Source organism: Achromobacter sp. 1014246743 (assembly GCF_059760725.1).
In genome coordinates this window covers 1-56514 of the sequence record NZ_JCBANA010000038.1, presented here as the reverse complement: position 1 = coordinate 56514, position 56514 = coordinate 1, and the positions used below count along the sequence as shown (strand labels likewise).

50 protein-coding genes are annotated in these 56514 nt (G+C 67.0%); 17 read left to right on the top strand and 33 right to left on the bottom strand.

The window, feature by feature from the left end; all coding sequences use genetic code 11:
* Positions 1 to 60: 60 nt before the first annotated feature.
* The 3 genes from AC6LJ2_RS17270 to nudC all read right to left on the bottom strand — a co-directional run bounded on the left by AC6LJ2_RS17270 (position 61) and on the right by nudC (position 5203).
* Entirely contained in the window at positions 61 to 3684 is a 3624-nt protein-coding gene (locus AC6LJ2_RS17270; RefSeq protein WP_498151798.1) for a hydantoinase B/oxoprolinase family protein, read from the bottom strand.
* Between the two features lie 81 nt (positions 3685 to 3765).
* A complete protein-coding gene (locus AC6LJ2_RS17265; protein WP_498151797.1) occupies positions 3766 to 4275 on the bottom strand; it encodes a winged helix DNA-binding protein in 510 nt (169 codons plus the stop codon).
* 157 nt (positions 4276 to 4432) lie between these two features.
* Positions 4433 to 5203, bottom strand: a complete 771-nt coding sequence (gene nudC, locus AC6LJ2_RS17260) for an NAD(+) diphosphatase (protein ID WP_445656444.1) — start codon at positions 5201 to 5203, stop codon at positions 4433 to 4435.
* Between the two features lie 280 nt (positions 5204 to 5483).
* On the opposite strand from nudC, the gene AC6LJ2_RS17255 reads away from it, so the two are divergent.
* The 4 genes from AC6LJ2_RS17255 to AC6LJ2_RS17240 all read left to right on the top strand — a co-directional run bounded on the left by AC6LJ2_RS17255 (position 5484) and on the right by AC6LJ2_RS17240 (position 9669).
* Entirely contained in the window at positions 5484 to 6458 is a 975-nt protein-coding gene (locus AC6LJ2_RS17255) for a TRAP transporter substrate-binding protein (protein ID WP_498151796.1), read from the top strand.
* 8 nt (positions 6459 to 6466) lie between these two features.
* Positions 6467 to 6967 (top strand): TRAP transporter small permease, encoded by a 501-nt coding sequence (locus AC6LJ2_RS17250; RefSeq protein WP_263915581.1) that lies wholly within the window; start codon positions 6467 to 6469, stop codon positions 6965 to 6967.
* Positions 6960 to 8261 (top strand): TRAP transporter large permease, encoded by a 1302-nt coding sequence (locus AC6LJ2_RS17245; RefSeq protein WP_263915582.1) that lies wholly within the window; start codon positions 6960 to 6962, stop codon positions 8259 to 8261. Before AC6LJ2_RS17250 ends, AC6LJ2_RS17245 begins: the two co-directional genes overlap by 8 nt.
* Before the next feature lie 337 nt (positions 8262 to 8598).
* Positions 8599 to 9669 carry a porin gene (locus tag AC6LJ2_RS17240; protein ID WP_498151795.1) on the top strand — a complete coding sequence of 357 codons (1071 nt, stop codon included), beginning with the start codon at positions 8599 to 8601 and terminating at the stop codon, positions 9667 to 9669.
* Positions 9670 to 9765: 96 nt separating this feature from the next.
* Here the strand turns inward: AC6LJ2_RS17240 and AC6LJ2_RS17235 are convergent, their stop codons facing one another.
* From AC6LJ2_RS17235 to AC6LJ2_RS17175, 13 genes are all read right to left on the bottom strand, one after another.
* Positions 9766 to 10473, bottom strand: coding sequence for an ABC transporter ATP-binding protein (locus tag AC6LJ2_RS17235; protein WP_263915606.1), 708 nt, complete (start codon positions 10471 to 10473; stop codon positions 9766 to 9768).
* A 4-nt stretch (positions 10474 to 10477) separates the two neighbouring features.
* Entirely contained in the window at positions 10478 to 11200 is a 723-nt protein-coding gene (locus AC6LJ2_RS17230; RefSeq protein ID WP_199166736.1) for an ABC transporter ATP-binding protein, read from the bottom strand.
* Positions 11181 to 12170 (bottom strand): branched-chain amino acid ABC transporter permease, encoded by a 990-nt coding sequence (locus AC6LJ2_RS17225; protein ID WP_263915584.1) that lies wholly within the window; start codon positions 12168 to 12170, stop codon positions 11181 to 11183. Before AC6LJ2_RS17225 ends, AC6LJ2_RS17230 begins: the two co-directional genes overlap by 20 nt.
* Position 12171: 1 nt before the next feature.
* Complete coding sequence (locus AC6LJ2_RS17220; protein ID WP_263915585.1) at positions 12172 to 13023, bottom strand: branched-chain amino acid ABC transporter permease; 852 nt, start codon at positions 13021 to 13023, stop codon at positions 12172 to 12174.
* A 45-nt stretch (positions 13024 to 13068) separates the two neighbouring features.
* Positions 13069 to 14325 (bottom strand): ABC transporter substrate-binding protein, encoded by a 1257-nt coding sequence (locus AC6LJ2_RS17215; RefSeq protein ID WP_263915586.1) that lies wholly within the window; start codon positions 14323 to 14325, stop codon positions 13069 to 13071.
* A gap of 321 nt (positions 14326 to 14646) precedes the next feature.
* Positions 14647 to 15453, bottom strand: a complete 807-nt coding sequence (locus AC6LJ2_RS17210; RefSeq protein WP_263915587.1) for a putative hydro-lyase — start codon at positions 15451 to 15453, stop codon at positions 14647 to 14649.
* 101 nt (positions 15454 to 15554) lie between these two features.
* Positions 15555 to 16466: a LysR family transcriptional regulator gene (locus tag AC6LJ2_RS17205; RefSeq protein WP_263915588.1), complete on the bottom strand. Its 912-nt coding sequence runs from the start codon at positions 16464 to 16466 to the stop codon at positions 15555 to 15557.
* Positions 16467 to 16536: 70 nt separating this feature from the next.
* Positions 16537 to 17886 (bottom strand): amidase, encoded by a 1350-nt coding sequence (locus AC6LJ2_RS17200; protein WP_445656446.1) that lies wholly within the window; start codon positions 17884 to 17886, stop codon positions 16537 to 16539.
* 92 nt (positions 17887 to 17978) lie between these two features.
* Entirely contained in the window at positions 17979 to 18662 is a 684-nt protein-coding gene (locus AC6LJ2_RS17195; RefSeq protein WP_498151794.1) for a DUF2848 domain-containing protein, read from the bottom strand.
* 76 nt (positions 18663 to 18738) lie between these two features.
* A complete protein-coding gene (locus AC6LJ2_RS17190) occupies positions 18739 to 20022 on the bottom strand; it encodes a TRAP transporter large permease (protein WP_445656447.1) in 1284 nt (427 codons plus the stop codon).
* The gene (locus AC6LJ2_RS17185; RefSeq protein WP_263915592.1) at positions 20019 to 20639 is read right to left on the bottom strand and encodes a TRAP transporter small permease subunit; all 621 of its coding nucleotides are present in this window, start codon (positions 20637 to 20639) and stop codon (positions 20019 to 20021) included. Before AC6LJ2_RS17185 ends, AC6LJ2_RS17190 begins: the two co-directional genes overlap by 4 nt.
* Positions 20640 to 20651: 12 nt before the next feature.
* Positions 20652 to 21698 carry a TRAP transporter substrate-binding protein gene (locus AC6LJ2_RS17180; protein ID WP_263915593.1) on the bottom strand — a complete coding sequence of 349 codons (1047 nt, stop codon included), beginning with the start codon at positions 21696 to 21698 and terminating at the stop codon, positions 20652 to 20654.
* A 346-nt stretch (positions 21699 to 22044) separates the two neighbouring features.
* Complete coding sequence (locus AC6LJ2_RS17175; protein ID WP_498151793.1) at positions 22045 to 22950, bottom strand: LysR family transcriptional regulator; 906 nt, start codon at positions 22948 to 22950, stop codon at positions 22045 to 22047.
* Between the two features lie 87 nt (positions 22951 to 23037).
* On the opposite strand from AC6LJ2_RS17175, the gene AC6LJ2_RS17170 reads away from it, so the two are divergent.
* Positions 23038 to 23991 carry a DMT family transporter gene (locus AC6LJ2_RS17170; RefSeq protein ID WP_498151792.1) on the top strand — a complete coding sequence of 318 codons (954 nt, stop codon included), beginning with the start codon at positions 23038 to 23040 and terminating at the stop codon, positions 23989 to 23991.
* A gap of 77 nt (positions 23992 to 24068) precedes the next feature.
* Complete coding sequence (gene fabV / locus AC6LJ2_RS17165) at positions 24069 to 25265, top strand: enoyl-ACP reductase FabV (RefSeq protein WP_498151791.1); 1197 nt, start codon at positions 24069 to 24071, stop codon at positions 25263 to 25265.
* 54 nt (positions 25266 to 25319) lie between these two features.
* Here fabV and serB read toward each other — a convergent pair whose 3' ends face one another.
* Both serB and AC6LJ2_RS17155 read right to left on the bottom strand, forming a co-directional pair.
* On the bottom strand, positions 25320 to 26036 hold the full coding sequence (serB, locus tag AC6LJ2_RS17160; RefSeq protein WP_498151790.1) for a phosphoserine phosphatase SerB: 717 nt from the start codon (positions 26034 to 26036) through the stop codon (positions 25320 to 25322).
* Positions 26037 to 26087: 51 nt separating this feature from the next.
* A complete protein-coding gene (locus AC6LJ2_RS17155) occupies positions 26088 to 26996 on the bottom strand; it encodes a LysR substrate-binding domain-containing protein (RefSeq protein WP_263915598.1) in 909 nt (302 codons plus the stop codon).
* Between the two features lie 240 nt (positions 26997 to 27236).
* Between AC6LJ2_RS17155 and AC6LJ2_RS17150 the strand changes: the two genes are divergently transcribed.
* The 3 genes from AC6LJ2_RS17150 to AC6LJ2_RS17140 are packed head-to-tail and all read left to right on the top strand — an operon-like array spanning position 27237 to position 30980.
* A complete protein-coding gene (locus AC6LJ2_RS17150) occupies positions 27237 to 28313 on the top strand; it encodes an ABC transporter ATP-binding protein (RefSeq protein ID WP_263915599.1) in 1077 nt (358 codons plus the stop codon).
* Between the two features lie 13 nt (positions 28314 to 28326).
* Positions 28327 to 29973: an ABC transporter permease subunit gene (locus tag AC6LJ2_RS17145; protein WP_263915600.1), complete on the top strand. Its 1647-nt coding sequence runs from the start codon at positions 28327 to 28329 to the stop codon at positions 29971 to 29973.
* A 23-nt stretch (positions 29974 to 29996) separates the two neighbouring features.
* Entirely contained in the window at positions 29997 to 30980 is a 984-nt protein-coding gene (locus tag AC6LJ2_RS17140; RefSeq protein ID WP_498151789.1) for an ABC transporter substrate-binding protein, read from the top strand.
* 84 nt (positions 30981 to 31064) lie between these two features.
* Here AC6LJ2_RS17140 and AC6LJ2_RS17135 read toward each other — a convergent pair whose 3' ends face one another.
* Complete coding sequence (locus AC6LJ2_RS17135) at positions 31065 to 31736, bottom strand: ABC transporter ATP-binding protein (RefSeq protein ID WP_492263086.1); 672 nt, start codon at positions 31734 to 31736, stop codon at positions 31065 to 31067.
* Between AC6LJ2_RS17135 and AC6LJ2_RS17130 the strand changes: the two genes are divergently transcribed.
* Complete coding sequence (locus AC6LJ2_RS17130; protein WP_445656451.1) at positions 31735 to 32382, top strand: arylesterase; 648 nt, start codon at positions 31735 to 31737, stop codon at positions 32380 to 32382. The genes AC6LJ2_RS17135 and AC6LJ2_RS17130 overlap by 2 nt on opposite strands.
* A gap of 58 nt (positions 32383 to 32440) precedes the next feature.
* Here the strand turns inward: AC6LJ2_RS17130 and AC6LJ2_RS17125 are convergent, their stop codons facing one another.
* Positions 32441 to 34408 carry a SurA N-terminal domain-containing protein gene (locus tag AC6LJ2_RS17125; protein WP_498151788.1) on the bottom strand — a complete coding sequence of 656 codons (1968 nt, stop codon included), beginning with the start codon at positions 34406 to 34408 and terminating at the stop codon, positions 32441 to 32443.
* A gap of 439 nt (positions 34409 to 34847) precedes the next feature.
* Between AC6LJ2_RS17125 and AC6LJ2_RS17120 the strand changes: the two genes are divergently transcribed.
* From AC6LJ2_RS17120 to AC6LJ2_RS17110, 3 genes are all read left to right on the top strand, one after another.
* On the top strand, positions 34848 to 36140 hold the full coding sequence (locus tag AC6LJ2_RS17120; protein WP_498151787.1) for a M20/M25/M40 family metallo-hydrolase: 1293 nt from the start codon (positions 34848 to 34850) through the stop codon (positions 36138 to 36140).
* Positions 36141 to 36571: 431 nt separating this feature from the next.
* Positions 36572 to 37327 carry a glycerophosphodiester phosphodiesterase gene (gene ugpQ / locus AC6LJ2_RS17115; protein ID WP_498151786.1) on the top strand — a complete coding sequence of 252 codons (756 nt, stop codon included), beginning with the start codon at positions 36572 to 36574 and terminating at the stop codon, positions 37325 to 37327.
* 12 nt (positions 37328 to 37339) lie between these two features.
* The gene (locus AC6LJ2_RS17110; protein ID WP_263913304.1) at positions 37340 to 38230 is read left to right on the top strand and encodes a 23S rRNA (adenine(2030)-N(6))-methyltransferase RlmJ; all 891 of its coding nucleotides are present in this window, start codon (positions 37340 to 37342) and stop codon (positions 38228 to 38230) included.
* Positions 38231 to 38333: 103 nt separating this feature from the next.
* On the opposite strand, the gene AC6LJ2_RS17105 is transcribed toward AC6LJ2_RS17110, so the two are convergent.
* From AC6LJ2_RS17105 to AC6LJ2_RS17095, 3 genes are all read right to left on the bottom strand, one after another.
* Entirely contained in the window at positions 38334 to 39770 is a 1437-nt protein-coding gene (locus tag AC6LJ2_RS17105; protein WP_263913303.1) for a dihydrolipoyl dehydrogenase, read from the bottom strand.
* Between the two features lie 211 nt (positions 39771 to 39981).
* A complete protein-coding gene (locus AC6LJ2_RS17100) occupies positions 39982 to 40710 on the bottom strand; it encodes a glutathione peroxidase (RefSeq protein WP_263913302.1) in 729 nt (242 codons plus the stop codon).
* A gap of 169 nt (positions 40711 to 40879) precedes the next feature.
* Entirely contained in the window at positions 40880 to 41080 is a 201-nt protein-coding gene (locus AC6LJ2_RS17095; RefSeq protein WP_175193763.1) for a heavy-metal-associated domain-containing protein, read from the bottom strand.
* Positions 41081 to 41240: 160 nt separating this feature from the next.
* Between AC6LJ2_RS17095 and AC6LJ2_RS17090 the strand changes: the two genes are divergently transcribed.
* Positions 41241 to 43520 carry a heavy metal translocating P-type ATPase gene (locus AC6LJ2_RS17090; RefSeq protein WP_498151785.1) on the top strand — a complete coding sequence of 760 codons (2280 nt, stop codon included), beginning with the start codon at positions 41241 to 41243 and terminating at the stop codon, positions 43518 to 43520.
* A gap of 26 nt (positions 43521 to 43546) precedes the next feature.
* On the top strand, positions 43547 to 43948 hold the full coding sequence (gene cueR / locus AC6LJ2_RS17085) for a Cu(I)-responsive transcriptional regulator (protein WP_263913299.1): 402 nt from the start codon (positions 43547 to 43549) through the stop codon (positions 43946 to 43948).
* Between the two features lie 81 nt (positions 43949 to 44029).
* Here the strand turns inward: cueR and rlmD are convergent, their stop codons facing one another.
* The 9 genes from rlmD to surE form a co-directional block, all read right to left on the bottom strand.
* Positions 44030 to 45595, bottom strand: a complete 1566-nt coding sequence (gene rlmD / locus AC6LJ2_RS17080; protein WP_498151784.1) for a 23S rRNA (uracil(1939)-C(5))-methyltransferase RlmD — start codon at positions 45593 to 45595, stop codon at positions 44030 to 44032.
* Between the two features lie 45 nt (positions 45596 to 45640).
* Positions 45641 to 46810, bottom strand: coding sequence for an MFS transporter (locus tag AC6LJ2_RS17075; protein ID WP_263913297.1), 1170 nt, complete (start codon positions 46808 to 46810; stop codon positions 45641 to 45643).
* 162 nt (positions 46811 to 46972) lie between these two features.
* The gene (locus AC6LJ2_RS17070) at positions 46973 to 47875 is read right to left on the bottom strand and encodes a LysR substrate-binding domain-containing protein (protein ID WP_498151783.1); all 903 of its coding nucleotides are present in this window, start codon (positions 47873 to 47875) and stop codon (positions 46973 to 46975) included.
* 155 nt (positions 47876 to 48030) lie between these two features.
* Complete coding sequence (locus AC6LJ2_RS17065; RefSeq protein ID WP_263913295.1) at positions 48031 to 48783, bottom strand: TorF family putative porin; 753 nt, start codon at positions 48781 to 48783, stop codon at positions 48031 to 48033.
* A 338-nt stretch (positions 48784 to 49121) separates the two neighbouring features.
* Complete coding sequence (locus AC6LJ2_RS17060) at positions 49122 to 49730, bottom strand: periplasmic heavy metal sensor (RefSeq protein ID WP_445656458.1); 609 nt, start codon at positions 49728 to 49730, stop codon at positions 49122 to 49124.
* Between the two features lie 159 nt (positions 49731 to 49889).
* Entirely contained in the window at positions 49890 to 50669 is a 780-nt protein-coding gene (locus AC6LJ2_RS17055) for a 3'-5' exonuclease (RefSeq protein WP_498151782.1), read from the bottom strand.
* Entirely contained in the window at positions 50666 to 51526 is an 861-nt protein-coding gene (locus AC6LJ2_RS17050; protein ID WP_263913292.1) for a peptidoglycan DD-metalloendopeptidase family protein, read from the bottom strand. Before AC6LJ2_RS17050 ends, AC6LJ2_RS17055 begins: the two co-directional genes overlap by 4 nt.
* A 17-nt stretch (positions 51527 to 51543) precedes the next feature.
* On the bottom strand, positions 51544 to 52368 hold the full coding sequence (locus tag AC6LJ2_RS17045) for a protein-L-isoaspartate(D-aspartate) O-methyltransferase (protein WP_263913291.1): 825 nt from the start codon (positions 52366 to 52368) through the stop codon (positions 51544 to 51546).
* Entirely contained in the window at positions 52353 to 53111 is a 759-nt protein-coding gene (gene surE, locus AC6LJ2_RS17040; RefSeq protein WP_263913290.1) for a 5'/3'-nucleotidase SurE, read from the bottom strand. Before surE ends, AC6LJ2_RS17045 begins: the two co-directional genes overlap by 16 nt.
* A 196-nt stretch (positions 53112 to 53307) precedes the next feature.
* Here surE and plsY point away from each other — a divergent pair, with 196 nt between their 5' ends.
* Positions 53308 to 53949, top strand: a complete 642-nt coding sequence (plsY, locus tag AC6LJ2_RS17035) for a glycerol-3-phosphate 1-O-acyltransferase PlsY (protein ID WP_263913289.1) — start codon at positions 53308 to 53310, stop codon at positions 53947 to 53949.
* Positions 53950 to 54037: 88 nt separating this feature from the next.
* Here plsY and tsaD read toward each other — a convergent pair whose 3' ends face one another.
* Positions 54038 to 55072 carry a tRNA (adenosine(37)-N6)-threonylcarbamoyltransferase complex transferase subunit TsaD gene (gene tsaD, locus AC6LJ2_RS17030; protein WP_263913288.1) on the bottom strand — a complete coding sequence of 345 codons (1035 nt, stop codon included), beginning with the start codon at positions 55070 to 55072 and terminating at the stop codon, positions 54038 to 54040.
* A gap of 107 nt (positions 55073 to 55179) precedes the next feature.
* On the opposite strand from tsaD, the gene AC6LJ2_RS17025 reads away from it, so the two are divergent.
* Entirely contained in the window at positions 55180 to 56472 is a 1293-nt protein-coding gene (locus AC6LJ2_RS17025) for an NCS2 family permease (RefSeq protein ID WP_263913287.1), read from the top strand.
* Positions 56473 to 56514: the final 42 nt, after the last annotated feature.

The following is a 56514-nucleotide window of genomic DNA, read 5'->3' as shown; positions in this document are numbered from 1 at the left end:
GGCTGCCCGGGCCGTACCGCGATCGCGCCACGGCCCGGCGACGGTCAATGCCGTGCGGCGTCAGGCCGCACCGTAACCGCCGCCCCCAGGGGTTTCCACCACGAACACATCACCGGGGCGCAACTGGGCGCTGTCCTGCGGACCCAGTTCCTCGATCGAACCGTCCAACCGCTCGACGTAGTTGCGACCCATGGCAGCGGGTTGGCCGCCCGCCAGGCCGAACGGCGCGAACCGGCGGTTGTTCGACAGGATGGCCGCGGTCATGTCTTCCAGGAAGCGGATGCGTCGGATACCGCCGTCGCCACCGCGATAGCGCCCTGCCCCGCCCGAGCCATGGCGGATCTCGTACGATTCCAGCCGCACCGGGAAACGGAACTCCAGCACTTCGGGGTCCGTCAGGCGCGAGTTGGTCATGTGGGCCTGCACCACGGACGTCCCCGCAAAGCCTTCGTCGTGCGGACCCGCGGCGTCGATCTTGACCGGGCCTGCGCCCGTACCGCCCGAGATGGTCTCGTAGTATTGGTGACGCGCGTTGCCGAAGGTGAAGTTGTTCATCGTGCCCTGGCTGGAAGCCAGCACGCCCAGCGCGCCATACAGCGCATTGACGATGCACATGGACGTTTCGACGTTGCCCGCCACCACCGAGGCCGGCGGGTTCGGACGCAGCATCGAGCCTTCCGGCAGGATGATGGACAGCGGCACCAGGCAACCGTCGTTCAGCGGGATGTCGTCGTTGACCAGGGTGCGGAACACATACAGCACCGCGGCCACGGCGATGGCGCCCGGGGCGTTGAAGTTGTTGTCCAGCTGCGGCGACGTGCCGGTGAAGTCCACCACGGCGCTGCGCGCCTGGTTGTCCACCCGCACGGCCACCCGGATCACCGCGCCGTTGTCCAGCGGGTATTCGTAGCTGCCGTCCTTGAGCACCGAAATCACGCGGCGCACGGCCTCTTCGGCGTTGTCCTGCACGTGGCCCATGTAGGCCCGCACCACGTCCAGCCCGAAGTGATCGCACATGCGCAGCAATTCCTGCACGCCCTTTTCGTTGGCGGCGATCTGTGCGTGCATGTCGGCGATGTTCTGGTCGGGGTTGCGCGCCGGCCAGCGGCCCGAACCCAGGATGTCGCGCGCCGCCTGTTCGCGGAACTCGCCGCCCTTGACCAGCTGGAAGTTCGTGAACAGCACGCCTTCGTCTTCCACCGTCTTGGAATCCGGCGGCATCGAGCCCGGCGTGGTGCCGCCGATGTCGGCGTGGTGGCCGCGCGAGCCGACGTAGAAGAGGATTTCGCTGCCCTTGCGGTCGAACACCGGGGTGATGACGGTGACGTCCGGCAAGTGGGTGCCGCCGTGGTACGGGTCGTTGACCACATAGGCGTCGCCCGGCTGCATGCGGCCGGCGTTGGCGTGCATGACCGTGCGCACCGATTCCCCCATGGACCCCAGGTGCACCGGCATGTGCGGCGCGTTGGCGATCAGGCGTGCCTTGGCGTCGAAAATGGCGCAGGAGAAATCCAGGCGTTCCTTGATGTTGACCGAGTACGCCGTGTTCTGCAGGCGGTAGCCCATCTGCTCGGCGATCGACATGAAGAGGTTGTTGAAGACTTCCAGCATCACCGGGTCGGCCTGGGTGCCGATGGCCCGGCGCTGCGGACGGGCCTCGACACGGCGGATCACGAAGTGATCCTGCGCCGTCAGTTCGGCCTGCCAGCCGGGTTCGACGACGGTGGTCTGGTTGGGCTCCGAGATGATGGCGGGGCCCGCCACCACGTCGCCGCCGGCCATGTCTTCACGCACATACAGGGGCGTGTCGCGCCAGGCGCCGCCGCTGTACATCCGCACCGTCTGACGCGCAGCCAGCGCGCCGTCGCGGGTGCGCGATGCGGGCGTTTCGGTCACGCGTTCGCCGCCGCCCGTCGCTTCGACCGAAATGGTCTCGACCACCAGCTCGCGGTTGGGCATCAGGAAGGAATAACGCTGGCGGTAGGCAGCCTCGAAGTCGCGGCGGGCCTGTTCCAGGTCGCCATAGGCAACTTCCAGCGCCGTATCCGTGCCGCGGTATTTCAGGTGCAGGCGGCGCTGCACGCTGATGTCGCTGTCGGCCACGTGCTGACGACGCAATTCGCCCACGGCCTGGCTGGCCAGCGCGTCCAGGTCGCCGGCCAGTTCGCGCATCAGGTCGGCATCCAGCACCTTTTCAACGGTCTTCTGGCGCATGTCGGTCTGGTCGGCCAGGCCCATGCCGTAAGCGGACAGCACGCCGCCCAGCGGATGCGCGAACACGGTCGTCATGCCCAGGGCGTCGGCCACCAGGCAGGCATGCTGCCCGCCCGCGCCGCCGAATACCGTCAGGGCGTATTCGGTGACGTCGTGGCCGCGCTGCACCGAGATGCGCTTGATGGCCTCGGCCATGTTGCCCACGGCAATTTCCAGGAAGCCTTCGGCCAGTTGCTCGGGCGACATGTCGCGCCCCGTGGCCGCGCGCACCTCGTCGGCCATGGCCGCAAAGCGCTGCGCCACGGCGTCGCGGTCCAGCGGCTCGTTGGCCTCGGGGCCGAACACCTTCGGGAAGAAGTCGGGTTGGATCTTGCCCAGCAGCACGTTGCAGTCCGTCACGGCCAGCGGACCGCCTCGGCGGTAGCAGGCCGGGCCGGGGTTGGCGCCGGCCGAGTCCGGGCCGACGCGCAGGCGCGCGCCGTCGAAATGCAGGATCGAGCCGCCGCCGGCCGCCACGGTGTGGATGCTCATCATCGGGGCGCGCATGCGCACGCCGGCCACCTGGGTTTCGAACTCGCGCTCGAATTCGCCGGCGTAGTGCGAGACGTCGGTGGACGTGCCGCCCATGTCGAAGCCGATGATCTTGTCAAAGCCGGCCTGTTCGCTGGTGCGGACCATGCCGACGATGCCGCCGGCCGGGCCGGACAGAATGGCGTCCTTGCCGCGGAAGCGATGGGCGTCGGTCAGGCCGCCGCTGGACTGCATGAACATCAGGCGGATGCCGGGCAATTCGCCGGCCACCTGGTCCACGTAGCGCTTGAGAATGGGCGACAGGTAGGCGTCGACCACGGTGGTGTCGCCACGCGAGACGTACTTGATCAGCGGGCTGACCTCGTGCGAGGCCGAGACCTGCGTAAAGCCGACTTCCCGGGCGATGCGGGCGGCGCGTTGCTCGTGCCCGGCGGCGTGCCAGGCGTGCATGAACACGATCGCCACGGCACGGATGCCGCTGTCGAACGCGGCCTGGATGTCGCGGCGCAGGCCGGCTTCGTCCAGGTCGCGGATCACTTCGCCATCGGCGGCGACGCGCTCGTCGGCCTCGACCACGCTTTCGTACAGCATTTCCGGCAGCACGACGTTGCGGTCGAACAGGCGCGGACGGTTCTGGTAGGCAATTCGCAGGCCATCACGGAAGCCGCGGGTGGTGACCAGCAGCGTGCGTTCGCCCTTGCGTTCGAGCAAGGCGTTGGTGGCCACGGTGGTGCCCATCTTCACGCATTCGACCTGTTCGGTCGGCACCGGCTGCCCGGGAGCGATGCCCAGCAGCTTGCGGATGCCTGCCACGGCGGCGTCGCGGTACTGCTCGGGATTTTCCGACAGCATCTTCGCGGTGGTGGTCGAGCCATCGGGGCGGCGCGCCACGATGTCGGTGAAGGTGCCCCCACGATCAATCCAGAATTGCCACTTCATAAGTATCCTCGGGTACGGGAAGCCGCCGCGGCGCAGGCGTCACGGCGGGTTGCAGGTGCGGGGGCTGGCCCCGCGTATCGGTTATAGGGAGGTCGCCGCGCGCGCCGCCTGGTCGTACAGGCCGGACAGCGCGCGCAGGGTGTGCGCCAGCTGGCGGCTGAATTCCAGGCCGCCCCCGCCCGGCGCATCCAGGCCGGCGGTCAGGCATTGCTCGCGGATTTCGCCGTAGCGCTTGATGATGGCCGCGCCTTCGGACGTGACGCTGTAGAACACTTCCTTGCTGGCGCGCTCGCCCTTGACCACGCCCAGGCGGTCCAGCTTCTTGAGCGCGTAATTGACGATGTGGGTGTCTTCGACGTTGAGCGTGAAGCAGATGTCGGCCAGCTTCTTGGGACGCTGGCGATGGAACACGTGGTGAAACACCATGACGTCGGTCGGCGTCAGGTCGGGCAGGCCCGCGGCCGCCATGCAGCGCACCGTCCAGCGGTCAAAGGCGTGGCTGGCGATCATCAGGCCGAATTCGACTTCGGACAGATCGGGCGCGCTGCCCCCGGCCAGATGGGCCGACGAGGCAATCAACGTGGAGGTCATAGAGGCCGGGCTAGAAGTTTATCTGTGCGAAATACTAATAATTTATCTATATTTCATCAATAAAAAATAAATCAGGGACATAAAAAATCCCCCATTTCGAGGGAATACCCTGAGAGGAAAGCGCGCGGCAGGCGCGCCCTCCTGGCCCGCCGTCGCGCTATGGCGCGTCCCAGCCGGCCGGCAAGTGCGCGCGGATCAGCGAGCCGGCGATCGAGATGCGCGCCGCGATCTCGGGCATCGGGTCGCCCGGCCCGAACCAGCGGGCGTCGGCGATCTCGTCCTCCTGGACGCGGATGTCGCCCGACACGTATTCGGCGGTATAGGCCACCATCAGCGAATGCGGGAACGGCCAGGACTGGCTGCCGAAGTACTTCAGGTTGCCGACCTTCAGGCCCACTTCTTCGAAGACCTCGCGGTGCACGGTCTGCTCGATGCTCTCGCCCGGTTCGACGAAGCCGGCCAGCGCGGTGTAGCGCGAGGCGGCGTTGGTGGTGTGACGGGCCAGCAGGATGCTGTCGCCCTTGCGGATCAACACCATCATGGCGGGCGAAATGCGCGGATAGGCCGAGAAGCCGCAGGCCGGGCAACGCTGGCAGAATTCGCCGGCCACGCGCACCGTGGCGGTGCCGCAGGCGCCACAGAAACGGTGCGTGCGCGCCCATTCCGCGATCTGGTAGGCCCGGCCGGCCAGCGCCATGCGTTCGTCGTCGAACACGCCAAACAGCGAACGCAGCTTCTTGAAGGCATAGCCGTGCGGCGGCTCGACGCCGGGCTCGACGTGGATGGTGCGGGCCGGCGACTCCGGCGCGGCCCAGACCGGTTGCAGCCCTTCGGCCGCCACGCCCACCCGGACACAGGCGTCCAGGTCGGGCAATACGCTGGATGCTTCTTCGACCAGCAATTCATCACGACGGAAAACGAAATTCACACAAGCCTCTGCGGCAGGATTCAACGTTGGAATCTTAGAAGAAAAACGTGTATCGCGATGCATTGCGCGACGCCACAACACAATAATTCAAGCTTCAATCATTGTGGCGTAGCGGTCCTAGGAATTACCCGTAAATGCGTGTCCACAGGCACTTTGTGACTGCACGGCAACATAGAATGGCACGGCTTTTCTGCAACGCGTCATAAGCGCGCGCTCTTTTTTTCGCAATGCCTACCGGGCAAGCACCGCCTTGCCACCATTCGCAAAGAAGGACCACCCCATGTTCAAGAAAATCTCGCTGCTGACCGGCAGCATCCTCCTGGCGTTCAGCGCGGGCGCACAGGCTCAAACCAAATGGGACCTGCCCAGCGCCTACCCGGCCAGCAACTTCCACGTCGAGAACCTGACCACCTTCATCAAGGACGTGGACACCCTGTCCGAAGGCAAGCTGAAGATCACGCTGCACAACAACGCCTCGCTGTACAAGGCGCCGGAGATCAAGCGCGCGGTCCAGGGCAACCAGGCCCAGATCGGCGAGATTCTCCTGACCAACTTCGCCAACGAAGACCCGATCTACGAACTGGATGGCCTGCCCTTCCTGGCCACCGGCTACGAGGCGTCGTTCAAGCTGTACCAGGCGCAGAAGCCGTTCCTTGAAAAGAAGCTGAATTCGCAGGGCATGACGCTGCTGTACGCCGTGGCGTGGCCGCCCCAGGGCATCTTCGCCAACAAGGACATCAAGCAGATCAGCGACATGAAGGGCCTGAAATGGCGCGCCTACAGCCCGGTGACGGCCAAGATCGCTGAACTCGTCGGCGCCCAGCCCGTGACCGTGCAGCAGGCCGAACTGGCCCAGGCGCTGGCCACCGGCGTGATCGACTCGTACATGTCCTCGGCCTCGACCGGCTACGACACCAAGACCTACGAGTACATCAAGAAGTTCTACGACACCCAGGCCTGGCTGCCCAAGAACGCCGTGATCGTGAACAAGAAGGCCTTCGAGGTGCTGGATCCGGCCACGCAAGCCGCCCTGAAGAAGGCCGGTGCGCAAGCCGAAGAACGCGGCTGGAAGCTGTCGCAGGAAAAGAACAAGTGGTACCAGGAAGAGCTGGCCAAGAACGGCATGGAAACCATCAAGCCGACGGTCGAGCTCAAGGAAGGCCTGTCGGTCATCGGCAAGCGCATGCTGGACGACTGGCTCAAGAAAGCGGGTGCTGACGGCCAGGCCATGATCGACGCCTACAAGAAGCAGTAATCGACATCATGCGCCGCTTTCTAGATGGTCTTTACGGCGCGGCCGGCCTGTTGGCCGGCCTGTGCACGATTGGTGTACTGGTGTCGGTGCTGGCCGCGATCGTCGCGCGCCAGCTCGGCCTGAACATACCCGGCACGGATGCCTATGCCGGGTATTTCATGGCCGCCGCCGGATTCCTGGCTTTGGCCAGCACGTTCAAGCACGGCGAACACATCCGCGTGACGCTGCTCTTGAACTCGCTGTCGCCCGCCGGCAGCCGCCGCCTGGACATTTTCGCGTTGGCGATGGGCTGCCTGCTGGCCGCCACATTCGCGTTCTTCAGCATCAAGCTGGCCTACGACTCGTGGCAGTTCAACGACATTTCGACGTCCAACGACGCCACGCCGCTGTGGATTCCGCAGCTGAGCATGGCCGCGGGCACCGTCCTGTTCCTGGTCGCCCTGCTCGATGAGCTGGTCCGCCGTTCACGCGGCCTGGCCGCCGCCACCTCGCAGCAAACCCATGAATGAACTTCTCGTCATTACCTTATTGGTCGTCTCGATCTTCGCGCTGCTGGGCTGCGGCGTCTGGGTCGGCCTGACGCTGGCGGGCACCGCCTGGATCGGCATGGAGATCTTCTCCAGCCGCCCGGCCGGCGACGCCATGGCCGTCACCATCTGGGGCGCCTCGTCCAGCTGGACCCTGACCGCCCTGCCCTTGTTCCTGTGGATGGGAGAAATCCTGTTCCGCACCCGGCTGTCCGAAGACCTGTTCAAGGGCCTGGCGCCGTGGCTGAACCGCCTGCCCGGCCGGCTGCTGCACACCAACGTCATCGGCTGCGCGATCTTCGCGGCGGTGTCGGGGTCGTCGGCCGCCACCTGCGCCACGGTCGGCAAGATGACCATTCCCGAGCTGACCCGCCGCGGCTACCCCGAGGAGAAGATCCTGGGCACGCTGTCGGGCGCCGGCACCCTGGGGCTGCTGATCCCGCCATCGATCATCATGATCGTCTACGGCGTGGCGGCGGACGTGTCCATCGCCAAGCTGTTCATCGCGGGCATCGTGCCGGGCATCCTGCTGGCGCTGTTGTTCATGGGCTACATCGCCTGGTGGGCCCTCCGCAATCCCGGCCAGGTGCCGGCCGCCGACCCCGGCCTGACGTTCATGGAAAAGCTGTCGCGCTCGCGCCACCTGATTCCCGTGATGCTGCTGATCGGCGCGGTGCTCGGTTCCATCTACACCGGCGTCGCCACGGCCACCGAGGCTGCGGCAGTGGGCGTGGTGGGCGCGTTGATCCTGTCGGCGCTGCAAGGCTCCCTGAACCGCAGCACCTTCATGCAATCGCTGCTGGGCGCCACCCGGCTGTACTGCATGATCGCGCTGATCCTGGCCGGCGCGCAGTTCCTGACGCTGGCCATGGGCTACATCGGCTTGCCTCGGGCGCTGGCCGAATGGATCGGCGGGCTGGGCCTGTCGCAGTTCGGCCTGATCATGGCGCTGATGGTGTTCTTCATTGTCCTGGGCTGCTTCCTGGACGGCATCTCGATCGTCGTGCTGACCATGGGCGTGCTGCTGCCCACGGTGCAGGCGGCCGGCATCGACCTGATCTGGTTCGGCATCTTCATCGTTTTCGTTGTGGAAATGGCACAGATCACCCCGCCGGTGGGCTTCAACCTGTTCGTGCTGTCGGGCATGAGCGGGCGCGAACTGCCCTACATCGCCAAGGCCTCGCTGCCGATGTTCTTCCTGATGATCCTGGCGGTGCTGCTGCTCTATGCCATCCCTGGCATTGCGACGTGGCTGCCGCTGCACATGACGCTTTGAGCGCCTGAGCCCTCCCGAAACCCCGTTCTTGCAACGGGGTTTTTTTTGGAACAATCACGGGATTGTTTCAACAATCGCCTTTTTTGGAATTCTGTAAACCCAGGGAAAACGCCAAAAAGATAAAGCAACAACACAACCCGTAACTTTTTTAGAATCCCCGTGGCGTTCTGGTTGCGCACCACGATGGCGCATCGAACGCACAAACGGCCAACGCTCCGGACCCGCGCCAACCCTGGCGTCGGTGCGACGGCCCAGCTCCAGGCGAACCGCCAGGTGCAACCAGCCGAGTCACAAGCCCGGCTCACGCTAAGAACAGAAACATCTAGGAGAAGCCTTCGTGAAACGCATCACCCTCTCTCTCGCTGCAGCCGGCCTCGGCCTTGCCGCCGGTGCCGCTTCGGCGGAAACCAGCGTGACCCTGTACGGTATCGCCGACGTCAGCATGCGCTACGTCAACACCAGCTCCGGCTCGACCGGCGTGGACGGCAGCCGCATCTCGATGGAAAACGGCGCCATCTCGAACAGCCGCTGGGGCCTGCGTGGCTCGGAAGACCTGGGCGACGGCAACCGCGCCTTCTTCCGCCTGGAGCAAGGCTTCAACGTGCAGAACGGTCGCGGTTCCGACACCAGCAAGACCTTCAACCGCCTGGCCTACGTCGGCCTGGACGGCGGCAAGATCGGCGCGCTGACCCTGGGTCTGCAGAACACGGTGATCCAGGACCTGATGGCGGACTACTTCGATCCGCTGACCGTCGGTAACTACAACGAAAACTCGTGGCTGCCCGCCGCCATGGGCCGCGTGCGCAACAACAACACCGTGCGCTACTCGAACACGCTCGGCGACCTGAACGTCATCGCGTCGTGGGCCAACGGCGACCGTTGGGACGACAAGAAGGCTGGCCAGCAAATGGGCATCAGCCTGCGCTACACCGCCGGCCAGCTCGGCCTGGGCGGCGCGTTCATGAAGACGTACCAAGGCACCGATTCCGACCTGCGCCAGCAAGTCTGGAACCTGAGCGCCTCGTATCAGTTCGAAAGCGCCAAGATCTTCGCCGGCTACTTCAACGGCCGCGACCAGACCGGCTGGGTCAACGCCGTCATGGGTGGCACCACCACCGCCCAGCTCGACCGCAAGGACAACGGCTACTTCGCCGGCGTGACCTGGCAGGCCACCCCGCGCTGGGCCATCACCGGCGCCGCCTACTACGACCAAAGCAAGAACGTGGTCGAAGACGGCGACAAGGGCAAGCGCTACGCCCTGGTGGCCGTGGCCGAGTACTCGCTGTCCAAGCGCACCCAGGTGTACGGCACCGTCGACTACAACAAGGTCAACGATGCCGTCACCGGCGAAATCGCCGGCCGCACCAGCCAGATCGGCGCCGGCCTGGGCATCCGCCACATTTTCTAAGTCCTTCACCGGACTCAAGGCCTACCCCCGGCCGCATGTCAAAAAGCCCACCGCTTGCGCGGTGGGCTTTTTCTTCGTGCTGCGCCAGCGCCCGGGCTACATCCCCAGATACGCGCGGCGCACCTCGTCCGACGCCGCCAGTTCGGCCGCATCGCCCGACAGCGCAATGCGCCCGCTTTGCATCACGTAGGCGCGCGCCGCCACTTCCAGCGCCTGCGCCATGTTCTGCTCGACCAGCAGCACCGACAGGCCGTCATCGCGGTTCAGCGCGGCCAGGGCGTCGAAGACCTGCTCGACCAGCAAGGGCGACAGGCCCAGGCTGGGCTCGTCGATCAACAGCAATCGCGGACCGCTCATCAGCGCGCGGCCGATGGCCAGCATCTGCCGTTCGCCGCCGGACATGGTGCCCGCCAGTTGCTCGCGCCGCTCTTTCAGGCGCGGGAACAAGGCGTAGACCTTGTCCAGCCGCTCCTGGTAGATGCGTTCGTCGCGCACCGTGTAGGCGCCCAGCCGCAGGTTCTGCTCGACCGGTTGGCGGGCAAACACCCGCGCGCCTTCCGGAATCATCGCGATGCCCTGCTTGACCAGCTGGTCCGGCGGGGTGCCCGTGATGTCGCGCCCTTCGAAGACCACCCGGCCTTCCTTGGGCTTGACCGAGCCGATGATGGCCAGGAGCGTGCTGGACTTGCCGGCGCCGTTGGCGCCCAGCAGCGCGGCGATCTCGCCGGGGCGCACCTCCAGGGAAATGCCGCGCACGGCTTGCACGCCGCCATAGGCCACGCTCAGGTTCTCTACCTTCAACATCACTTCAGGCACGGTGCTTTCTCCCCAGATAGGCTTCGATCACGGCGGGATTGCGCACGATGTCCTGCGGCGCGCCTTCGGCGATCATCTGGCCGAAGTTCAGCACCAGCACCCGCTGGGCCAGCCGCATCACCACTTCCAGCACGTGCTCGACGATGATGAGCGTGACGCCGGCGGCATGGATGCCGCGCAGGATCTCGGCCAGCGCGATGGCCTCGGCCGGGTTCAGGCCGCCCGCCACTTCGTCCAGCAGCAGCATGCGCGGTTCGGTGGCCAGCGCGCGCGCCAGTTCCACCCGCTTCTGCCCCGCCACGTTCAGCTCGGCCGCCAGCGTGTTGGCGCGATCGGCCAGGCCCACCAGTTCCAGCACCTTGGCCGACGCGCGGCGCGCATCGGGCAGCCGCGGATGGCGCAGCAGCGCGCCGACCATGGCGTTTTCCAGCACCGTCATCTGGCCGAAGCTGCGCGGGATCTGGTAGGTGCGCACCAGCCCCATCGCCGCGACCTGCTCGGGCCGCCGGCCGATCATGGATTCGCCGCCGAACGTCACCGTGCCCGAGGTGGGCTCGTGATGGCCCACCAGGCCGTTGAACAGCGTGCTCTTGCCCGCCCCGTTGGGGCCGATGATGGCGACGATCTCGCCCGCTTCGACCGACAGCGAGATATCCTTGTTGGCGACCAGGCCGCCGAAGCGCTTGGTCAGGTCCTTAACGTCCAGCAGAGCCACGGCGCCTCCTCAATGTCACCAGACCGCCTGGCAGGAACAGGGTGACGAGCAGAATCGCCAACCCGAAAATCAGCAGGTCCAGGCCCAGGCCCGAACTGCCCCACAGCACACGCGTGCCTTCCGACAGCGGCAGCAGCACCGCCGCGCCCAGCCACGGCCCGACCAGCGTACCCACGCCGCCCAGGATGGCCACCAGCACCACCTGCACCGACATCGTCAGGCTGAACATCGATTCGGGATCGATGAAGCCGACATACATGGCAAAGAAGCCGCCCCAGACGCCCGTCATGCCCGCCGACAGCACGAACGCCAGCATCTTGTAGCGGTCGGCCGGCACGCCCAGGCTGCGCGAGGCGGCCTCGTCGCCGTTGATGGCACGCCAATAGAAGCCGGTCTTGGAATGCACCAGGAAGTACGTGGCGCAGAACGTCAGGAACGCCAGCCCCACCGCGATCAGGTAGTACGGCACCTTGCTGCGAAACAGCAGCATCCAGGCCGCATCGCCGATCGGGGCTTCCAGCCCCACCGCCCCGCCCGCCCATTCCCAATTGATCAGCAGCAGCAAGCCGATCTGCAGCAGCGCGATGGTGGCCATGGCGAAATAATGGCCGGACAGGCGCAAGGTCGGCCCGCCCACCAGCCAGGCCAGCGCGGCGCTGATCAGTCCGCCCAGCGGAATGCCCAGGAGCGGCGTGAGCTTCAGGTGATGCAGCAGCAGCAAGGTGGTGTAGCCCCCCACGCCCACGAACACGCTGTGGCCGAAGGAAATGCGCCCCAGGAAGCCGCCCACCAGGTTCCAGCATGCGCCCAGCGCGCCGAACATGATGGCCAGGAGCAGCACTTGCAAGGTGAACGAATCGGTCACCGCCAGCGGCACCGCCGCCAGCAAGACCGCCACGCCCAGGGCCACGGCCACCGGCCACTTCGGCACGCCCGCGGACGCGCCATCGATTTTCTGTGTCGTCGTCATGTCACCACCGCCCGAACAGGCCGCGCGGCCGGTACCAGAGAACCAGAATGAACAGGATGAACACGCTGACCGTCTTCAAGGCGGGCGCGACGAAGTAGCCCGTCATCGCCTCGATGATGCCGATCAGGATGCCCGCGATGAACGCGCCGGGCAGCGAGCCGAAACCGCCCATGCACACGGCCACGAAGGCCAGCAGGCCGAACACCGTGCCCACCGACGGAAACACGTAGAAGAACGTGGTCAGCAGCGCGCCGGCAAGACCCACCGCGGCGCTGCCCAGCATCCAGACCTGGGCGTTGACGCGGTCCGGCGAAATGCCCACCAGCGCCGCCACCTGGCGGTCTTCGGCCACCGCCTGCAGGGCATGGCCCCAGCGAGTGCGGTACACCAGGATGAAGAGCGCAATGATCACCACCAGCGCGATCAGGCCGGTCACCACCTGCGGACGGCCCAGCGAAATGCCCGCCAGCGTCACGCTGCCGGACACCATCGTGTCGGGCAGGCTGCGGTAGTCGGGGCTGAAGGCGATGAAGGCCAGCTGGCGCAGCACCAGGCCCAGCCCGAAGGTGGCCAGGATGACCGCCATGGCCGGTCCTTTCTGCAAGCGCTTGATGATCAGCGCATAGGTCAGGAAGCCGACGAAGGCCAGCACGATGGCAACCAGGGGCGCGGACAGCGTGGGGTCGATGTGACCCAGGGTGTAGAGCCAATAGGCGGCATACATGCCGAGCATCAGGAATTCGCCGTGGGCGAAGTTGATGACGTCGGTGATGCCCCATATCAGCGCCAGCCCCACCGCCACCGCGGCATAGATCAGGCCGTTGAACAGGCCTGCCGAGAGAGCTTCAAACATGGAGTGCTCCTGTGGCGGGCCCCCGCGGCCCGCCACGGCTGATGATTACTTCCAGGAGAACGGCAGCGTGGGCAGCGTCTTGTCGGTGCGGTACTTTTCCGGCCACACCGTCTGGTAGGACGAACCCTTCAGTTCCAGGATCAGGCCCGAGCCCTTGGTGTTCTGGCCCTTGTCGTCGAACTTCACGCCGGCCCAGGGCATGGCCACTTGCGCCTCGCCCAGGTCGGTGGCGGCCAACGCCTTGCGGATCGCTTCCGGATCGGTGGAACCGGCGCGGTTGATGGCGTCGGCCAGCACCAGCACGCCCTGCATCGAACGGGCGTTGTTGCCGTTCAGGTCCTTGCCGGTCTTGGCCTTGTACATGTCGTTGATCTTCTTCAAGCCGGCCTTGGCGGCGGCGACGTCGTTGCCCCAGACGTCGCGCGTCAGCACGCCCTGCACCTGCGGGCCCACTTCCTGCACGAAGCGCGAATCGATGAAGCCGGCGTCGTTGGCCAGGAGGACCGGCGGCGCGTACTTGCTTTCACGCATGGTGCGCACGAACAGCATGGCGTCCGAGGTATAGCTGGCGAAGATCGCCACGTCGGGCTTGGCCGCGGCCAGCTTCTGCACTTCGGCGGTCACCGAGGCCGAGCCGGCGCTGTAGGCGATGTTGGCCACCACCTGGCGCTTGTACTGCTTGGCGAACTTCTCGACCGCCTTGTACGTGTTGACGCCGAAGTCGGTGTTCTCGTACACCACGGCGATCTTGGCGGTCGGCGTGCCCTGGATGCCATCCAGGAACTGCATCATGTTTTCAACGAAGGTGTCGTCGTTGGGCGAGGTGCGGAAGAACCACTTGTAGCCGCGCTCGGTCAGGTCCGGGCTGCTGGATTCCCCATTCAGGTAAGGAATGCCGCGTTGCTCGGCGATGCGGCTGGCGGTCTTGGTGACGGCGGACTGGTAGGCGCCAGTCAGGGCCACCACCTTTTCCTGGTCGATCAGGCGCTGCGCGTCGGCCAGGCCCACTTCCGGCTTGCCTTGCGAATCGCCGAACACCACTTCGATCTTGGCCCCGCCCAGCGCCGGCAACCCGGCGCCCGCGGCCAGGGGGATGCCCTCGAGCTCGGGATGCGGATTGTTGATGATGTCCACGGCCAGTTCCACCGCGGCCTTGATTTCGGCGCCGGTGGACGCCAGCGCGCCGGACAAGGGATAGATCGCACCGATCTTGACGGTCTTGACCTGCGCCTGCGCCGGCAATGGCGCGACGGCCAGCAGCGCCAGACTTGCGGCGACACCCGCAATGAGCTTCATCTTCATTACTAGACTCCTGGAAAAATCCCACTGTGAAAGCAATGCAATGTGCGGGGCGCGCGGCCCCGGGCCCGGTGGATCCGGGCTTGCGGCAACCCGCCACCCTCCGGCATGCCGGAAGGCGGTGGGCCCTGAACTTTTGTCGCCTTTTCCCCTTGTCCTTTCATGGATCGTTCTGGAGGCAAAACCAAAGCTGCTTGGCGCGCCCGGCTGGCGGGCGCCTGTGATGCGGACTGCTTGATCGTGTGTGAGGTTGAAGATTCCTGTCCGTGACCCTGTTTCTAGCGCGAATGCGCTGACGGAATACTGAGAAATTGCCCGCCTGGCCTACAGGATGGCCATGCGGCTGTTGATGAGGTCGGTGACCAGCATGTGGCCGGGCGCGTGGGTGATGCAGAATTCGGGGCGGACCGCCGCCACGACCGACTGCGGCGTCACGCCGCACGCCCAGAACACGGGCAGTTCGCCCGGCCGCACCTCCACCGGGTCACCATAATCCGGCCGATTGATGTCGGCAATCCCGATCAACGCGGGGTCGCCGATGTGGACCGGCGCGCCGTGCACCGAGGGAAAACGTGAGGTCACCTGGATGGCGCGGATGGCGTCCGCGGCCTTGAGCGGGCGCATCGACACCACCAGCGGCCCGCCAAAGGCGCCGGCCGCGTGGGTCGGGATGCTGGTGCGGTACATGGGCACGTTGCAGCCCTGCTCGATATGGCGCACGGGCAGGCCGTTGTCCAGCATCGCCTCTTCGAACGAGAACGAGCAGCCGATCAGGAACGACACCAGGTCGTCGCGCCAGATGTCGCGCACGTCGGTCGGTTCGGCCACCAGTTCGCCGTCCTGCCAGACGCGGTAGCGCGGGATGTCGGTGCGGATGTCGATGTCGTGGCCCAGTTCGGGCAAGGCCGGATCGCCCGGCTCGGACATGGCCAGCAAGGGACAAGGCTTGGGGTTGCGCTGGCAGAAATGCAGGAAATCGGCGGCCAGCGCGCGGGGCAGGATGGCCAGGTTGGCCTGCACGTGGCCCGGGGCCAGGTTGGCGGTGGGCCCGGTCAGTTTGCCGCTGCGGGCGTCGAGCCGGGCGCGGCGCGCCAGTTCGATGCTGTTGCGGGCCGCCAAATCGAATGCCATGTCTATTCCCCTTGCGCCAGTGTTGGTATGGGGACATTGCACAGGAACTCGGCGCCAGCGTCTAATCACATGTTGCGATAGACCCCGATCAGAATTCCTTATCAGGGTTTTGCCGGATGGCGCAGCGCCTCATCCCGCGCAATCTGCTGGGCGGCTTCGGCCACGGCGCGCGGCACCTGGCTGTCAGGCCCCTGCATCCAGCACGCGGTGTAGTGCAGCGGCGGCAAGGCCGGCGCCTTGACGTCCAGCAGCCGCAACTCGCCCTGCACCAGCTCTTTTTGCAGGATCACCGGCGCGATCACCGCCGTGCCGATGCCGTCCAGCGCCATCCGCACGATCACGCTCAGGGCCGAGCTGCCATACATGCGCGGCGAATCGACGCCAGCCTGCTGCAGCAACTGCCGCACCGCGCGATGCGGGTCGGTGGTGGAGGAATAGGTAATGACCGGCCACTGCGCCAAGCGCTTCAGGCTGATGGGCAGGCGCCCCACTTTCAGCTTGGGGCTGGCGACCCAGCTGAGCGGGTAATTGCACAGGTAGAGGTTTTCGACCCTGGGCTCTTCCATGGGCCCCAGCAGGAACGCCAGGTCGATCTGGCGCGACGCCAGCTGCGTCTTGAGCATGGTGGTGGTGTCCACCTGGATTTCGACCATCAACGCCGGATAGGCGTCGTGCAGGTACTCCATCAGGGTGGGCAGCCAGGTGTGCACGATGGTCTCGGACACCCCCAGGCGCAGCGTGCCGCTCATGACGCTCTTGGCGCGCGCCGCTTCCTGCATGTCGCGCCGCAGCTGCAGCATGCGTTCGGCGTGGGACAGCAGTTCGCGGCCCTTGCCGGTGAGCTTGATGCCGCGCACGTCGCGGTCGAACAGGCGGATGCCCAGGTCGGATTCCAGCGACGCGATGCGCTGGGAAATGGCCGGCTGGGTGGCATTGAGCTTTTCGGCGGCCGCGCGGAATCCGCCCAGCGTGGCCACCCAGAAAAACGTCTCGATGTTGCGCAGATCGATCATGGAGCCAGCTTGCCGCGTATCCCGGCGCGTGTCCAGCCGTCAGCGGGGCCGCAACGGCCCCGCCGCCCGCTCAACGCCCGGCGAGCAGGTCTTCGACCGACTGGCCGATGGCCAGGATGCGGCGGTCGGCGCCATTGCTGCCGGCGATCATCAGGCCCACCGGCGCCGTGCCGTCGGCGTGGCACGGCAGCGACAGCGCGCAGCCATCCAGGAAATTGATCAGGGTGGGATTGCGCAGGATCAGGCCGTTGGCGGCGTAATAGGCTTCGTCCGAAGCGGCCAGGTCAGCCACGGGCGGGGCCACGATGGGCGTGGTCGGCATGATCAGGGCGTCGTAGCCGGCGATGCGGCGGTCCACGGCGGCCACCCAGGCTTCGCGCGCGTCGAGCAGGTCCAGGTAGTCGGCCGCGCTCATGTCCTTGCCGCGCATGATCCGCGAGACCACGCGGGGGTCGTAGCGCTTGCCGGCGCGTTCGATCAGGTCGCGGTGCCAGGCCCAGGCCTCGGCCGCGGTAAAGCCGCCCTTGGCATTGATGCTGGCCAGTTCGGCGAACTCAGGAATGGCGATCTCGTCGACCAGCGCGCCGGCCTCGACCAGGCGGGCCACGGTGCGGGCAAAGGTGTCGGACACGTGCTTGTCCATGGCGTCCAGTGCCAGCGTCTTGGGCACGGCCAGGCGCAGGCCGCGCAGCGGCAGCGCCTCGGGCACCGGGCCGCCCTCGCCCGACAGAATCGCGTCCAGCTCGGCGCAGCAGCGCACGCTGGCGGCGATGGGGCCGATGGAGTCCAGGTTGGCCGACAGCGGCAGCACGCCTTGCATCGACACGCGCCAGGCGCTGGGCTTGAAGCCGGTCAGGCCGCACAGCGCGGCCGGAATGCGCACCGAGCCGCCGGTGTCCGAACCGATGGCGGCCACGGCCATGCCGTCGGCGACCGACACGGCCGCGCCCGACGAAGAGCCGCCGGGAATGCGGCCGGTGTCGCGGTCCCAGGGGTTCAGCGGAGTGCCGTAGTGCGGGTTGATGCCCAGGCCCGAATAGGCGAATTCGGTCATGTTGGTGCGGCCGATGATGACCGCGCCCGCGGCGATCAGGCGTTGGACCACTTCGGCATTGGCGTCGGCCGCGGGTTCGCCTTCGCGCGCCACGGAGCCGGCCATCGTGGTTTCCCCTTCGATGTCGAACAGGTCCTTGATGCTGATCGGCAGGCCTTCCACCGCCGAACGGACGATGCCGGCGGCGCGCAGCGTGTCGGACGCGCGGGCCTGCGCCAGGGCGGCTTCGGCGTACAGGCGGGTGAAGGCGCGCGCGCCCTCGCCCGCCGGGTCGGTGGCGCGGGCCAGCGCGGCCTCGGTCAGTTGCACGGAGGTGGCACGGCCGTCGTTCAGGGCCGCCGTCAGGTCGTTCAGGGTCGCAAGCATAAGGTTCCAGATGCCGCCGGGCGGCGTGAAGAATTCGGTCGGAAAGTCGCGCTGGCGCGCCCCGCCGGGGCGCTCAAAGCCTGTCGGGGCGATCAGGCCACCACGGGCAGGCTTTCGACATGATAACGGTGGCGCAGGCTGCGTTGGCGGCGCGGATCATGCAGTTCCATGGTGAATTCCACCGCTGCGCGGATGCCGCCGATGGCGCCCACCGTGCCGCAGGTCATGCCGGCGCCTTCGGGCAGCATGGCGGCCCCGCCCGTATAGCCGGCGATCAGTTCCTGCGGCGTGCGCAACGAGGCCAGCGGGCCTTCCTGGTACAGCACCTGTACGCCGTTCTCGACGATCCAGGACCGGATGATCAATTCGTCCCAGTAGGCAGCCACGTCGGCCAGGCGCCAGGCCTGGGTGGCCACGGGCTTGACGCACACCTGCTTGGACATGGCCACGCTGACCGTCTCCAGCTTGCGGTCGGTGTGGTCGGACGCGATGCTGACGTACATCTCGCCGCCCGCGGCGAACACGAAGGTCTCGACCTCGCCCGACGAATCGCCGCCCAGCGCCTGCACGCGCTCGCCCTGGGTCAGCTGGTTTTCCGCGATGCGGTAGTACAGCGGCACGCTGCTGGGGCGCGGCACGCCGATGGCGGCCAGTTCTTCGATATGGTGCTCGATCGCAGCCATGTCGCGTCCGGCCCAGCCGGCCACGATCAGGGTGTTGAAATCCACCTCGACCTGGCGGGGGGTGTCGGCTTCGATCTGGAATACGGCTTTCATGACTATCCTGCGAATGGAAAAAAGAAGGGAAACGGGCGCGGCGCCTGGCCGCGCCCCGGGGCAAAGGGGGCCGGCCCTAACCGAACACCCGCGGCAGCCACAAGGCCAGGTCCGGCCAGAACGCCAGCAGCGCCAGCATCACGAACATCGCCAGTACGAACGGCAGGCTGCCGACGATCACGGCGCTCATCGACCCGCTCTTGCGCAGGCTTTGCACCACGAACAGGTTCAGGCCCACCGGCGGCGTGATCAGCGCGGCTTCGACCAGGATGATGATGATGATGCCCAGCCAGATGGGGTCGTATCCCAGTGCGATCATGATGGGTGCCACGATGGGAATGGTCGTGATCATCATGGACAGCGTTTCCATGAAGCAGCCCAGCACCAGGTAGAACACGATCACGATCAGCAGCATCCAGCCCGGCGACAGCCCCAGGCCGGTGATCGACTGGGTCAGTGCGTCGGTCAGGCCGGTGGCGGACATGACGAAGTTCAGGAAGCTGGCGGCCACCACGATCAGCATGATCATCGCGGTGGAACGCATGGTGCCTTCCATGGCCTCGCGCAACATGGTCCAGGTCAGCCGGCGGAACCAGGCGGCCAGGATCAGCGCGCCCAGCACGCCCAGCGCGGCGGCTTCGGTCGGCGTGGCCAGGCCCGCGTAGATCGAGCCCACCACCAGCAGGAAGATGCCCATGGGCGGGGCCAGGTGCACCAGGCTGGCAAAGCGCTCGCCCCAGGTGGCCTGGATCTTCTTGCCGCCCCAGGACGGTTTGGCTACGCAGGCAACGACCACCGTCAGCATGAACAGCGCCGCCATGGCGAAGCCGGGGATGATGCCCGCCAGGTACAGCTTGGGCACCGACGAATTGGTCAGCACCCCGTAGATCACCAGGTTGATCGACGGCGGGATCAGGATGCCCAGCGTGCCCCCGGCCGCCAGGCTGCCCAGGAACAGCGGCTCGTTGTAGCCGTACTTGCGGATCTGCGGGATGGCCACGGTGCCCACGGTCGCGGCCGTGGCCACGCTGGAGCCGGAGGTGGCCGAGAACAGCGTGGACGCGCCGATATTGGCGTGCATCAGGCCGCCCGGCAGCCACGATAGCCACAGGCTCATGGCGCCGTACATCCGTTCGGCGAACCCGGCGCGCAGCAGCACCTCGCCCAGCATGATGAACAGCGGAATGGCGACCAGCAGGAATTCGTTGTTCGTGCTCCACGAGATTTCACCGATGGCGCGCGACAGCGGCAGCATGGAGAACAGCGGGTCCAGGATCAGGCCCAGCACGCCCAGGGCGGCGCCCACGGGAATGGACAGGCCGATCAGCACCAGCAGCAGAGTCAGGGCGGTCGCGATCATGCTGCGGCTCCCTTGACCATGCGTTCACCGGCGGCGGCTTCCTCGTCGGCCTCTTCCTGCGCCGAACGCACGCCGCAGATTTCCTTGACCAGCGCCAGGTCGCCCGTGACCAGCGCGGCCGACGCGCGTGCCAGCATCAGCGCCACGGTCACGCACATCCAGGCCAGCCCCAGCAGCCACAGCCCCTGCGGGATCCACAGCGGCGTCGCCAGCGGCGTGTTGGCCGCCGACTTCTGCGCCCACGAGGTCTGCACCACCTCGAAGGCGTAGTACGTCAGGAACACCATGAAGACCGCCAGGGCCACCATGGACAGCCAGTCCAGCAACGCCGACACGCGTACCGGCAGCATCTGGTAGAGCACGTCCACGCGCACGTTGGCGCGCTGCAGCGTGGCAAAGGCCAGCGCCCACGACGTGCTGATGGCGAAGGCGTAGCTGGACAACTCGTCCGCGCCGCCCGTGTTGAAGCCCAGGAATTTGCGGGCGAGTACGTCAAAGGAAATGAGCAGGACGCTGGCGACGGTCAGCGCCCCGCCCGCCCACACTGCGGCGCGCGAGAAACTCTCGGCACGCCGCAGCAGCCCGCCCAGCAGGCGGAGGTGGTCGGATCGGGTCATGGGCAGAACCTCTTACTTGCTTGCCGTCACGCCCAGCGTCTTGCCGACGGTGGCGTTGAAGTCCTTGACGCATTGCGCCGAGCAGCGGGCGGCCCACTTGGGCAGCACGGCTTCCTGCGTGACCTTCTTGAGCAATGCGCGGTCGGCATCGGACGGCTGCACCAGCACCATCTTGCCCTTGACCGGGAACGGGCAAGCCGCAGCCCCGGTGTTGCAGTCGTAGCCTTCCTGGGTCTGGCGCGCCGCGGCGTCCCAGATGTTGTCGACCAGCGTCTTCACGTTGGCCTGCAGGAACGTGCGGACGTTGGGGTCCAGCTTGTCCCAGGCCTTCTGGTTGACGGCGTGGATCTGCTGGTTCCAGTTGATGGGCAGCGCCACCAGGTGGGTCGACACTTCGTACCACTTGGCCGAATAGCCCGACAGCGAACCGGTGATGGCGCAATCGACCACCTTGTTCTGCAGCGCCGGCACCACTTCGCCAAACGCCATCGTGACGCTGGAGCCGCCCAGCGCCTCGACGAATTCGGCCGTCGTGCGGCTGCTGGTGCGCACCTTCTTGCCCTTGATGTCGGCCAGGCCCTTGATGTCGGCGTTGCAGAACAGCACCTGCGCCGGATAGGTCGAAATGCCCAGCAGCTTGACGTTGCTGCCCTCGCCATACAGGCGGGCATACACCGGTTCGAACGCGTTGGTCACGGCGCGCGCCGTCTGCACGTCGGGCGCCAGCCCAGCCAGGTCGATGGCCTCGTTGATGGGGTTGTCACTGGCGAAGTACGACAGCGTGGCGGTGCCGAACTCGACCACGCCCGTGGACATCAGGCGCAGCAGTTCCGGCCCCTTCAGGCCCATTTCGTTGAAGCCCTTGATGTCCGCCGTCACCTGGCCCTTGGACTGTTCCGGCACGGTCTTGGTCCAGAACGGCTTTTCGTAGTCGTTGTAGGCGGTCAGGTTGGACAGGCCGCCCACGACCTTCAGGTGGGTCTTGGGCAGGTCTTGCGCCAGGGCGGCGCCCGCGAGCAGGCTGGCTGCGACGGCGGCTGAAACAAGTGACTTCTTCATGGACAAAAACTCCTAGCTGGCGGGATGGTCTGCCGCGCGCAGGTCCCCGTTACCCTGTTCGCGCGCGGGTAGGAATCGAAACGTCAGAGGAGTGATGGCTTTCCCCCGCACTGTGTATCCAGGCTTTTTTCTGATCTGCCGCCATTGCAGCGTCAGGGGCGTGCAGCGTCCAATCGTATGTTGCGATGTGGGGGTATAAATATTTCTTGGGTCTCGCCGTCGGCCTCTCGGGCGCATCCCGCAAAGCCAGCATCCATGCGGCTTTGCGGCGCTTTTCAGGTGTCGGGCGCGACTGCGCCGCAGCCGCCTTTGAAGACGGCCGCGCCGCGCCCTTCGGGGAAAACACCTAGGCGGGAATGCTGTCGCCGGCCTGCGCCGCGACCTTCTGCGCCATCTGTGCGATGAGCCTGACCGCGTGGCTGTCCGGGCCTTGCACCCAGGTCGCGGTGAAGCTCAGTTCGGGCAGCGGGTCGGCATCCACCTGCAGGATGCGCAGCTCGCCGCGCGCCAGTTCCTTGCCCAGGAACACCGGCGCGATCACGCTGGTGCCGATACCGTCCTGCGTCATGCGCACCACCATCGACATGGACGCGCTGCCATACATGCGCGGCGACGTGACCCCACCGCGGGTCAGCATGTCGCGCACCACCCGGTAAGGCGCGCTGTTGGACGGGTACGTGATGACAGGCAGCCGGCCGATGCGTTCCAGCGTCAGGGGCTCGGGACCCAGTTCAAGCAGCGGGCTGGCCACCCAGGCCAGCGGATAGGTGCACAACGGCAGGTTCTCGACCCGCGCCTCCAGCACCGGCCCCATCAGGAAGGCCAGGTCGATCTGCCGCGCCATCAGGTGCGAGCGCAGCACATGGGTGGTGTCGACCTCGATTTCCAGCACCAGCGCCGGATAGGTCGTGTGCACCAGTTCGATCAGCGTGGGCAGCCAGGTCTGCACGATGGTCTCGGCCACGCCGATGCGCACCGTGCTGGTCATCACGTTCTGCGCGCGGGCGGCTTCGAACATGTCGCGCCGCACCTGCAGCATGCGCTCGGCGTGCGACAGCAGTTCGTGGCCCTTGCCGGTCAGCTTGACGCCGCGGGCGTCGCGCTCGAACAGCCGTACGCCCAGGTCGGCCTCCAGCGAGGCGATGCGTTGCGATACCGCCGGCTGCGTGGTGTTGAGCTTGTCCGAGGCCGCGCGAAAACTGCCCAGCGTGGCCACCCAGAAAAATGTTTCTATATTGCGTAGTTCGATCATGAGCCTTTTCCCCTGGCGCGATGAGCGTATCATGTCAGCCGCCCCGGGGCCCTGCCCGCGGCCCCATTGCGCACAAGGAGTCTGTCCATGTCCCCGGCCGATACCGGTCGCCCGCGTCGCGGCGCCCCTGCCGCCAGCGGTCCGCTCGTCGGCATCCTGCTGCTGGTGGCGTCGATGTGGACGCTGTCGTGCCTGGATGCCAGCGGCAAATGGGTCATGAACGCCGGGGTGCCGCTGCTGGTGCTGTCGTGGTTCCGCTACGCGGTGCACCTGGTACTGGTGCTGGCGCTGGTGCTGCCCACCCGCGGGCCGGGCATCCTGCGCAGCAAGAAGCCGCGCGAACAGATCTTGCGCGGCGGCTCGATGTTCCTGGCCACGCTGATGTTCTTCACCACGCTCAGCTACATCCCCCAGGCCGAAGCCACCGCCATCAATTTCCTGGCGCCCTTGCTGGTGCTGTCGCTGGCCCCCTGGATCCTGAAAGAGCCCGCCCGCCTGTCGCGCTTCGTGGCGGCCGGCATCGCCTTCATCGGCGTGATCATCGTTATCCGGCCGGGCGGCGGCCTGCATCCGGTGGGCACCATTTTCGGCCTGATCACGGCCTGTTGCTTTGCCGCCCAGTTCATCGCCACGCGGCGGGTGGCGGGCGACGATCCGTTCACCTCGCTGATCTGGAGCGGCGCGGTGGGCACGGGCTGCCTGACGCTGGCCCTGCCTTTCATCCTGCCTCCTGCCCTGCCCGTGCTGCAAGCGCTGACGCCGCTGGACTGGACGCTGCTGATTTCCACCGGCATCACCGGCGGGCTGGGCCACCTGTTCCAGATCGCCGCCTACCGCCGCGCGCCGGCGTCCACGCTGGCCCCCTTCATCTACCTGCAGATCATCAGCGCCACCACGGTGGGCTGGCTGGTCTGGGGCCACTTCCCGGACCCGCTGACCTGGCTGGGCATCGCCATCATCTGCGCCAGCGGCATCGGCATCGGCCTGGTCGAATGGCGCCGGGGCCGCGCCCTGGCGGTGGCCGCCGCCGCCGCCCGCTAGCCCACTCCCGTACAATGCTCGGCGCTTGCCGCCTGCCGGGCGGCCGGCCTTCCCGGCATTTCCAGAACGAGGTCTACATGATCATCAAACCCCGCGTGCGCGGCTTCATCTGCGTGACCACCCATCCCGTTGGCTGCGAAGCCAACGTCAAGAACCAGATCGACTACGTGCGCGCCCAGGGCCCGATTGCCGGGGGGCCCAAGCGCGTGCTGGTGATCGGTGCGTCCACCGGCTACGGTCTGGCGGCCCGCATCAGCGCGGCCTTCGGTTGCGGCGCCCAGACCCTGGGGGTGTTCTTCGAGCGGCCCGGCGACGCCGCCAAGGCCGGCACGCCGGGCTGGTACAACAGCGCCGCTTTCGACAAATTCGCCAGCGCCGAGGGCCTGTACGCCAAGAGCATCAACGGCGACGCGTTTTCCGACGCCATCAAGGCCCGGACCATCGCCGCGATCAAGGCCGACCTGGGCCAGGTCGACCAGGTGATCTACAGCCTGGCCGCGCCGCGCCGCACGCACCCCAAGACCGGCGAGGTCTTCAGCTCGACGCTCAAGCCGATCGGCCACGCGGTCAACCTGCGTGGCCTGGACACCGACAAGGAAGTCATCAAGGAATCGGTGCTGGAACCGGCCACCCAGGCCGAAATCGACGGCACCGTGGCCGTGATGGGCGGCGACGACTGGCAATTGTGGATCGACGCGCTGCTGGACGCCGGCGTGCTGGCCGAAGGCGCCACCACCACGGCATTCACCTACCTCGGTGAAAAGATCACCCACGACATCTACTGGAACGGCTCGATCGGCGCAGCCAAGAAAGACCTGGACCAGAAGGTGCTGGACATCCGCACCAAGCTGGCCGCGCGCGGCGGCGACGCCCGCGTGTCGGTGCTCAAGGCCGTGGTAACGCAGGCCAGCTCGGCGATCCCGATGATGCCGCTGTACCTGTCGCTGCTGTTCAAGGTCATGAAGCAGCAAGGCACGCACGAAGGCTGCATCGAGCAGGTCTATGGCCTGTACCGGGACAGCCTGTGCGGCGACGCGCCGATCCTGGACGCCGAAGGCCGCCTGCGCGCCGACTACAAGGAACTGGACCCGGCCGTGCAGGCCCAGGTGCAGGCCCTGTGGCACCAGGTCACCGACGCCAATCTGTACGAATTGACCGATTTCGCCGGCTACAAGCAGGAATTCCTGCGCCTGTTCGGCTTCGAGATCGACGGCGTGGACTACCAGGCCGACGTCAACCCGGACGTGAAGATCCCCGGCTTGATTTCAGCCTGAACCGCGCCCGCGCGCGCGGCGAGCTGACCGTCGCCGCCCACGCGGTGTCAGCGCCTATTGTTCGGCAAACAGGCGCAGCAGTTGATCCAGCCCGCCCGCGTCGATGGCCACCTTGGCTTGCTGCCGCACCGCGGGCTTGGCGTGATAGGCCACCGACAACCCGGCGGTGCGCAGCATCGGCAGGTCGTTGGCGCCGTCGCCCACCGCTATGGCCTGTTCCGGCCCCACGCCCAGCGCCGCACACACTTCCAGCAGCTTGCGGCGCTTTTCCTCACCGTCGCACAGGTCGCCCCAGGGCTGCGGCAGCAGCCGCCCGGTCAGGCGTCCGTCTTCGATTTCCAGAACGTTGGCGCGCACGTCGTCCAACCCCAGCCGCACCCGCAGCCGGTCGGTGAAGCAGGTGAAGCCGCCCGTCACCAGCAGGCAGAACAGGCCCGCGGCCTTGCACGCGGCGATCAGGGTTTCGACGCCGGGATTGAGCCGCAGGCGCTGTTCGTAGACCTCGTCCAGCCCCGCCTGCGGCATGCCCGCCAGCAGCGCCACGCGCTCGCGCAGGCTCTGCTTGTAGTCGGTGATTTCGCCGCGCATGGCGGCTTCGGTCAAGGCGGCCACCTCGGCCTTCTTGCCCATCAGGTCGGCCATCTCGTCCAGGGTCTCGATGGCGATCAGGGTCGAGTCCATGTCGAACGCAATGACCTTGTAGTCCGACAGCGAAAGCGGCGGCGTGATGCCGCGCCAGTGCGGGCCGGCGGCGTCGGGGAAAGCTTGCATGGAAGTGGGTCCTTGGATCAGTCGGGTCGAGAATGAACGGGGTGCGAAAGGCTATTGCCCAGGCAACGGATGGCCGGCCTCGCGGCCCAGCCAGTCGATGAAATGCCGCGCCGCGGCGGCGGCCGGGCCTTCCTGGCGGTACAGCGCGTGCACGCCGGCATTGGGCAGGCGCGGTTCGAGAAACACGGGACGCAGCCGGTCCGCCTGCAGGTCGTCCTGCAGCAGGCACCACGGCGCCAGCGCAATGCCCAGGTCGTTCATGGCTGCCTGCATGCACAGGAACTGATGGTCGAACACCGGCCCGGGCAATTGCGCCGGCACGTCCACCTTGGCCAGCGCAAACCAGCGCGGCCAGTGATCCATGCCGCCGGCCACCTTCAGGAGCGGATGGCGCAGGCAGTCGGCGGGCGTGGCCAGCCGGTTGCGCTCGATGAAGCGCGGCGACGCCACCGGCACGTGGAAGTCATCCAGGCAATGCACGCACGCCATCTCGGGGTGCGCCAGGTAGCCGTGGCGGATCAGCACGTCGCTGCCCGCGTCGTCGCCGCGGTCCAGGAACGAGCGGCCCTGGGTGCTCAACTGCACGTCCACGCCCGGGTGCAGCACCTGGAACGCCGACAGGCGCGGGATCAGCCATTTCATGGTCAAGGATGGCGTGGCGCTGACGCGCAGCATGCCGCCATAACTGGGCGAACGCAGCTTGGCGGTGGCCGCGGCGATGCGTTCCAGGCTGGCCTGGACCTCGGGAAAATACGCCTGCGCGCAAGGCAGCAAGGTCACGCCGCGCGCCTCGCGCGCGAACAGCGGCTGGCCCACGTAGTCTTCGAGGATGCGGATCTGCTGGCTGACGGCGCTGTGCGTGATGCTCAGCTCGTCGGCCGCCGCGGTGAAGCTGCGCAGGCGCGCCGCGGCCTCGAATACCCGCAAGGCCTTCAGCGGCGGCAGGCTCGGGCCCGCCATCTCAGGCCGCGCCCGCCCGCGCGCCGGGCCGGCGCAAGGCTTTGCTGCTGTTACCCACGTTTTCCCTTGTCGTCTGTCTTTTGCCGGCGCATTGCGATGCGCCTTCGCTATGAGCGGCATTCTAGGGGATTGCGCCGCCGCCGACCTCTTAGAAAATCTAACGACTCGCCTTAAAAAACACTGCTGGTGGCCGGTGAGGGGCCTGCCTATGATGCGGTCAATCACAGGCAGGAACCTCACATGGCATCCATCACGGTAGACGGCATCATCAAGACCTTCGGCGGCCAGCAAGTGCTGCGCAACCTGTCGCTGCACATTCCCGACGGCGCGTTCTACACGCTGCTGGGCCCCAGCGGCTGCGGCAAGACCACCCTGCTGCGCTGCATTGCCGGCTTCTATGCGCCCGATGGCGGCCGCCTGCTGTTCGACCAGGACGACGTCACCCACGTGTCCGCGCACCGCCGCGACATCGGCATGGTGTTCCAGGACTATGCGCTGTTTCCGGACAAGAGCGCGTTCGACAACGTCGCCTACGGCCTGCGCGCCCGCGGCGTGGCCCGTGCCGAGATCACCCGCCGCGCCAACGAGGCGCTGGACAAGGTCGGCCTGCTGGCGTTGGCTGACCGTTACCCGGCCCAGATGAGCGGCGGCCAGCGCCAGCGGGTGGCGCTGGCGCGCGCCCTGGTGATCCGGCCGCGCGTGCTGCTGATGGACGAACCGCTTTCCAACCTGGACGCCAAGATGCGCCTGCAGATGCGCGACGTCATCCTGGACCTGGTGCGCGAGGCCGGCATCACCACGGTGTTCGTCACGCACGACCAGGAAGAGGCGCTGGCCATGTCCGACCGCATCGCCATCATGGACAGCGGCAACATCGCCCAGCTGGGCACGCCTGAAGAACTGTACGGCACCCCCGTGAATGCCTACGTGGCGGACTTCATCGGCTCGGCCAACGTCATTCCCGTGCCGGCTCGCGCGGGCCTTGCGGGCGCCCCGGCTGGCCACGTGCGCTACGAACTGTGCGGACTGGGCTTTGACGGCACCCTGGGCGGCGCCGACCTGGCCGACCGCGCGGTGCTGATCGCCCGCCCCGAGGAACTGGCGCTGATGGCGCCGGCGCCCTACGTGCCCAATACGCTGCCCGGCAAGGTGCTGCGGCGGCAATACCTGGGCTTCAAGACCGCCTACCGCATCGAACTGCAGGACGGCTCGGAGATCCGCGTGGAACTGCACGCGGGCAACATGGTGGCGCAGTTCCAGCCCGGCGAATCGGTGCAGGTGCTGATTCCCGCCGACAGTCGCGTCGTGAACGCCTGAGGACGCCCGCGCCATGAAGATCAAATGGTGGCCCTGGGGCATCCTGACCGCAATCAGCCTGGCGCTGTTGCTGTTTTTCGTGCTGTATCCGCTGGGCGTGCTGTTCGGCAACAGCGTCACCGGCCAGGACGGCGGCTTTTCGCTCGAAGGCTTCAAGGCCCTGCTGGCCGACTCGCAGTACCTGGAGGCCTTCGGCAACACGCTGGTGCTGGGCCTGGCCGTCACCACCTGCACCATCCTGGTGGGCGTGCCGTTCGCGTACATGGTGGCGCGCTACGATTTTCCGCTCAAGAACCTGGTGGCCATCCTGCCGGTGCTGACCATCGTGATTCCGGAGATCATCGTGGGCCAGTCCTGGCTGCTGATCCTGGGCAACAACGGCATCCTGACCAACCTGCTGGGCGACGCGGGCATCTCGCTGCCGTCGTTCTACGGCTGGACCGGCATGGTGTTCTCGATGACGCTGGTGTACTACACCTACATCTACCTGGGCGTACTGGCCGCGCTACGGGGCTTTGACGGCCAGCTGGAAGAAGCCGGCCTGAGCCTGGGCACCCCGCCTTTCATGACCAAGCTGCGGGTGCTGGTACCGGTGCTGCTGCCGGCGGTGCTGGTGAACGCCCTGGTGGTGTTCACGCTGGTGGTGGGCAACTTCGCGCTGGCGATGCTGCTGGGCAGCCGCGTGCCGCTCTTGTCGGTCATGACCTACAACACCTTCGTCAGCGAAATGGGCGGCAGTCCCACGCTGCAAAGCGCCATGTCGGTGGTGTCCATCGCCATCGTGGCCATCGTGCTGTTCATCCAGAAACGCGTGGTCGAACGCAAGGTCTATACCATGACGCAGGGCCGGGCGCCCGCCGCACGCCGGGTGCGCTCGTGGACCGCACTGCTCTACACGGGCGGCGTCGGCCTGGTGATCCTGGTGTCGATGCTGCCGCTCATCATCGTGTTCGTGGCCGCCTTCACCAAGACCAGCGGGCCGGTGATGCAGTGGGGCTCATGGTCGCTGGCCAGCATGCAGCGGGCCTTGCACGGCGCGCCGGAACCCATCCTGAATTCCCTGAAATTCGCCTCGCTGGCCACCGTCACGGGCGTGGCCTTCGCGGTGCTGGTCAGCTACCTGACCATCAAGAAGCGCAGCGCCTTCACGCAGGTGCTGGACTACATCGTCGTGCTGCCGCTGACCATCTCCGGCACGGTGCTGGGCATTGCGCTGGTGCAGACCTTCAACACCGGCTGGCTGGTGCTGGCGGGCACGTCCGGCATCATGGTGCTGTGCTACGCGGTGCGGCGCCTGCCGTTCGCGGTGCGCAACGCCTCGTCGGTGCTGTTCAACATTCCCGATTCCATCGAAGAGGCCTCGATCAGCCTGGGCGTGTCCCCCCTGATGACCTTCTTCAAGGTGATCCTGCCCGCCATGAAGGCCTCGATCATCTCGGCCGCCATCCTCATGTGGCTGACGACGATTTCCGAGCTGTCGGCGTCCATCGTGGCCTACAGCGGCGGCCTGGAAACCATGCCCATCGCCATTTTCCGCCAGGTCGACGGCGGCCGTCTGGGCATGGCCTCGGCCTATGGCGCCGCGCTGGTCACGGTGATCGTGCTGCCCATCATCGTGTCGGTCAAGGCGTTCCGCATCAAGCTGTTCTCCGGCAAATAACCCGCACCCACCAAAGGCGACCCATGCACCTCAAACACTTCCTGCACACCGGCCTGTTGGCCGCCACCCTGGCCTCGGGCGCCCTGCACGCCCAGAACGTGGTCCTGTATTCATCCAACAACACGGAAACCATCGAAACCGCGCTGGAGGCCGTCAAGGCCAAATCGCCCAAGCTGAACGTGCAGCCGGTCACCGGCGGCACGGGCACGATGATGAAGCGCATCGAGGCCGAAGCGCAGAACCCGCGCGGCGACCTGTTCTGGAGCGGTGGCTTCGGCACGCTGGGCGCCTACCGCCAGCACTTGCAGCCCTATCGCTCGCCCGACCTGGACAAGATTCCCGCCGAGTTCCGCGGCCCGGACGACCTGTGGGTGGGCACCAACGTGCACATCATGGTGCTGATGATCAACGAACGCCAGTTGAAGGGCCTGCCGGCCCCGGCCACCTGGTCCGACCTGATGCAGCCGCAATGGAAGGGCAAGTTCGCCATCACCGACCCGTCCAAGAGCGGCACGGCCTACATGCTGGTCTATGGCCTGTACAAGCAGTTCGGCCAGGAAGGCCTGGACAAGATCGCCGCCAACGCCGTGGTCACCGCCTCGTCGGGCACCACCTACAAGGGCGTGGCCGCGGGCGAATACGCGGTGGGCATGACGCTGGAATACGCCGCCCAGGAATACGTGGCCGGCGGTCAGAAGGAAATCAAGCTGGTCTACCCGAGCGAAGGCAGCTACCTGGCGCCCGAAGGCATGTTCATCATCAAGGGCGCCAAGAACCTGGACGCCGCCCGCGCCCTGTACGACGGCCTGCTCAGCAAGGAAGCCCAGGAAGCGCAGCTGGTGAAGAACTTCCGCCGCCCCACCCGCACGGACATCGCGGTGGCCAGCCTGACCACCCTGCCCGACTTCAACAGCATCAAGATATTCCCGGTCAGCCAGGACGCGGCGGCCAAGGAATACGAAGCCGTGGTGACGGCCTGGAACCAGGCGGTGGCCAAGGCCAAGTAAGCGCGGCTATCCGGTGGGCAGACAGGCCATCAGGCCCGCCTGCCGCTGGCCGCGGGCCTCCCTTGCGTGCCCGGCAGGCTGACGCTACTGGACCATGCGCCCGGCCGCCAGCACCAACTGGCGGGCGCAGCGCGCCGCCAGTTGCGGATCATGGGTCACCAGCACCAGGGTGGTGCCGTGCTCCCGGTGCAGGTCGAACATCAGGTCGATCACCGTCACGCCCGTGGCGGCATCCAGGCTGCCGGTGGGTTCGTCCGCGAACAGCAGATCCGGCTGCACCACGAAGGCGCGCGCCAGCGACACGCGCTGCTGCTCGCCGCCCGACAGGGTGCGCGGGTAGTGGTGCAGCCGCGCGCCCAGGCCGACCCGTTCCAGCATGGCCTGCGCGGCCTCGCGGGCCGGCTGGCCGGCCAGTTCCAGCGGCAGCATCACGTTTTCCAGCGCCGTCAGGTTAGGCAAGAGCTGAAACGACTGGAACACAAATCCCACGTGATTGGCGCGCAGGCGCGCCCGGCCGTCTTCATCCAGCGAGAACAGGTCCTGCCCGGCCAGGCGCACGCTGCCCGAGCTGGGAACATCCAGGCCTGCCAACAGTCCCAACAAGGTGGACTTGCCCGAACCGGAGCTACCGGTGATGGCCACGGCGCTGCCTGCCTGCACCGTAAAATCGATGTCTTCCAGGATAGACAGCGTCCCGCCGGCATCGGCTACCCGCTTGCCCAGCCCTTTCACCTCGATCGAATTCTTGCTATCCATGCGCCTATTTCCCCGTCTGCTACTTACGTCCGTTCTTGCCAGCGCCCTGTTGGCGCCCGCCCACGCTCAGACCACCGCCGCGGCGCAGGGTTCCGCGCTGCGCACCGTGCTGGTGGTGGGCGACAGCCTGGCCGCCGAATACGGCATCAAGCGCGGCACCGGCTGGGTGCCGCTGCTGTCCGCCCGGCTTTCCGAACAATACCCGAAGTACAAGGTCGTCAATGCCAGCATCAGTGGCGACACTACCAGCGGCGGCGTCGCGCGCCTGCCCGCGCTGCTGCGCCAGCATGAGCCGGCGGTGGTCGTGCTGGAGCTGGGTTCGAACGACGCCCTGCGCGGGCTGCCGCTGAACATGACCGAACAGAACCTGCGCACCATGGCGCAAACGGCCCGCAAGGCCGATGCCCAGGTGGTCATCGTGGGCATGCAGATTCCGCCCAACTACGGCCGCGACTACACCCAGCGCTTTGCCCAGGTGTTTCCCACGGTCGCCAAAGACGAAAACGCCCGGCTCGTGCCCTTCCTGATGGAAGGCATTGCAACGAACCGGGCGATGTTCCAGGCCGACGGCATCCATCCGAATGAGGATGCGCAAGGCCAATTGCTGGATAACGTGTGGCCGGTATTGCGGCCGCTGCTGCAGTAATACGCAACGGCGGCGCAATCCCGCGGCGCCATCACGGCGCCGCGGCGTGGCGAAAGGCTCAGCCTGCCGCCTGCGGGGATGCGTCGCCCCGGATGACGTCGGCGGCGGCCGGCAGCACCTGCACCTTGTATTCTTCGCGCAGCATGCGCACCAGGGCTTCGTTTTCGGCCTGGCCCCAGGCGCCCGACAGTTGCTGCGCCAGACGTTCCTTGTCGGCGGCATCGACCGTGCCGGCATCGACCTTTTCCAGGCGCACCAGCGTGTAGTCGGCGCCCGACTGCACACCGGTATAGGCCGGCAGCTTGGACGCCGGCAGGCGCATCACGGCGTCCAGCACCGAACGCGGCAGGTTCTTCGGGTCTTGGCGGGACACCACCAGCGGGCCGCCAAAGCCTTCCGGCGTTGCTGCCGGGCTGGCCTGATCGGCCGCCAGCGCGGCTTCGCCAGCCTTCTTGGCGGCTTCGGCCGAACGCTCGTCCAGCAGCTTGGCGCGGATGGAATCGCTGACCTTGTCCAGCGGCGGGATGTGGGCGGGTTCCACCGCGGCCACGCGCACGGCCAGCATGGTATCGGGCGACAGTTCGATCACGCCGGAATTCTGCTTTTCACGCAGCACGTCGGGCGAAAACACCACCTGGCGCACGCGCGGGTTGTCCAGCAGCGCCGCATCCGGGCTGTCGGCGGCGGAACCCGGGCCGGCCTTGTCGGCCGGCAGCAGGCCTTCGCGGGTGACGCCCGAGGCGGTGCGCAGCTTCAGGCCCACCGCGTCGGCGGCCGGTTGCAGGCTGTCGCGCTGGTCGTAGACCTGCTTGTTCAGCTGGCTGGCCATTTCCGAGAAACGGATGGCGGCCAGTTGCTTGCGCACTTCAGCGGTGATCTGGTCCTTGACCTCGGCCAGCGGCTTGACCGCGGCCGGCTGGATCTCGGTGACCTTGACCACGTGAAAGCCTGACGGGCTTTCGACCACGCCGGACACCTGGTCCTTGGTCTGGCCGAACACGGCCTTTTCCAGCGGACCGGACAGCATGCCCGGTGCCAGCCAGCCCAGGTCGCCGCCATTGGCGGCCGAACCGGCGTCCTGCGAATTCTTGCGGGCCAGCTCGGCAAACCTGGCCGGGTCGGCGGCAGCCTGCCTGGCCAGGTCTTCGGCCTTGGCACGGGCGGCCTTGCGCGCATCTTCCGAGGCGCCCGCGGGCACTTCGATCATGATGTGGCTGGCGCGGCGGCGCTCGGGCTGGCCAAAGCGGGACTTGTTCTGCTCGTAGTACGAGGCCAGGTCTTCGTCCTTGACCTGCACGCCCTGCGTGGCGGCGGCTTCGTTCAGCACCAGGTATTGCACCTGCACCTGTTCGGGAACCTGCAGTTGCTGCTTGTTGGCGTCGTACCAGGTCTGGATGTCAGCCGGCGTGACCGTCACTTGCGAGCGGAAATCGGCGGCGGCAAAACGGCGCAGCTGCACCGTGCGTTGCTGCGTCAGCGCGGTTTCCAGCGAGGCGACGACTTCGCCGGGCGCGCGGGCCGACTGGCCGACGGGCTCAAGCACGCGGGCCACGGCCAGATCGCGCCGCAGACCGGCTTCGAACGAGGTGGGCGACATGCCTTGCGCGGCCAGCACCTGGCGATAGCGTTCGGGCGAGAAACGGCCGTTGTCCTGGACTTCCGGGATGGCGGCGATGGTGTTGCGCAGCGTTTCGTCGGACACCGAGAAACGGTTGTCGACGGCCACGTTGGCCAGCAGGCGCTGATTGATCAGCTGGTTCAGCAGGCTTTCGCGCAGTGCCGGCGTATCGATCACTGCGGGGTCGAACTGCGCACCCAGGCGTTGGCGGAATTGCTCCAGCTGGTTGCGGTGCGCCTGGTCGAACTCGGCGCGGGAAATCGGCTGGCCGGCGACGGTGGCCAATTCAGGCTCGCGGCGCATGAAGCTGTCATAGCCTTGAATCCCGACGAGGAAGAAGGAAGGCACAATCAGAAGCAGCAGGATGAACTGCATCCAGCGCCGATGGCTGCGAATAAATTCGAACATGGAATCCCTGTTGCCGCACTCGAGAGGAGACTTCCGCCCGGGCCGCACGAAAACGCATAAAAAAAGGCGAATCTCATTCGCCCTATTCCCATACCGGTCAAACCGGGTCAGCGGGCGGATTTTAGCATTTCTCATTCGTCCCGCAGCGGCCGATTCCAACGTGCCTTCTGCGGCCCCGCCCGCGTGCGTCCGCCCCACTTGCGGCCGCCCTTCTCGCCGTCCTTGCGCTTCATGGAAGCCCCCGCCAGTCAACCCGGGAAACCCCCGTTTTCGACCCGGGGCCGCCCTCGTATCGTCAAATCCGGGACCGACCCCGGCCAGGCCCGCGCCGACCGCTTGCGGCAATGCCTGATTCCGGCCATGCGCCGTTCCTGCAATACCCTGTTCCCGCGATTCCCTGCAGCTTCCCTCTTCCCCCTTCACGCCAAGGTGATCATCGATGCCGTTCCCGTTCCCCCGCCCCCTCGTCCTGCGCACCGCCGTCGCCCTGGCTTTGCTGGGAGGCTCCCATGCCGCCCTCGCAGCCCCCGTCGCCGCCGTGCACGAGGCCGCCCAGGACCAGAAGCAAGCCATGCTCGACACCATGCGCGACCTGGTCAACATCGAATCGGGCAGCAAGGACGTCGAAGGCGTGGAACGCATCGCCGCCCTCATCGGCGAGCGTCTCAAGGCCCTGGGCGGCACCGTCGACATCATCAAGCCCACCGACATCTTCCGCCTGGACGACACCCCCGAACACGTCGGGCCCATGGTCCACGCCGAATTCAAGGGCACCGGCCAGAAGAAGATCATGCTCATCGCGCACATGGACACCGTCTACCGCAACGGCATGCTCCGCGACCAGCCCTTTCGCATCGACGGCGACCGCGCCTACGGCCTGGGCATCGCCGATGACAAGCACGGCGTCGCCACCATCCTGCACACCCTGGCCCTGCTGCAGAAAATGGGCTTCAAGGACTACGGCACCCTCACCGTCCTCATCAATGGCGACGAAGAAATCAGCTCGCCCGGCGCCCGCGACACCATCACCCGGCTGGGCGCCGACCAGGATGCCGTCTTCTCCTTCGAAGGCGGCGGCACCGAACCCCGCCTGACCCTGGCCACCAGCGGCATCGGCGCCGCCTACCTCAACGTGCAAGGCAAGACCTCCCACGCCGGCGCCCGCCCCGAAGGCGGCGTCAACGCCCTCTACGAACTCGCCCACCAGCTGCTGCAACTGGACAAGCTGTCCAAACCCGAAGAAGGCCTGAAACTGAACTGGACCGTCGCCCAGGCCGGCACCAACCGCAACGTCATCCCCGGCCAGGCCACCGCCCAGGCCGACGCCCGCGCCCTGAAAGTCTCCGACTTCGACGCCCTGGCCCGCACCCTGCAGGAACGCGTGCAGAAGAAACTGCTGCCCGACTCCAAGGTCACCGTCAAATTCGAAGTCCGCCGCCCCCCGCTCGAAGCCACCCCCGCGTCCCGCGCGCTGGCCAACCACGGCGTCGCCATCTACAAAGAACTCGACCTGCCCATGAAAGTCATCGACCGCGCCAGCGGCGGAGGCACCGACGCCGCCTTCGCCGCCCTCAAGGCCCGCGGCCCCGTGATCGAAGGCATGGGCCTGTCCGGCTTCGGCGCCCACTCCAACGACGCCGAATACATCCAGATCAACTCCATCGTCCCGCGCCTCTATCTGGCCGCCCGCATGATCATGGACATCTCACAAGACAAGGCCCCACTGAAGTAGAGCCACCACAACAACAAAGCCCTCAACCGCTGCATCACCAGCAGCGTATGTCCAGGACGGCCGCGCAGGGCGGCCCGTCCTGGACGGGCGCAATCCACCTCTTCCCCCCACAGTTTTGCCCCCCCAAGAAGCCCAAGCAAACCACCCGCCCCAAACACCGGCGATTAATCACCAACGCGAGCGGCGTCGGGGCGGTGGGGCCGGGGCGGGGCGTGTAGCGGCGCGCGCGGCGGAATCCGTAGGAGTCGCCGCAGGCGCCGACGAGGATGAGCACGCGCTGTCCGGCGCCCGCGCGCCGGACAAGCCGCGTAGCCCCGCCCCGGCCCCACCGCCCCGACGCCGCGCCAAAAGAACCCATCCCCCCGGAAAGCCCCTCTAAGAAGGAGTATCCTTGCAACCTATCCAAAAGCACCGATAAAGCAACAAAAGAAATGACAGCAAAACTCCCCACCTGGCCCTATTCCCGTCATATCGCCCACCGCGGCGGCGGCCGCCTGGCGCCGGAGAACACCCTGGCCGCCATGCGCGTCGGCGCCGACCACGGCTTCACCATCTTCGAATACGACGTCAAGCTCAGCGCCGACAACATCCTGGTCTTGATGCACGACGACGACGTCGACCGCACCTCCAACGGCCACGGCCCCGCCGCCGCCAAGACCTTCAGCGAACTCGCCCAGCTCGACTTCGGCAGCTGGCATTCCGCCCGCTACGCCGGCGAGCCCCTGCCCACCTTCGCCGCCGTCGCCCGCTACACCGTCGCCAACGGCATCGCCAGCAACGTCGAAATCAAGCCCTGCCCCGGCCGCGAAGCCGAAACCGGCGCCGCCGTCGCCCTGGCCGCACGCGAACTCTGGAAAAACGCCGCCGTGCCGCCGCTGCTGTCGTCCTTTGCCGAAGAAGCCTTGCAGGCCGCCCGGGAAGTCGCGCCTGAACTGCCGCGCGCCCTGCTGGTTGAAAAAGTGCCCGCCGACTGGCTCGACCGCCTCGTCAAGTACGACTGCGTCGCCCTGAACATCAACCAGAAAGACGCCACCCGCGAACTGATCGACGCCGTGCACGCCGCCGGCTACCGCATCGCCGCCTGGACCGTCAACGACCCCGCGCGCGCCCAGCTGCTGCTCGACTGGGGCATCGACGGCATCTTCACCGACGAACTGGCCGCCATCGCGCCGGCCGCTTCCGCTTAAGGCGCCCGCCCCGTGTTCAGCTATCGCCACGCCTTCCATGCCGGCAACCACGCCGACGTCCTCAAGCACGCCATCCTGGTCCACACGCTGGACTACTTCAACCGCAAGGATGCACCGTACTGGGTCGTCGACACCCATGCCGGCGCCGGCCTCTACAGCCTGGACAGCGACTGGGCCGCCAAGACGTCCGAATTCGCAGACGGCATCGGCCGCCTCTGGGACCGCGACGACCTGCCGCCCCTGTTGGCCGACTACGTCGCCCGCATCCGCGCGTTCAACACCAACGGTCGCTTGAAGCGCTACCCCGGGTCGCCCTGGCTCACCCTGGATGCCCTGCGCCCGTCCGACCGCCTGCGCCTGTTCGAAATGCACCCCACCGAGATCGACGCATTGGTCGTCAACCTCGAACACCAGGGCCGCACGGCGCAGCGCCAGACCACCATCTACGGCGACGACGGCTTCGAAGGCGTCAAGGCCCTCTTGCCGCCGCCCACGCGCCGCGGCATGGTCCTGATCGACCCTTCCTACGAAGACAAGAACGACTACCGCCGCACCTTGATCACCGTCAAGGAATGCATCAAGCGCTTTGCCACCGGCACCTTTGCCGTCTGGTATCCGCTGGTGCAGCGGCGCGAAGCCAGCGAAATGGCGCGCCACTTCGAAAACCTGAAGGTCAAGAGCTGGCTGCACGCGACCCTGACCGTCAAGAAGGCCACCATCGACGGCTACGGCCTGCATGGCAGCGGCATGTTCCTGGTCAACCCGCCCTGGACGCTGCACGATGCCCTGAAGCAGGCCATGCCTTACCTGGCCCGCGAACTGGGCCAGGACGACCGCGCCAGTTTCACGCTGCAATACCGCGAGAATCCGTTCCCGGTGCCCAAGAAGCAGTCCGACGACTGATTCCCGGCCAGGCGGCCCGCACGCCCGCCGCCGGTTCAGAACCCGCATGCAAGAAGGGCTGCCCCATCGACGGGGCAGCCCTTCTTGTTTATTGCCGCGCGGATCAGGCCGTGGCGCCTTCCGCTTCCACCTGGCGCAGCGCTTCCTGCGCGCGGGCCAGCTTGGCCGCGGCGTCGCGCAGCGCGGTGCGCAGCCCTTCTTCGATCACCGGATGGTAGAACGGCATTTCCAGCATGCGCGCCACGGTCAGCTCCTGCTGCACGGCCCAGGCCAGCAGGTGGCCAATATGCTCGGCGCTGGGGCCGACCATTTCCGCCCCCAGGAAGCGGCCCGTCGCGATATCCGCATACACATGCAGCAGGCCACGGTTCTTCAGCATCACTCGCGAACGGCCCTGGTCGCTGAAATCCACCTCGCCCGTCACGAACGTGCCCGGCGTCAGGCGGCCATGGCCCTGGCCTGCCAGCGCAATCTGTGGGTCCGAGAACACCACCGCCAGCGGCGCGCGGCGCAAGCCCTGGCGCACCTCGGGATAGCGGGCCGCATTTTCGCCCGCGATGCGGCCTTCGTCGGCGGCTTCGTGCAGCAAGGGCGCATCGGCGTTGGCATCACCGGCGATGAAAATGGCCGAATCGCCCGCCTGCATCGTTTCACGGTCGAACAGCGGCACCCCCTGCGCGTTCAGTTGCAGCGAGGTGTTCTCCAGCCCCAGCCCATCCACATTCGGGCGGCGGCCGGTGGCCACCAGCGCGTAATCGAAGCGCTCGGTGCGTTCGCTGTTGTCCAGCGCCACGTAGCGCACTTCCACTTCGTCGCCCACGCGCTGCGTTTCCAGCACCCGGGCATCCGGGTCCAGGTAGAACTCGCGCTGGAAGATCTTGCGCGCGCTGTGGCGCACCTGCGGGTCGCTGATGCCGCCCAGGCTGCCGCTGACGCCGAACACGCGCACCTCTACACCCAATCGCGCCAGCGCCTGGCCCAGTTCCAGCCCGATCACCCCCGGGCCGAACACGGCCACGCGGCGCGGCAGGTCGTCCCAGGCAAACACGTCGTCGTTCAACACCAGCCGGTCGCCCAGCCCGCGGAACGGCGGCGGCACCGCCGGGCGCGAGCCCGTCGCGATGACCACGCGGGACGCGTGGATCTCGGTGTGTTCATCCACCCGCAACACCGTGTCGGACACGAAGCGGGCGTAGCCGCGGATCTTGTCTTCGGCGGGAATGTTCTCGACGCCCTCGAGCACGAAGCCCACGAAGCGGTCGCGTTCGCGCTTGACGCGGTCCATCACGGCCACGCCGTCCACGGCGATCTCGCCCTGCACCTGCACGCCAAATGCCTCGGTGTGGGCGGCGTTGTGGGCCGCTTCGGCCGCGGCGATCAGCAGCTTGGACGGCATGCAGCCGACGCGGGCGCAGGTGGTGCCATAGGGGCCGCCTTCGATCAGCAGCGCGCGCTTGCCCGCGGCCTTCGCGGCGCGGTAGGCGGCCAGGCCGGCGGTGCCGGCGCCAAGAACGGCGATATCGGTGTGCAGAGTCTTCATCTATCAGGTCCCCCGGTTGTCACGTGGAGCAATGGTTTCAAAGGCGGATTCCGCCTTGTTGCGCACCCTCGGGACGAGCGTCGCCCCGCCGCCCCGAAAAGGGGCCGCACGAAGATGCGAAACAAGGGGAAACCGGCGCGCCGGACCGCGCAGGGCGGCCCGGCGGCGGGAAGAGGCGTCGGGCCCGTCCCCCGCCAGCAATCAGACGGGCTTAGGCGAAGTGCGCCTTCAGGTCGTCCAGGCCGCCGATCAGCGTGCCATTGATGAACACCTGGGGAGCGGTGCCCTTGCCGGACACGGCGCCGATCACACGGCCGCGGACCTTGTTTTCCAGCGGGATCTCGATCGGGGCGTAACCCTTGCTGTCCAGCAGCGCCTTGGCTTCGACGCAGAACGGGCAGCCCGGCTTGGAGAACACGACCACCTGGTCGGGCTTCTTGGCCGACGGGGCGACGTGCGCCAGCATGGTGTCGGCGTCCGACACTTCAAACGGGTCGCCTTCCTTTTCGGGCTCGATGAACATCTTCTGGACCACGCCGTCCTTGACCAGCATGGAATAGCGCCAGCTGCGCTTGCCGAAGCCCAGGTCGCTCTTGTCGACCAGCATGCCCATGCCTTCGGTGAACTCACCGTTGCCGTCGGGCAAGAGCGTGATGTTGGCCGATTCCTGGTCCTTGGCCCATTCGTTCATGACGAAGGTGTCGTTGACGGACACGCAGACGATGCTGTCGACGCCGGCTTCGAAGAAGGCCGGGGCCAGTTCGTTGTAGCGCGGCAGGTGGGTGGACGAGCAGGTCGGCGTGAACGCGCCGGGAAGCGAAAAGACCACGACCGTCTTGTTCTTGAACAGGTCGTCGGACGTGAGCTTTTTCCAGGTGTTGCCCTCGCGGACGGGGAACGTTACGTTGGGAACACGTTGGCCTTCACGGTTTTGCAGCATTCAATCTCTCCTTGGGTAGCGGGGTTTGTTTAACCACCATGGAAAGAATGATAAATCTGATCTATCAATTGTTCAAATTTAATAAATTTACTTGATCGATAGATTTTGGTAATTACGAAATAGCCGCCGCCAGAAGTTTTCTATCATACCTTCCAGCGGCGGACTGGCCTCAGACGCGCTGCGGCTCGTAGCCCGCGTCGCGGATGGCGGCCTCGACCTTGTCGGCCTGGTCCGTGCCGCTGACGGTCACGCGGTGGCTGGGCAGGTCCACGGCCACGGTCGCGCCGGGCGCCGCCGCATTGACCGCGCCGGTGATGGTCTTGACGCAATGGCCGCAGGTCATGTCGGGGACTTGGAATTCGATGCTCATGCTGTTCTCCAGGAATTTCAGGTTGGCCGCGCCGGTTGCTTGCGCGAGCTTGAACCCAGCTTAAACCTTCCCATTATAGGAAGGTCAAGCGTAGAATACACCTTGACCTTCCCATAATGGGAAGGATGACACTGTGGGTTCCCTTCCCACCGAGACTGCCATGAGCGCTGCCATCCCTGCCCCTTCCGTCGAGCTGGAACTTGCCATCGAAGGCATGACCTGCGCGTCCTGCGTGAAGCGCGTGGAAAAAGCCCTGACCCGCGTGCCGGGCGTGGCCCAGGCCCAGGTCAACCTGGCCACCGAACGCGCCCTGGTCGCGTATGACCCGCAGACCGCCCAGCCCGACGCCCTGGTCCAGGCTGTGGTGAAGATGGGCTACGAGGCCCGCCCCATCGCCGCCCAGGACGACCACGCCGAACGCCAATCCGAAGCCCGCGACGCCGAAGCGCGGCGCCTGCAACACGCCTTCATGGCCGCGCTGGTGCTGACGCTGCCCGTGTTCGTGCTGGAAATGGGCTCGCACCTGATTCCCGCCCTGCATCACTGGGTGCTGGGCACCATCGGCCAGCAGAACAGCTGGCTGCTGCAATTCGTGCTGACCACGGCCGTGCTGGCCTGGCCCGGCCGCCACTTCTTCAGCAAGGGCCTGACCGCGCTGTGGCGCCGCGCGCCGGAAATGAATTCGCTGGTGGCCCTGGGCGCGGGCGCGGCGTGGGGCTATTCGGTCGTGGCGACCTTTGCGCCCGACTGGCTGCCAGAAGCCGCCCGCAACGTCTATTACGAGGCCGCCGCCGTCATCGTCACGCTGATCTTGCTTGGCCGCACGCTGGAAGCCCGCGCCAAGGGCAAGACGGGCGCCGCCATCAAGCGGTTGATCGGCCTGCAGCCGCGCACCGCGCGCGTGCTGCGCGATGGCCAGCCGCAGGACGTCGAGATCGAACAGGTGCGCCGCGGCGACCTCGTGCTGGTGCGCCCCGGCGAAAAGATTCCGCTGGACGGCGAGATCATCGAAGGCAGTTCCTACGTCGATGAATCGATGCTGACCGGCGAACCGGTGCCCGTCGAAAAGCAGCCGGGCATGCAGGCCACCGGCGGCACGCTCAATACCTCGGGCAGCTTCACGCTGCGCATTACCCACACCGGCGCGGACACCATGCTGGCGCGCATCATCCGCATGGTCGAGGCCGCCCAGGGCGCGCGCCTGCCGATCCAGGCACTGGTCGATCAGGTCACCGCCTGGTTCGTGCCGGCCGTGATGGCGGCCGCGCTGCTGACCTTCCTGGCCTGGTTCTTCCTGGGGCCGACGCCGGCGCTGTCGCACGCGCTGGTCAATGCCGTGGCCGTGCTGATCATCGCCTGCCCCTGCGCGATGGGCCTGGCCACGCCCACGTCCATCATGGTGGGCACCGGCCGCGCCGCAGAAATGGGCGTGCTGTTCCGCCAGGGCGACGCCTTGCAGACGCTGCGCGACGTCAATGTGGTGGCGTTCGACAAGACCGGCACGCTGACCCTGGGCAAGCCCACCCTCACCGAACTGGAAGCGGCCGCCGGCTACCGCGATGAAGACGTGTTGCTGTGGGTCGCGTCGGTGCAGGCGCGGTCCGAACACCCGATCGCGCTGGCCATCGTCGATGCCGCGGCCGAGCGCAAGCTGACGCTGCTGCCCGCTGACGGCTTTGCCGCCATCACCGGCGCGGGCGTCGAGGCCTCGGTGGCCGGCAAGCGCGTGCTGGCCGGCGCCGACCGGCTGATGCGCGAGCGCGGCGTGGACGTCAGCGCCTTCGGCCAACGCGCCGAGCGCTGGGGCAATGAAGGCAAGACGCCCATCTACGTGGCCATCGACGGCCAGGCCGCCGCCATGATCGCCGTGACCGACCCCATCAAGCCGTCGGCCGTGGACGCCATTGCCGCGCTGCACGCGCAAGGCCTGAAGACCGCCATGATCACCGGCGACAACCGCCATACGGCCCAGGCCGTGGCGCGCCAGTTGGGCATCGATGAAGTGCGCGCCGAGGTCCTGCCCGACGGCAAGGTCGAGGCCATCACCGCATTGCGCGCCGGCGGCCGCAAGGTGGCCTTCGTGGGCGACGGCATCAATGACGCACCGGCGCTGGCCGCCGCCGATACCGGCATTGCCATCGGCACGGGCACCGACGTCGCCATCGAAGCCGCCTCGGTGGTGCTGATGGCCGACGATCTGCACGGCGTGCCCAACGCCATCGCGCTCAGCCGCGCCACGCTGGCCAACATTCGCCAGAACCTGTTCTGGGCCTTTGCCTACAACGCCGCCTTGATTCCGTTGGCGGCAGGCGCGCTGTATCCGGCCTTCGGACTGTCGTTGTCGCCCATCTTCGCGGCCGGCGCCATGGCGCTGTCCAGCGTGTTCGTGCTGGGCAACGCACTGCGCCTGAAGACCTTCCGGCCGCGTGCGGCCCACTGATCCCTCGCCCCCAAGGAGGCCATTGCATGAACATCGGACAAGCCGCGCAAGCCTCGGGCATCTCGGCCAAGATGATCCGCTACTACGAAAGCATCGGCCTGATCGGCCCGGCGCTGCGCAAGGACTCGGGTTACCGCGTCTACAGCGAAAACGACCTGCACACGCTGCGCTTCGTGCGCCGGGCGCGCGACCTGGGGTTTTCAGTCGAGCAGATGAACGGGCTGCTGGCGCTATGGAAAGACCGCAGCCGCGCCAGCGCCGACGTGAAACGCATTGCGCTGGAACACGTCGAGGAACTGGAACGCAAGGCCTGCGCCCTGCGCGACATGGCGGCCACGCTCAAGCATCTGGCGCAGCACTGCCATGGCGATGACCGGCCTGACTGCCCGATCCTGGAGAATCTGGGCGGGCCTCAGCAGGTCGGATAGCAGCGTTTTCGGAAGACATGGCCGGCGTAGTCAACGCGCGGCCCCAAAGCAAGGCGGCCCCGAAGGGCCGCCTTTTTCACATCAGGCCTTATCCGGCTGCCCGGGCACGGCTTGAGCCATTTCGGCTTGGGCCATTTCGGCTTGGGCCATTTCGGCCTGGGGCGCTTGCGCCTCGGCCGCAACGCGTGCATGGTACGCGTCGGTGGCGGCCTGCTTGGCCGCCTTCTTTTCAGCCGCGGCAGCAGCTTTCTCGGCTTCTGCCGCCATCGTCTCGGCCGCCTGCTGGATGGCGCGCAGACGCGCGTTTTCCTGCACCTGCAAGACGCCCGCGGCGTCCAGCGATTCGAATACCGCGATGGATTCCACGTGACCGGTGTGCGGGAACATATTGATGACGCCCGCGCTCTTGAGCAGGTAGCCGCCCTCGTGCACCAGGATCGACGCATCGCGCGCCAGCGTGGCCGGGTTACAGGACACGTAGACGATGCGGCGCGGCCGCTCTTCCGGCGTCAACTGCGCCAGTGCCTGCGACACCGCATGGGCGCCTTCGCGCGGCGGGTCGATCAGCATGCGATCGAAGAACCCCAGGCTGCGCAGCCAGTGCGCGTCGACTTCGAACAGGTTCAAGGTCGAGAAGCTGGTGCGATCGGCCAGGCCGTGGCGCGCGGCGGCATCGAAAGCCCGGTCGGTCAGCGCCTTGCTGCCTTCCACGCCCACGGCCTCGCGGGCCTGGGTCGCCAGCGGCAGCGTGAAGTTGCCCAGGCCGCAGAACAGGTCAGCCACGCGGTCGGTGGGCTGCACGTCCAGCAACTTGAGCGCGCGCGACACCATGGCGCGGTTGATGGCATGGTTGACCTGCGTGAAGTCGGTCGGCCGGTACGGCATGCGCAGGCCGAATTCGGGCATGGTGTAGGCCAGCGCGTCGCCGTGTTCGCGCACCAGCGGGTGCACGGTATCGGGACCCTTGGGCTGCAGCCACCACTGCACGTTGTGCTTGTCCGCAAAGGCGCGCAGCACGGCGATGTCGTTGTCGGTCAGGGGCAGCAGATGGCGCAGCACCAGCGCGGTGACGCCGTCGCCCAGCGACACTTCCACCTGCGGCAGGCGGTCGGGCGCGGACATCGACGCGATCATGGCGCGCAGCGGCATCAGGAGGTCGCTGACGTGGCGCGGCAGTACGTGGCATTCGCGCATGTCGGCCACGTAGCTGCTCTTGCGCTCGTGAAAGCCGACCAGCACGCCGCCCTTCTTGGGCACCACGCGCACCGACAGGCGCGCACGATAGCGGTAGCCCCAGGTGGGACCTTGCAGCGGCGGCAGGATGCGCGCCGGGCGCAGCTTGCCCACGTGCCAGAAGGTGTCTTCCAGCGAACGTTGCTTGATCGCGACCTGGGTGCTGGGCTCCAGGTGCTGCATGGCACAGCCGCCACAGACGCCGAAATGGGGGCAGCGCGGCACGACCCGCTGCGACGAAGGCCGCCGCACTTCGTCCACGCGTGCGATTTCATAGGACGGCTTGCGGCGCACGGTCACCGCCGTGACCTGCTCGCCCGGCAAGGCGCCTTCCACGAATATGACCTTGCCATCGCGGCGGGCAATGCCCCGGGCTTCCAGATCCAGGGATTCGATACTCAAAACGTCAGACATCTCACGCAGTCCAGATTTACACGCAACCCGGCATTGTAAAAGGATTCAGGCCGGCTGCCGTTGCGGCGTCCGGGCGACCTGGCCTCGCAGCGCCGCCGCGGCCGCCAGGGCGGCCGCCGCCCCCGCCAGCGGCAACCAAGCCAGGCCGCCCGCGGCGATCACCCCGCTGCCCAGCGCCCCGCCCAAGGCGGTGCCCAGGTTGAACGAGGCGATGTTCAGCCCCGCGGCGGCCGCGGTGGACGCCGGCACGTAGCGGCGCGCCAAGGTCAGGAGCCGCAACGTCAGCAGCGTGACGATGGCGAAAAAGCATAGCCCCAGCAGGCCGGCCAGCGCGGCCACCGCCAATGGCCCATGTCGCAGCCCATATAGCGCCCCCAGGTTAAGCGCCAGCGCCGCCAGGGCCCATTGCGTGCTGCGGTCGGGCTGGGCCGCATCCGCCAGCCAGCCGCCCAGCAGATTGCCGCCGATCGAACACAGGCCGAACAGCAGCATCGCCAGGCTGAGCCAGCGGATGTCCGACCCGGCCACCTGCAGCAGAAAGGGGGAAATGAAGGTGAAAAACGAAAACGTGGCCACGCTGACCAGTGCGCCGACGCCCGCCGTCATCAGCAATTGAGGATGCCCCAATGCCCGCAATGCCGCCGCCGCACCTGCGGCCGGCGTGTCTGTCGAGCGCGCCGGCATCAGTGCCAGCAGCCCGCCCGCCCCCAGCAGGCCCAACCCCGCCATCGCCAGGAACACGGCCCGCCACGACCACACGCTGCCCAGATAGGTACCCAGCGGCACCCCCGCGGCGAGCGCCAGCGTCAGGCCCAGCCAGACCACCGACAGCGCCCTGCCCGCTCGCGCCGGTCCGGCCAGGCGTGTGGCAGCATCCGAGGCCACCGCCATGAAGACGCCGTGCGCCAGCCCCACCACGAAACGCATGGCCAACAAGCCTGCCAACGTGGACGACAGGCTGATGACGACGCTGCCGGCCGTCAAGACCGCCATCGCAAGGCCCAGCGTGCGGCGGTCTGGCCAACGCGCCGCCAGCGCCGTCAGGAACGGCGCGCCAAGGGCGGCGCCAAAGGCGTAGGCGGCTATCGCCGTGCCGACCGCTTCGACGCGGGCATGCAGATCGTCGGCCATGGCCGACACCAGGCCGGCCACGACGAATTCGGACAGCCCGAAGGCAAAAGTGCAAAGCGAGAAAACATAGACAGCGACAGGCATGGCGAATCCAGGGCACGGGCCCGGTGATGAGCAATACCCGAAAGCTTAGGAAGGGTCGCGCGGTTCGTAAAATATCTTATTTATCGCCGAACAAGACATAAAAAATCTTATTTGTCCATTCGGCCAGCCGGGTCGCGGCACCACGGGTTTGCGGACCCCGCCTTAGCGCGGCATGGCCTCGCGCACCGCCTCGATGAAGCGGTCGCGCACCGGCGATGGTCGCGCATGGTTCCACGCCATCAACAGGTCCAGATGCAGCAGGTCGGCCGGCGCATCGGCGACCAGCGGCTTGAACACGATGTCGCTACGGCCCGGCACCGCCAACGACGCCGGCAGCAAGGCAACGCCGAAACCGGCGGCCACCAGCGCCACCAAGGTCTGCAGCTGGCGGCCGTGCTGCACCACGCGGGGTGCAAAGCCCGCGGTCTGGCACAACTGCACCAACTGGTCATGAAAGCCCTGCCCCAGCGCCCGCGGCGAGGCCACGAAGGCCTCGTGGGCCAGGTCCGCCAATGCCACCCGGGCCTGCCCGGACAGCGGATGGCCGGCAGGCAGCGCCACCGCAATGGGCTCGCGCAGGATCGTGTGGAAACTCAGGTCCAATGTGGTGGTGCCCGGCGTGCGCAGAAAACCGACATCGGCCGTTCCGCTTTCCAGGGCCGCCACCTGCTCGCGCGTGGACGCCTCGCGCAGCGTGAACGCCACCGCGGGCGCCGCCGTGCGGAAATCACGCAAGGCCCGCAGCAGCGCTTCGTAGGGCGTGATGTTGATGAAGGTCAGCGTCAGATGCCCGTCGATGCCTTGCGACACCCGGCGCGTGTGGGCCACGCCTTCTTCCAGCGACGTCAGCGTACGCCGCGCGGTGTCCAGGAAGGCCGTGCCGGCCGGCGTCAGCGCCACATTGCGGTTGTTGCGTTCGAACAGGGGCGCCCCGACCTCGGCTTCCAGCCGGCGTATCGCCTGGCTGAGCGGCGGCTGGGCCATGTGCAGGCGTTCCGCGGCGCGGTTGAAGTGCAGTTCCTCGGCGACCGCAATGAATTGGCGTAGCAGGCGAGTTTCGATCATTGATATGGCTGGCGTCTTATTGGCACCTCGACAGTATATTTTTTATCTGCCCGCCATAAAAAAGGGGGACTTGCCGGAGACGGCCCATCAGGCAGTCTCCATCAAGCCCCCCAAAGCCGGCGCCGGTCAGGGCGCCGCCACGGATAGTGGGAAGATCAGAACGAACGCGACACCGAGAACACCGCGCCCAGGCGGCCCGACGGATGGCCGTACTTGGTCGGCAGCCAGTTGTCCTTGCTGGCGCCGACCGCGGCCAGCCCCAGCACCCAGCCCTTCAGGTCCTTGGTGACACCCAGCTTGTAGTCGACATAGCCGCTGATGGAATCGCCGTCCATGTTGACCTGGTTCTTCAGCTTCTGGTAGCCGACGTGGCCGACCAGGCCCCAGCCGTCGCCCAGGTCGAAGTTCGCGGTGCCGTCCAGGTACCAGGTGCCCTTGCTGTCCGGCGTACTGAAGAAGTCGCTGGGCGTGTAGGAGTACTTGAGGGTGTAGTTGGCATAGGTGCCGGCCAGGTACAGGTCGGTGTTGTTGTAGTTGCCGCCCTTGGGCGAGCTGGAACCCGGGTAGTAGTAGTGCAGCACGCCGGCATCCAGCGTGAAGCCCCCGCCCACGTCGCCCTTCCAGCCGCCGTAGAAGTCCATTTCCAGGTTGCCGTCGGTGAAGACGAAGTTGGACACATTGGAGTTCCAGTTGCCCAGGTAGAAGCCGGAACTGTGGGTCAGGTCGATGCCCAGTTGCGCGGCGGGACGGAAGTCCGTCTGCGAATAACCGCGGAAGCGGTAGTCGCTGGCGATCGTGGCATTGCCGCTGAGCGAAAAACCGCCGCCCAGGTCGGTGGGTTCGGCCTGCGCCGTCACAGCGAAACAAGCGGCAAGCACAGCGGGCAAGGCTAGCAACGTCTTCTTCATGGTGCGGTGTCCTGATCGGATTTAACGAGGAGGAGGACGGCCAGAGGCGCATCCATCAAACCGGTCTTGCAACGGCGGGTAACCGGGTCCCTTTCCTTCAAGCAAGGTCCGTGCCAGGTTTCAATCACGTGTCGGACGGCTGGCAGCGCGCTGAAAGCGCACGGCGCGCGCACCGGATTGGTGCACCGCGGTGCGCGCGCAGGCAGCGGCGCATCAAAATGGGGCTTGCGCGCCCCGGCGACGCCGCGCAAAAGAAAACCCCGGCGTGCGCTCGGCAGGCCGGGGGGCTGTGGGCCGCACCGGCGTTTCGCGGGGTGGACCGGCGGGGCGCCGGCCGCTTAGTTGGCTGCGGGAGGCGCCGGGGGCGGCGGCACCGCGCCCGGGGGGTTGCCCGGACCCTTGCCGTGACGGCCTTCCATCTTGGCATGGCGTTCCTGCATCTTGGCCTGGCGTTCCTTGACCAGTTGGGTCACCTGGGCACGCTGGGCGTCGTTCAGGCTATCCCACACGGCCAGCCATTGGTCGCGCACCTGCTTGGCCTGCGAACCGAATTGCTCGCGGGACTTGTCGGTCTGGTCGGCCAGGGCGTGCGGATCGAGCTTGCCGGCATCCAGCTGCGCCTTGAGCAGGTCGTGGCGTTGGCCGCCCGATGCGCGCATGGCGTCGCGCAGGCCGCGTTGGCCGTCCTGTGCCGTCTTGAGCAGGGCTTGCTGCTTGTCGTCCAGCTTGAGTTGGTCGACCTGTGCCTTGGACACGGGGCCCAGGCCCGGGATCCACAGGCCGTCGCGCATGCCCTTGTGGAAGCCGTCGCCGTGGCGGCCTTCGTGCATGGCGGCAGGGCCGCCATCGGCGGGCGGAGCCGCCATCACGGTGCCGGCCAGCAAGCCGCCCGAGGCGGCGACCATGGCCAGGGCAGCCAAGTTGGAGCGGATAGCGAATCGGGACATGTAGGTCTCCTGAAAGTGAAGAAAGCGAGGCCATTGTGCGATTCGCCCGGTTTCATCCAGGTTTCGCTGGCGCAAGCTATGTTTCAGTCGATTGCGTATGCCCGGACGTGCAAACGGAGCCCACGGGCTCCGTTTGGGTGCAAGACCATTGCGTGAAAATCAGCCGGCGTCCCACGCGGCCAGGTATTCCTTCCAGTGCGGCGCATCGCTGGCCGACAGGGTGTCGCGCACCAGCGCGATTTCGGCGTCGTAGGCGGTGCGGTCAAGCTCGCCGCGCAGGAAACGAAAGCGGCAATACACCAGCCAGGTGTTGACGACGTCGGTTTCGCAATAGGCGCGCACCTCGTCGGCGCGGCCGCTGCTCCAGGCTTCCCAGACCTTGCTGCCGTCCATGCCCAGCTTGCCGGGAAAACCGCAGAGCTTGGCCAGTTCGTCGAGCGGCGCGTTGGCGCGGCCGTTGTACTTGGCCAGCACGTCCATCAGGTCCAGGTGGCGATTGTGATAGCGCGAGATATAGTTGTTGAACTTGAAATCGCGATCTTCTTCGCCCATATCCCAGTAGCGCGGCGCGGGCACGCCCTGGATCAGGCTGCGGTAGTGCAGCACCGGCAGGTCAAAGCCCGAACCGTTCCAGCTCACCAGCTTGGGCGTGTAGCGTTCGATGGTCTTGAAGAAACCCGCCAGCAACGCCGCTTCGGGGTCATCGGCCTGGCCCAGCGTCTTGACGCGAAAGCCCTGGTCGTCGCGAAACACGCAGCCCACCACCGCCACCTTGTGCAGGTGCAGCGGCAGGAAGTCGTGGCCCACGGCTTCGCGGCGGGCCGTGAGCGCGCGTTCGACGACCTCGTGGTCAGGCACGTCGGCGCCCCAGCCGTTCAGCTTGCGCAGGCCATCCGCGTCGGGAATGGTTTCAAGGTCGAAAACCAGCGTGGGCGTCATTTGGCGGGCAGGTACTGCATCGGATCCACGGGCGTGCCCTGGCGGCGGATCTCGAAATGCAGGCGCGGCGACGTGGTGTCGCTTTGGCCGATTTCGGCGATCTTGGCGCCACGCTTGACGTCCTGGCCGGTCTTCACGAGCAGCGTGCGGTTGTGCGCATACGCCGTGATGAAGCCGTTCTGGTGGTTCACGATGATGAGGTTGCCCAGGCCGCGCACGCCGTTGCCGCTGTACATGACCTTGCCATCCGCCGCAGCGGTGACCGGGTCGCCCAGCGCGCCGGCGATGTCGATGCCTTTGCTGTTGTTGTTGAAGCCCTGCATGATCTGGCCGCCGGCCGGCCAGGCCCAGTTGATGACGCTGGCATCGGCCGCGCGCGTGACCGGCTTGGTTTCCGTCGGCGTGGCTGCGGGCGTGGGCGGCGGCAACGAGGCCACGGCGGTGCCGGACGTGTCGGCCGGCTGGTCCAGCGGACGCGGCTGCGCCTTGTTGCTGGCGATGGGCGCGGGCTGCGCCGTGCCGCCCGAGCCACCGGACATCTTCAGCACCTGCCCCACCGAAATCTGGTTGGGATCGCTGAGGTTGTTCCAGCGCTTGACGCTTTCGATGTCCACGTTATTGGCGCGGGCGATCTTGTAAAGGGTGTCGCCCGGCTTGACGACATAGCTGCCGCCGGGTTGCGTCGGGGCGGACGGCTGTCCGCCAGCAAGGTCGACGACCGGGGCGCGGGTACCTTTTGATGCGCAGCCGGCCAGGATGGCCAGGCTGAGAACACCGGCCACGAAAATCGGGCGGCGCAGGCGCGTCATGGACACGCCCATGGTCAGATCGGTCAGTTGCAACTGCCCGTTGAGCATACGTTTCTCCTGTTTGCTCAAGATTGTATTCCGGCACGTAGCGGCACAAAGCGCACGGCCTCTAATTCAGTACGTTTCCAGCTGGCCGCGCCCGTGCGTTCGATGAGCACCAGGCGCTGGTTCGAGCCCCCTTCGGGAGCGATCAGGCGCCCCCCCGGCGCGAGCTGCGAGAGCAACGCTTGCGGGATGGTCAGGCCGGCGGCAGCCACAACGATAGCATCGAAAGGCGCCACGCCGGGCAGGCCCAGCATGCCATCGCCGTAGATCAGGCGGATGCGCGTGGTGAGCCGCAAGGCGCGCAGATGCTCGCGCGCCAGCTCGTAGAGTCCGCGGATGCGTTCGATGGAATGCACCTCGCGCACGAACTGCGCCAGCACCGCGGCCTGGTAGCCGCAGCCGGCGCCGACTTCCAGCACGCGGGTGGGCGTGCGGTCTTCGCAGATGGCGGCGATCATGCGCGCCACCACCCAGGGTTGTGAAATGGTCTGCGAATGGCCGATGGGCAGCGCGGCGTCTTCGTAGGCGCGGCTGGCCAGCGCTTCGTCGACGAACAAGTGGCGCGGCACCGCGGCCATCGCGTTGAGCACGCGCTCGTCGGTGGCGCCCTGGCTGCGCAGGCGCTGCACCATGGCCTGGCGCAGGCGATCGGAGTTCAGGCCCAGGTTGCCGCCCGCGGCGGGCGTGGGCGCCTTGGCCTGGCTTTGCAGGGTGGCGGCGGACACCCGGGTGTTGCTGTTGGCGGGCGTGACGCCCGGGCTGAGCCGGCCAGAGTCGTAGCGGACCGGGCTGGGCCGCCCGGGTACCGCCTGCGAGACGTCCGGCTGGCTTATGCGTCGGCGCATAGCGGCTCCGCCCAGGTCCGGATCTCGTCGAGCTGGCTGTGCTGGGTCAGGTCCAGCCGCAAGGGCGTGACCGACACCATGCCCTGCGCGACCGCGTGGAAGTCGGTACCCGGCGTGGCATCGGACGCCTGTCCCACCGGACCGATCCAGTAGACCGGATCGCCATACGGCGTGGTGGTGCGCACCACCGGCTGCGACGGATGGCGCTTGCCCAGGCGGGTGACCTGGAAGCCATGCATGTCGTCAAAGCGGCGGCTGGGGATGTTGACGTTCAGCAGCACCGGGGCGGCCAGCGGCTGGGCCAGCTGGCGTTCGACCACCAGGCGCGCGGCGCGGGCGGCCGATTCGATGTGTTCCCAGCCTTTTTCGGCCAGCGAGAAGGCAATGGACGGGATGCCGAACAGGTAGCCTTCGCTGGCGGCGGCCACGGTGCCCGAATAGAGCGTGTCGTCGCCCATGTTCGCGCCGTTGTTGATGCCGGACACGACCAGGTCGGGGCGCGTATCCATCAGGCCGGTCAGGGCCACGTGGACGCAATCGGACGGGGTGCCGTTGACGGCGATGAAGCCGTTGGAGGCCGTGCGCACCGACAGCGGGCGGTTCAGCGTCAGGGAGTTGGACGCGCCGCTGTGGTTGGTCTCGGGCGCGACGACGGTGAGCTCGCCCAGGCCCTGCAGCGCTGCTACCAGCGCTTCGAGGCCAGGGGCCGAATAACCATCATCGTTCGAAACCAGAATTCGCATTGTGCATCCGAAAGAAAATAAAACGCGGGTGGACCGGCTGGATTGTACCGTCCGCAGGCGTCGGCCGGATGGCCTCGCGCCAATCTGTCCCGCATTGCCCAATCGATAACCCGAATCCGGCCCGGCCGGCCGGCGAGGTAGAATCCGCAGCCATCAAGATCCACAACAACACAACGACAACGGACGCTCACTCCCTATGGCGATCACCGAACCCTCCCTGGCGTTCACCGCGGCGCTCATCCTGCTGGCCTACCTGATCGGCTCCGTGCCGTTCGCCGTGGTGGTCAGCAAACTCATGGGACTGCAGGACCCCCGCAGCTACGGTTCGAAGAACCCGGGCGCCACCAATGTGCTGCGCACCGGCAACAAGACCGCCGCCGCGCTGACGCTGCTGGGCGACGCCGCCAAGGGCTGGTTCGCCGTATGGCTGGCCGAGAAGCTGGCCCCCGGCATCGCGCCGTGGCCGCTGGCCGCCGTCGTCGTGGCGGCCTTCCTGGGCCATCTGTACCCGGTTTTCCTGGGATTCAAGGGCGGCAAGGGCGTGGCCACCGCCCTGGGCGTGCTGGTCGCGATCCAGCCCTGGCTGGCGGTTGCCACCGCCGCGACCTGGCTGATCATCGCGATCTTTTTCCGCTATTCGTCCCTGGCGTCGCTGGTGGCGGCCTTTTTTGCCCCGGTCTATTACGTGTTCGGGTCGGGCATGGCCTGGTATGCCCAGCCGGCCCTGGGCGTCGCGCTGGCGGTCATCGGCGTGCTGTTGTTCTACCGCCACCGCGCCAATATCACGCGCCTGGTGCAAGGCACGGAAAGCCGCATCGGCGGCGGCAAGAAGCAGTAATCCCTGGCAGCCGGCGCCGCCGGCTGCATCCCGCCCGCGCCGGGCACCGGGCGTGCCTGGCCGTCCTCCCCCTCTTCCCGCACCCGCTTCAGGCGATATCGGCCAGGTCCCAGCGTGGCCGGATGGTGAAGCTGTGCGCATCGGCGTCCAGCGTGACCAGCCCCGCCTTGACCCGCTCGGCCGCCGCAAAGGCGATCATGGCGCCGTTGTCCGTACACAACGCCAGCGGCGGGAAATAGGCCTGCGCCTTCAGGGGCTTGAGCGCCGCGGCCAGCTTGGCGCGCAGCAGCTGATTGGCCCCCACCCCGCCGGCCACCACCAGCCGGCGCAAGCCGGTCTGCTTCAAGGCGCGGATGGACTTGGCCGCCAGCACTTCCACGATCGCGGCCTGGGTGGCCGCCGCCAGGTCGGCGCGGGTCTGGTCATCAAGCGTGCCGGTCTGCTGCTCGGCCGCCTTGACGCGGGTCAGCACCGCGGTCTTCAAGCCGCTGAAACTGAAATCCAGGTCGCCGCTGTGCAGCATGGGCCGGGGCAGATCGAACCGGCTGGCGTCGCCGCGATCCGCCAGGCGGGCCAGCGCGGGGCCGCCGGGGTAGCCCAGGCCCATCAGCTTGGCCGACTTGTCGAAGGCCTCGCCCGCGGCGTCGTCCAGGGTTTCGCCCAGCAATTCGTAGCGCCCCACCCCGTCGACCCGCATCAACTGCGTATGGCCGCCCGACACCAGCAACGCCACGAACGGGAATTCGGGACGCGGATCGGCCAGCATCGGCGACAGCAGGTGGCCTTCGAGGTGATGGATGGGAATGGCGGGCAGGTGGCGCGACCAGGCGAACGACTGCGCCACGCTCGCGCCCACCAGCAGCGCCCCGGCCAGGCCCGGACCTGCCGTGTAGGCCACCGCGTCGATGTCGGACATGGCCAGGCCGGCCTCTTCCAATACCTGGCGGGTCAGCGGCACCACGCGCCGGATGTGGTCGCGCGAAGCGAGTTCAGGCACCACGCCCCCGTATTCCTGGTGCATGGCGATCTGGGTGTGCAGGGCATGCGCGAGCAGGCCGCGTTCCGTACAGACGGCTGCGACGCCCGTTTCATCGCAGGAGCTTTCAAAGCCGAGAATAATCATGGCGGCAGAGTTTACAACTGATGCGAAAATACGCCCGTTTACAAATAGTCGAGGGCGCCGACGCCCTCACCTGACAACCTGAGCCTGCAAGCACCCTGGGGATAAGAATGCTGGAGAAGCTATTCAAGCTGCGTGAACACGGCACGACCGCAAGAACCGAAATCGTGGCCGGCCTGACGACATTCCTGACCATGTCGTACATCATCTTCGTGAACCCGGACATCCTGTCGTCCACCGGCATGGACCGCAGCGCCGTGTTCGTGGCCACCTGCCTGGCGGCCGCGCTGGGCTCGCTGGTGATGGCACTGATCGCCAACTGGCCCATCGGCATGGCGCCCGGCATGGGCCTGAATGCGTTCTTCGCCTTCACCGTGGTCAAGACCATGGGCTACACCTGGGAGCAGGCGCTGGGCGCGGTGTTCATCTCGGGCGTGATTTTCCTGATCCTGACCATCTCCGGCATCCGGGTCTGGCTGGTCAAGGGCATCCCGCATTCGCTGCGCAGCGCCATCGCCGCCGGCATCGGGCTGTTCCTGGCCATTATCGCGCTGTCCAGCGCCGGCATCGTGGTGGCGCACCCCGCCACCAAGGTCACCCTGGGCGACCTGACCGCGCCGGGGCCGCTGTTCGCCATCCTGGGCTTTTTCATCATCGCCTCGCTGGACGCGCTGCGCGTGCGCGGCGCGATCCTGATCGGCATCCTGGTGGTCACCGTGCTGTCCATGGGGCTGGGCTACAACGAATTCAAGGGCGTGTTCGCCGCGCCGCCCAGCCTGGCGCCGACGCTGTTCAAGATGGACATCCTGGGCGCCCTGCACACCGGCTTCGTGCACGTCATCCTGGTGTTCGTGCTGGTCGAGGTGTTCGACGCCACCGGCACGCTGGTCGGCGTGGCCAAGCGTGCGGGACTGATGCCCGAAGGCCGCCCCAACCGCCTGGGCCGCGCCCTGTTCGCCGACAGTACCGCCATCGTGGCCGGCTCGATGCTGGGGACCAGCAGCACCACCGCCTACGTCGAAAGCGCCTCGGGCGTGCAGGCCGGTGGCCGCACCGGCCTGACGGCACTGGTCGTGGCCCTGCTGTTCCTGGCCGCGTTGTTCATTTCGCCGCTGGCCGGCGCCGTGCCCGCCTACGCCACCGCGCCCGCCCTGCTCTACGTGGCCGGCCTGATGATGCGCGAACTGATCGACATCGACTGGAACGACGTCTGCGAAGCCACCCCGGCCGCGCTGACCGCCCTGGTCATGCCCTTCACGTATTCCATCGCCAACGGCATTGCCTTCGGTTTCATCAGCTACGTGGTGCTCAAGACCGCCACGGGCCGTGTGCGCGACGTGCATCCGGCGACCTGGCTGGTGGCGATCCTGTTCGTGATCCGCTACGCGTTCTTCCCGGAATAAGCACGTAGCGCCGATAACAGCCGCCGCGGCCCGACGCAGGGC

Excerpts from the sequence above, each read along its gene's own strand:
- AC6LJ2_RS17065 (WP_263913295.1), bottom strand. The coding sequence starts at position 48,783 with ATGAAGAAGACGTTGCTAGCCTTGCCCGCTGTGCTTGCCGCTTGTTTC.
- AC6LJ2_RS17025 (WP_263913287.1), top strand. The coding sequence starts at position 55,180 with ATGCTGGAGAAGCTATTCAAGCTGCGTGAACACGGCACGACCGCAAGA.
- AC6LJ2_RS17270 (WP_498151798.1), bottom strand. The coding sequence starts at position 3,684 with ATGAAGTGGCAATTCTGGATTGATCGTGGGGGCACCTTCACCGACATC.
- AC6LJ2_RS17175 (WP_498151793.1), bottom strand. The coding sequence starts at position 22,950 with ATGATCGAACTACGCAATATAGAAACATTTTTCTGGGTGGCCACGCTG.
- AC6LJ2_RS17155 (WP_263915598.1), bottom strand. The coding sequence starts at position 26,996 with ATGGCGGGCCCGAGCCTGCCGCCGCTGAAGGCCTTGCGGGTATTCGAG.
- AC6LJ2_RS17225 (WP_263915584.1), bottom strand. The coding sequence starts at position 12,170 with ATGACGACGACACAGAAAATCGATGGCGCGTCCGCGGGCGTGCCGAAG.
- AC6LJ2_RS17250 (WP_263915581.1), top strand. The coding sequence starts at position 6,467 with ATGCGCCGCTTTCTAGATGGTCTTTACGGCGCGGCCGGCCTGTTGGCC.
- AC6LJ2_RS17070 (WP_498151783.1), bottom strand. The coding sequence starts at position 47,875 with ATGATCGAAACTCGCCTGCTACGCCAATTCATTGCGGTCGCCGAGGAA.
- AC6LJ2_RS17060 (WP_445656458.1), bottom strand. The coding sequence starts at position 49,730 with ATGTCCCGATTCGCTATCCGCTCCAACTTGGCTGCCCTGGCCATGGTC.
- tsaD (WP_263913288.1), bottom strand. The coding sequence starts at position 55,072 with ATGATTATTCTCGGCTTTGAAAGCTCCTGCGATGAAACGGGCGTCGCA.
- AC6LJ2_RS17235 (WP_263915606.1), bottom strand. The coding sequence starts at position 10,473 with ATGTTGAAGGTAGAGAACCTGAGCGTGGCCTATGGCGGCGTGCAAGCC.
- AC6LJ2_RS17245 (WP_263915582.1), top strand. The coding sequence starts at position 6,960 with ATGAATGAACTTCTCGTCATTACCTTATTGGTCGTCTCGATCTTCGCG.
- serB (WP_498151790.1), bottom strand. The coding sequence starts at position 26,036 with ATGCAAGCTTTCCCCGACGCCGCCGGCCCGCACTGGCGCGGCATCACG.
- AC6LJ2_RS17045 (WP_263913291.1), bottom strand. The coding sequence starts at position 52,368 with ATGCGCCGACGCATAAGCCAGCCGGACGTCTCGCAGGCGGTACCCGGG.
- AC6LJ2_RS17145 (WP_263915600.1), top strand. The coding sequence starts at position 28,327 with ATGAAGATCAAATGGTGGCCCTGGGGCATCCTGACCGCAATCAGCCTG.
- cueR (WP_263913299.1), top strand. The coding sequence starts at position 43,547 with ATGAACATCGGACAAGCCGCGCAAGCCTCGGGCATCTCGGCCAAGATG.
- AC6LJ2_RS17120 (WP_498151787.1), top strand. The coding sequence starts at position 34,848 with ATGCCGTTCCCGTTCCCCCGCCCCCTCGTCCTGCGCACCGCCGTCGCC.
- AC6LJ2_RS17200 (WP_445656446.1), bottom strand. The coding sequence starts at position 17,886 with ATGCTTGCGACCCTGAACGACCTGACGGCGGCCCTGAACGACGGCCGT.
- AC6LJ2_RS17095 (WP_175193763.1), bottom strand. The coding sequence starts at position 41,080 with ATGAGCATCGAATTCCAAGTCCCCGACATGACCTGCGGCCATTGCGTC.
- AC6LJ2_RS17055 (WP_498151782.1), bottom strand. The coding sequence starts at position 50,669 with ATGACGCCCACGCTGGTTTTCGACCTTGAAACCATTCCCGACGCGGAT.
- AC6LJ2_RS17210 (WP_263915587.1), bottom strand. The coding sequence starts at position 15,453 with ATGGCATTCGATTTGGCGGCCCGCAACAGCATCGAACTGGCGCGCCGC.
- AC6LJ2_RS17090 (WP_498151785.1), top strand. The coding sequence starts at position 41,241 with ATGAGCGCTGCCATCCCTGCCCCTTCCGTCGAGCTGGAACTTGCCATC.
- AC6LJ2_RS17135 (WP_492263086.1), bottom strand. The coding sequence starts at position 31,736 with ATGGATAGCAAGAATTCGATCGAGGTGAAAGGGCTGGGCAAGCGGGTA.
- AC6LJ2_RS17170 (WP_498151792.1), top strand. The coding sequence starts at position 23,038 with ATGTCCCCGGCCGATACCGGTCGCCCGCGTCGCGGCGCCCCTGCCGCC.
- AC6LJ2_RS17105 (WP_263913303.1), bottom strand. The coding sequence starts at position 39,770 with ATGAAGACTCTGCACACCGATATCGCCGTTCTTGGCGCCGGCACCGCC.
- fabV (WP_498151791.1), top strand. The coding sequence starts at position 24,069 with ATGATCATCAAACCCCGCGTGCGCGGCTTCATCTGCGTGACCACCCAT.
- AC6LJ2_RS17050 (WP_263913292.1), bottom strand. The coding sequence starts at position 51,526 with ATGCTCAACGGGCAGTTGCAACTGACCGATCTGACCATGGGCGTGTCC.
- AC6LJ2_RS17220 (WP_263915585.1), bottom strand. The coding sequence starts at position 13,023 with ATGTTTGAAGCTCTCTCGGCAGGCCTGTTCAACGGCCTGATCTATGCC.
- AC6LJ2_RS17130 (WP_445656451.1), top strand. The coding sequence starts at position 31,735 with ATGCGCCTATTTCCCCGTCTGCTACTTACGTCCGTTCTTGCCAGCGCC.
- AC6LJ2_RS17125 (WP_498151788.1), bottom strand. The coding sequence starts at position 34,408 with ATGTTCGAATTTATTCGCAGCCATCGGCGCTGGATGCAGTTCATCCTG.
- AC6LJ2_RS17195 (WP_498151794.1), bottom strand. The coding sequence starts at position 18,662 with ATGAAAGCCGTATTCCAGATCGAAGCCGACACCCCCCGCCAGGTCGAG.
- AC6LJ2_RS17185 (WP_263915592.1), bottom strand. The coding sequence starts at position 20,639 with ATGACCCGATCCGACCACCTCCGCCTGCTGGGCGGGCTGCTGCGGCGT.
- AC6LJ2_RS17180 (WP_263915593.1), bottom strand. The coding sequence starts at position 21,698 with ATGAAGAAGTCACTTGTTTCAGCCGCCGTCGCAGCCAGCCTGCTCGCG.
- AC6LJ2_RS17140 (WP_498151789.1), top strand. The coding sequence starts at position 29,997 with ATGCACCTCAAACACTTCCTGCACACCGGCCTGTTGGCCGCCACCCTG.
- rlmD (WP_498151784.1), bottom strand. The coding sequence starts at position 45,595 with ATGTCTGACGTTTTGAGTATCGAATCCCTGGATCTGGAAGCCCGGGGC.
- AC6LJ2_RS17150 (WP_263915599.1), top strand. The coding sequence starts at position 27,237 with ATGGCATCCATCACGGTAGACGGCATCATCAAGACCTTCGGCGGCCAG.
- AC6LJ2_RS17100 (WP_263913302.1), bottom strand. The coding sequence starts at position 40,710 with ATGCTGCAAAACCGTGAAGGCCAACGTGTTCCCAACGTAACGTTCCCC.
- AC6LJ2_RS17075 (WP_263913297.1), bottom strand. The coding sequence starts at position 46,810 with ATGCCTGTCGCTGTCTATGTTTTCTCGCTTTGCACTTTTGCCTTCGGG.
- AC6LJ2_RS17265 (WP_498151797.1), bottom strand. The coding sequence starts at position 4,275 with ATGACCTCCACGTTGATTGCCTCGTCGGCCCATCTGGCCGGGGGCAGC.
- AC6LJ2_RS17255 (WP_498151796.1), top strand. The coding sequence starts at position 5,484 with ATGTTCAAGAAAATCTCGCTGCTGACCGGCAGCATCCTCCTGGCGTTC.
- AC6LJ2_RS17205 (WP_263915588.1), bottom strand. The coding sequence starts at position 16,466 with ATGATCGATCTGCGCAACATCGAGACGTTTTTCTGGGTGGCCACGCTG.
- AC6LJ2_RS17215 (WP_263915586.1), bottom strand. The coding sequence starts at position 14,325 with ATGAAGATGAAGCTCATTGCGGGTGTCGCCGCAAGTCTGGCGCTGCTG.
- surE (WP_263913290.1), bottom strand. The coding sequence starts at position 53,111 with ATGCGAATTCTGGTTTCGAACGATGATGGTTATTCGGCCCCTGGCCTC.
- plsY (WP_263913289.1), top strand. The coding sequence starts at position 53,308 with ATGGCGATCACCGAACCCTCCCTGGCGTTCACCGCGGCGCTCATCCTG.
- AC6LJ2_RS17190 (WP_445656447.1), bottom strand. The coding sequence starts at position 20,022 with ATGATCGCGACCGCCCTGACTCTGCTGCTGGTGCTGATCGGCCTGTCC.
- ugpQ (WP_498151786.1), top strand. The coding sequence starts at position 36,572 with ATGACAGCAAAACTCCCCACCTGGCCCTATTCCCGTCATATCGCCCAC.